The following is a 57,421-nucleotide window of genomic DNA, read 5'->3' on the forward strand; positions in this document are numbered from 1 at the left end:
CGGCCACCACGGTGGACGCAACAGCCGTCCTGCGCATCCGCCGTGCCCTGGCCGTGGCAGAGGGCGACATCGAGGCGGCATGGCTCCTCGTCAGTTCCGACACCGACCCTCGGCAGCGAATGAGCCGCGACAGGTTCACGGCAACCATGGAGGCCATGGTTGCCGTGAGCAGCTGGAGCGACCCCGCCGACGAGGGAGACGGAGCCCTCACCCTTGCCGACGTGACGGCCGGGCCCGACGCGTACGACGTCGCCGAGACGCGCCAAGCGCGCAAGCAACTCGCGCATTACCTCTTGGACCAACTTCCGGTCCGTCACGCGTACGTCTGCCGTGCGTTCTTCGGTGTGGGCATGGAGCCCTCTTCGGAGGCGGAGACGGCGGCCCATCTTCAGGTCAAGGTCACGTCCGTCCGCCGACTCCGTAAGCGGGCCATCGACTTGGCACGCGCCATTACCGAGTCTCAGGGGCTCGCTGCGTAAGTCGTTCACGCACACCACCACCTATCGAGGAGACATCATGCGCTTCCCTTCCCTTGACGCCTACGACCTTCAGGGCGTGCGACCCGACGAGGCGGCCCTCTGGGGTGATGACGTGCGGTCTGCCGTCGACGAGCTGACCGACGCCGAAACGTTCAACTGGTCCGACATCGACGTCTGAACCACCTCCGCGCAACGTTGCGCGGAGTGCCACAACTACACCGAGGAGAGACTGTGGCAGATCAGTACGTTGCTCAGTGCTTCATGAGCGCCCGGGACCACATCCGGGCAACGGCAGGACTGTCTTCCGTCTGTATGGCTCCGTACAGCGACGGAGAGCCTGGCGACGAAATCTATGTGCGGCCCGCAGAGGCACGGGCGTTCGCCCAGGGCGTCCTGGCGTTGGTGGACAGTATCGACGGGAGAGAGAAGGCGCCCGGCCCCGCCGCACCGACCATTCTTCCGCCGCACGTCGCCACCCGCGCGGCCCTTCTGGAGGAGGCGCGGAGGTTGGCCGGTGAGGGCACTTCGGCGGATGTCGTCCTGCGGTACGCGCAGTTCTTGAGCGAGGATGTTGTGTAGAGCTGCATAACTGTGCCACTATGGAGTCACGCAAGGGACTTACGGATGGGCGCTCCATACGGGGCGCCTCAGAGGAGGGGACGAGATGAGCATCTACTCGGACGCACTGTTCTCGAAGAACACGCGACGGATTCCGATCAAGGATGTGCGCCCTGGTGATCGTGTCTTCATCCCGTTCCGGGAAATGAGCGGTAGCGCGCTCCGTCGGCTTCCTCGTCAGTCCCGAAACCTGTACCCGGCGAAGGTCTTCATGCGTCACTCCGACAAGTCGATGGAGAACACGCACGTTCATTACCGGCAGGGTTACGGCGTTCCCGGACCCCTTGTTCAACCGCGTGAGTCTCTCGTGCTCGTGTGGCGGCAGAGGTGGGAGGAGCCGACGGAGCGACGCAGCGAGGCGGGGCGATTGTCCCTGTCGGAAGCGTGGGACGTCGTAGGCGACCGGCGATAGCCGAAACGCCCTCCGGGGCGTCGGGTGGGAATGGCCTCCCACTCCTGATGATGGCAGGCCACTGGAGGAGATATGAAGACGCAGGCGCTCAAGCGGACCTTCTTCCGCACCCACCGTTATGGCATGTTGCGCCAGGCCGACGAGAAGCGCACGCGCGGCGCGGAGCGGAACGCCCGGAGCCGGCAGGGGCGGGTGTTGCTGGCGTCGAACATGATCTACCGCAGGCAGTGCGGCTAGGGGTTGTGTAGAGCTGCACAACTGTGCCATCATGGAGTCACGCAAGGGATTTACGGAAGGGGCCGCTCCACTCGGGGCGCCCCAGGGGAGGGGACGAGATGGCGAGCAAGCCGAGCACGATGGAGCTGCGGATCTGGCAGCGGTTCACCGCTCGATACCCGGAGGCTGCCGCGGAAATCAACCGGTCCGCCCGCGAGGACGTCACTGCCCGCGCAAAGTTCATGTCCGTCCGCAGATCAAAGGCTGAGGTGGACGCGTGGAGCTCCTCCAATGCCGCCTCCATTCGCAGCCGGATCGTCGGGTCGCACACGGAGGAGGGCCACACGGTGATAGCGGGCCTCCCGGAAGACACCTGGGGTTACTACGCGGCTCCGTGGACCCGACGGGCTGAGTCTCGCTGCCTGACGAACCGATAGCCGAAACGCCCTCCGGGGCGTCCGCGGGAAATGGCCTACCCGCGCTGATGAGGCAGGCCGTAGGAGGAGAGATGGGCACTCACGCTTCGCGCGCAGCTAGCTTGATTCGCTACTACGCCCACAGTGACTACCTGGACCAGCGCACATCGATGGCGGACGCTCGCACCGCTGTTTGCGTAGCCCGTGGTGTAGCGCTCGACGACATAGACGCCGCCTCCGGGTACGACTACTCCCGCGGCGCCTACGAGCGGTGCCGCCAGTCGTGGGTCAGCAACATCAAGACGAACGGCTTCTCGGAGGAGTACGAAGGTGCTGGCCTTCGCGCGGCGCTCTCCAACTGGACAGCACATCGACCCGACTACACCGCCGGAGATGACTGGCTTGCCGATGCGACACGGGCCCACCGCGCGTACTGGGACGGAGTGGACTCCGGGTGCAACCGGAAGACCTGCGATCTCCACACGCTCTGATCCACCCGCCCCGCATAGGCAAGCCCACTCATCCGGCACCCCCAGTGCCGACGGGCGCGCGGTTCGAATCCGCGGCGGGGCACTCAGCCACCCCCATACCCCCTAGGAGCGGTCATGGCTGGTGTAGAACCCCACCCCGTCGCAATAGGCGACCACGTGGAGATCGTGCAAAACCCCCGCGGCGTCGACGTTGGCGAGCGCGGCATCCTGATCGACATCGTGTACGACGAGGCACTTCAGCCGTACGTGGTGCGAACGTCGGAGGGGCACGTCCTGGACGCTGCGGCCGTCCACGCTGTAGAGGAGCCTGACGAGCTGGCAAGTACCGGTGGCCCTATCCGAGCTGTAGCGGTAGCGGCGGGCGTCCTTGTGGTGTCGGCTCTCACGGTGCCCACACTCCACCATTCCAGCGCCACTGAGTCGGCAGCCCCGACGCCGTGGACGTCCTCAATAGGCCCCGTGCGCCCGTACAAGCCGGAGCCGCGCGTCACCGCGCGCACCACACGCGCAGGGGAGCGGACGCCCTTCCCCACCCCAACGGAGCGCATCGCAACTCCGTCGACGACTCCAGCCGTCAAGCACCCCATCGCGACGCCACCCGCAGACATCCGCGTCTCGTATTACCGAGACTGCACGGGCCACGCACAACGGTGCATCGACGCGGGAGACCTGACGATGTACGCCGGGCGGATCCTGGCCGGCCACAACTACATGGGCTACCAGTGGCTTTCCCGCGTCCCCGTCGGTCGCACGGTTCGCGTGATCTCCGGCCCCTTGGCCGACACGTACCGCGTGTACGGCCACATGAAGCTCAACCGTCAGGGCGGGACGATTCCCGACTTCGGTTCGGCGGCTCTCGTCCTTCAGACCTGTGAGGGGAGCGGAACCGGGTTCTCGCTCCTGCACCGGATCTGAGGGGGATGGCGTGATGGCTCACATCGTCCAGGAGGTCACCATCCTCGCGCGTCACGTCCGCCGGGGCGACAGGTTCACGCACCACGGCCGCGAGTGGACAGCCAAGTACGACGCGTTCAAGGGGGTGTGGGGGAGCACGACCATCGTGACGGAAGGGTGCGGCACGGTCTACATCTCGTCGGACCGCGAGCTGACCGTACTGCGTGTCGCGCGCAGGGTTGTGTAGAGCTGCACAACTGTGTCAGCATGAAGTCACGCGAAGGGCTCACGGAGGGGACACCATGAAGCGCGAGACGTACAAGGGCAGGAAGCTGAAGGTCGTCGCAGGCAAGGGGCGGGACTGGGGCCGCACCCGTCAGTACGTCAACGGAGTGGATCAGGGCGCGTGGCAGGGTGACGAGGGCGCTGCGTTGCGGCAGTTGCGTGGGGACGTCGACTTTGCTGAGTCAGTGGGCGCTGGTAGCGGCCGGTGCGCGCCTGAGTGGTTTGCTCCTGGCACCTTCGAGCTGTGCGACGAAGGTCACGCCAAGGAGATCGATGGGGAATGCGGTCACGACTGGTGCGTGCAGCAGCGTGCGAAGGCCGCTCCGGTCGTCGACGAGACTCCCGAGGCGGAGAGCTGGCGACTTGAAAGTGTCGTGGGTCGCCTTCGCCGCATTCCTCTCTGTGACCGTACGGAGGAGCAGCGGGAGGAACTGCGCGACGCCCACGCGCGTCTCGTCGAACTGCACTCCGTGCCCCCCGTCGGGTACTCCACTCCGAAGGGTGCGGCTGACCTGATGGCGTTCGCTCAGGCGTATGGGTGGGCAACATCCGCGGTGTGGACCGCACTTGGCTACGAGGGAGACCCGTTCCTGACCGTCAAGGTAGGTCACCTCGTCCCCGCCGAGTCGCGCGAGGAGTACCGCGGGGACCGCTGGGTCTACTCTCTGACGTGGCACTCCCGGGACTGCGCGCCGGGCAAAACGCGTCGCTTCGGTCAGGGCATGGCGCAGACTCCCGACAATCCCGCGCCGCATGGCGCCCCGTCCGTCAAGGCCATCCGTAACGTGATCGCGGCAAACCCTGCGGCTACGGCTGACGTTGCCTAGCATCGGCTACTTGTGTAGAGCTGCACAACTATGCCAGTATGGGGCTACGCAAACAACTCGCGAAGGTAGGGGTCATGGAAAAGGTCTACGAGCGCACCGAGAACGGCAACACCACACACGTCAGCATCCGTGTGGCCATGGCGGAGGTGAACGAGGCGATGATGGGCCGGCTGTCCCGGGAACGCCGCGTGCGCAGAATGTCTTCTGGCCGCACCCAACACCACATCGAATACGCGGACGGCCGCGACGTCCGCATGACCCTCGTCGACGCTCCGGCTGTGGTGGAGACGGACAGCAAGGGGCGCCGGATCGTCACCGCTAAGGGCAAGCGGTACATCGTCGGCACCATTGTTCCCGCCCGGCCCAAGACCCCGGGGGCAAAGAGCTGGATCCCCGAGGCGTTCGTCTGCTACTGGACGGAGCGGAACGGCGAGACCTTCGGCGCCACGCGGTCCGCCTGCGCAAGTCGGAAGCCGGGCACCGTCGGCCGAGCTATCTGGGACGCGCTGAATGCGTGACGAGCCGACGCGGCCTCATAGCGGGACCTCCGCGCAACGTTGCGCGGAGGTCTTGTGTAGAGCTGCATAACTGTGCCACTATGGAGTCACGCAAGGGGCTCACGGAGGAGTGAAATGGAAACGCAGCTCAAGCACACACACAGCAACGGTTTCGTTCTGGAGCTGAAGGTGGGCGCTCACGCGGGTATCGGTCAGGTGGCCGACTGGATCCATATCCACCGGGCTTGCTGTCTGGACGGGATGGAGTTCCACGAGTTCCCCCACAATCCGGAGCGCCTGACGGACCTGGCCCCCGCGCTGAAGCTCGTCGGGTGGCGCCTGGCGGGCAAGCTGGCTCACGACGTCGCCGGAGGCGTCTACCGGGCTCCCGTGGAGCGCGCGGCCTGATCGGCACGCGAGGCCCCTGCCTACTCGTACTAGGCAGGGGCCTCGCCGCTCATTATCCACAACCCACCACACACTGACGGGGAGTCATGAGAACCCTTCTGCGCCGCCTTGACCCGCTGCTGATTCAGGCCATGATTGCCGCCGCTATCTCCTTTGCGCACATCCACGACATTGCGGAAGCATCGGGGCAGGCGGGATGGAAGGCGTGGGCGTATCCGGTGAGCCTTGATCTCCTCGTAGTCATGGCCTGGAAGCAGATCCGGGAGGCAGGCGACGGAGAGTCAACGAGGGCAGCAAGGCTGTGGTTCTATCTCTCGCTCGCGGCCTCCCTGAGTGCAAACGTAGTGACGTCCGGGGTCGTCAACCTGGGGAACCCGCCTGCCACCATGCGTGTACTTGTCGCTGGATGGCCGGTTCTCGCGTTCTTCGGCGGCTCCCTCCTCGTCCACGCACGCAAGACGCACACGGAGGGGGGCAACGAGAGGCCGCAGATGCTCCCTAGGGAGCCCGCGGAGGAGTCGGAGGGGGAAGTGGTTCCGGAGCCCCCGAACGCCGATCCACGGCCCGTCCTCGTCACCTACGCAGAGGCGGCGGAGAAGCTGGGCGTCGCTACGGAGACAGTACGCGGTGCGGCCTATCGCGGGCGTCTGGCTAAGTACTCCGGCGACCGCCCTGGAGCCGTCCGCGTGGACCTGGACGAGGCCCGTAGAGTCATCGTCGTGAAGCGCCCCGTAGGCGCATGAGGAACAGACGTAACAAGGCACAACAGAGCCCCCACCGGATCACCCGGTGGGGGCTTCTTGCGTTGTTGCGCTGACGTCAGATGTCGCCGCGCTTCACTCCGGCCACGAACGCGCCCCAGACGCTGTCACGGATGACGAGCGCCGGCCCCGTGGGCGTCTTCGAGTCGCGGACGGGCATGGCGCCCGTGACGCCGTGGGCGACCTCCACGCAGTTGTTCCCGCCGTCGCTGTACGTCGACTTCGTCCAGGTCAGGCCCGAGGCGTCGGCGTTGGGGATGATCGTCGTCATGATGAGTCCTTCAGTCTCGCAATGAGGTCGGCACTGCTGTCAAATGGTAGTGCCGCAGCCGTCAGCCGCTCAAAGGCTGCGCCATAGACCGACACTTCGGCGGGGTCCTCCACGTACAGGGCGCTCGTCAGGTGCTCGACCAGTACCACGTCAAGATCGGCCGTCTCCGGAAAGCCCAGCACGGTGTACGGTCCGGACAACCCCGGATGCGCACTGGAGTTGAGCGGCAGAACTTGTATCGTCACGTTGGCTTGGGTCGCCCAGTCGAGCAGCCTCTGAAGCTGATCACGCATGGTCCGGCCAGGAAGTGATGCCCGTAGGGCTGCCTCGTGGACGATGACCCGCAGCTCCAGGGGCTCCGGACGGGTGAGAACGGCTTGACGCTGGAGCCGGACGTTCACCAGTGCGTCAACGTCCGCAGCTGATGACGTCATGTTGATCGCGCTGACAGTGGCTCGTGCATAGTCGGCAGTCTGAAGCAGACCCGGAATCAACGTCGTTTGGTAGACGCGAACGGACTTCGCTTCCTGCTCCAGGGAGATCAGATCCGCGTACGCCGGAGTGATGACGTCTCGGTACGACTGCCACCATCCGCGGCGGGCACCGTCACGGGCCAGGCTGTGCATGCTCTCGCGCTTGGCCGCGTCATCTACGTCGTAGAGGTTGAGCAGGGCCTCAAGTTCAGTGGCCTTGATGCCGACGCGCCCCGACTCCACACGGCTGAGCTTGACGGTGTTGATCTCTTGGACGCGTGCGGCTACGTCTTCCTGCTTCAGACCCAATGCCTCCCGCAGAGACCGCAGTTCCGCGCCAAGCCGGCGCCTGCGCACAGTGGGGTCACTCATCCGCTCTCCTTCGTCACAGGGTCAGCGTTCCACATTCCAGGCGGGCGCGGAGTCGATGAAGTGAAAGTTTTCAGTTCGGGCATTTGACTTGCACTCTGCGACGGACGGTGAGCACACTGTAAGCCCAACGCGACGCACCCTCAGTCGTAACGGGGGTGGTTCAAGATGAGGGCCGCCGTATGTCCAGACCCCTGGAAGCACCGCTGAATGCGTTACCGCGCCCCGTTGTTGACGGGGCGTGTGATGTATGCGCCGCACTGAGTGCACAGTTCGAAGCCGCCACGACACCGGGCCCGTATTACAGCCCGGCACAGGCAAAGGCATGTGCGGCGGAGCTCCGCCATCATCCGCACTCTGAGAGGACACCGTGATGTGGGCCGTACCCCCGCCATCTCCGTCCCCGCCTCCGCCTGACGACACGGAAGAGGATGACGAGCTTGACGACTTACTGAAGGGCGACGACAGCCCGTACGCGAACTCCCCCACGGGTTGGTGGACGGCCTTCGGCGGAGCGCTCGACGTTCGGTCGGGTGTTGTCTTCATACCGCAGGGAGCCTTTCCGCCCATGCGGGAGATCCGCGCCGCTACGCACCTACTGAGTGACGTGATCAGGCGCTACAAAAGACCCGCGCTGAGCCTCCCCCGTGAGGCCGAGGCTCGCGCGGAGGGTGACGGAGCTGAGGTCGGCACCAACGCTCCGTCACCCGCCCATCGTTCTCCGGCCCGGACCCCGCGGACGGACGATGGCGGCACGCGTGATCTGGGGAGGTCGCGCGTGCCGGCCCGGGGGCACACATGACAGAGCAGCTGCGGGCACGGATGCCACTGCCAATGCCGCCCCGGGTCATGTGCAGCGCCATGGCCGTGCTCAGCCTGGATCACGTTCTCCGCGCCAGGCGCTACCCGAGTTGGGCACCGTGGTACCACGGCGACGTACGCCGGGCAGTGCAGTGCGAGCGTCATCGTCACGCTGACGGGCCGCACGAGTGCGCTCTCCGGCCGCTAGGGCGCTGGCACGGCGGAGGCGTCGTCGGCATCCTCTGGCGTGGGGACTACGTGGAAATCAAACGGCTTGACCGACTGGCGCCGGAGGTCATTCCGTCGCCTCACCGGACACGGGGGCGACCATGATCAGCCCTGACTACTTCACAACCGAAGATCGCGCCGAAATTGACGCTGTCGGGCGGGTGCTCATGGAGGAGCTGGAGCGACTCGACCTCCTCATGGAACTCGACAACGCCAGCATCGAGGAGGCGTGCGAGAGGCCCTGTTGCCATGGCCGCCCAGGGCCGCGCCTCTCCCTTGGTAGCTACCCCGTCGCCGACATCGTGGCTCTCGTTGTCAAGCTGCGGCGCCTGCCAACCCCCGACGATCCGCAGGAGCCACCCGAGTCATGCGCTTAGCACTCACGCTGCTAGTCGGCGTGGTCTTGTGGATCGTGATCCCGCTCCTCCTGCTCCACCACTGAGTTCCCTGCTTCCTGGAATCGGCCCTCAATCGGCGGGGCAGTCCCGACCGGGGAGCAGGGGCACCACCCCCGCGCGGAGTCACGAGCAGGACCCCGCCGCGCGGTATGGCCCGACCCTATGGCGTCGCCTCCATTCTGGCGCTGTCGGGCCAGCGACGGGCCCCGGCCGTATCCCAACCCCACGGCACGGCCGGGGACCCGTTGTCCCACAGGCTCCGCCCCTGCCATAGCCCGACCCACTACATCGCCTCGGGACTCACGGCAGGGGCGGACGCATCGTGATCTTGCGGCCCGCACTCATAGACTGGCCCGGCCGCCGCGACGAGAGGAAATGACCCAAAATGCGCATCCAGAGGTTCTACGACTTTGCCACGGAAGCCCTAGCCAAGGCGCCCGACGTTCAGTCGGTAGATCCCTGGGACCGAGGCGCAGAGCACCTTCGCGGATGGCGGCTCACGTTCTCCTCCGGCTCCCGTGTCTGGGTCGGTCTGACCACTGCGGCGGCCCCCGGCGACAAGGACGACCAGCCGGAAATCCCCGTGACTGGTGACGCTCCGGCTGAGGTCCCGTACCCGGAGCTTTACGAGGACGGCAAGATCACGCCGTGGCGTGCCCAGCAGTACCTTGCGGCGGCCTTGACGAACTCCAGCCACAACGAGATCGAGAGCGCCTACGGCTACTCGTCAGAGGCTCAAAACCCGGGCTTCGGCGCGACGTTCCACAGCGGCGCAAAGGCGTTCTGCCTCTTCCACCACACCGCCCGCCCCGGGCAGGACAAGGGAAACGCTGCGTTCTCCCTGCAAAGCGAGTTCTGATCTTCCCTGGCCGGCCCGGCTAGGGAGTGCAACACCAGTCCGCACCACCTCACGAGAGGAGTGTCGAGATGGAATGCACGTGCAGGCGACGGGGAGCGCGATTCGACCCCGGCCAGTGCGCCGGAGGCTGCTCAGTTTGCGGGCAGACTGTGGGCGCTGAGCCTGGTCAGCCCGCAGCCCAGCACCAGAAGCCAGACGACAGCCGCGAGACGTGCCCCGGTAGCGGGCAGCCGGCCGTCTAGCAAGAACTCGTAACCGCCCCGCTTCTTTGCCGCCCAATGGCAGAGGGGCGGGGCTTTGTCGTGTCCGCCGACGGTCACCAGCCGCCCGCTGCCCCTGTCCAGGTCTCTGAGAAGGGGCTCTGCGCGGTCAACGGATACCCTGCAACTGCGTTTCCACAGGTCAGGGGCAGTGATAGAGTTAGGTAGCATCATATGCGAATCTTCCGCTCCGACCACTACCTGCGGATGGGCTCGGCGGACGGCCTCCCGGGCCCCACCGACGCCTGGATCACCCTCGCGGGACTCGCCCGCGAGACCAGCCGCATCCGCCTCGGCACACTGATGACCGCCGGCACCTTCCGGCTCCCCGGCGTCCTCGCCATCCAGGTCGCCCAGGTGGACCAGATGTCCGGCGGCCGTATCGAACTCGGCCTGGGCGCGGGCTGGTTCGAGGGCGAGCACAAGGCCTACGGCATCCCCTTCCCGAAGGAGAAGTCCGCACGGCTCGAAGAACAACTGGCCATCGTCACCGGCCTCTGGGCCACGGAGACCGGCAAGACCTTCACCCACGACGGCACCTACTACCAGCTCACCGACTCGCCCGCGCTCCCCAAGCCCGCCCAGGCCAAGGTGCCGGTCCTGATCGGCGGCCACGGCGCGGTCCGCACCCCACGGCTGGCCGCACAGTACGCCGACGAGTTCAACATCCCGTTCGCCTCCCTGGCCGACAGCGAGCGGCAGTTCGGCCGGGTGCGCGCCGCCGCCCAGAGCGCCGGACGCGGCCCCGACGACCTGGTGTACTCCAACGCCCTGGTCGTCTGCGTAGGAAAGAACGATGCCGAAGTGGCGCGCCGGGCGGCCGCCATCGGGAGGGAGGTCGAAGAGCTCAAGGCGAACGGGCTGGCGGGATCGCCCGCCGAAGTAGTGGAGAAGATCGGCGCGTACGAGGCGATCGGTTCGTCCCGGATCTACCTCCAGGTCCTCGACCTGCACGACCTCGACCACCTCGAACTGATCTCCTCCCAGGTCCAGTCCCAGCTGAACGGGGCCTGACCATGCGGCCCGCCCGTCCACTCGCCGACGCCCTGGCCGAACGGACCGTGGTCCTCGACGGCGGCCTCTCCAACCAACTGGAGGCCCAGGGGTGCGACTTGAGCGACCCGCTCTGGTCGGCCCGGCTGCTCGCCGACGACCCAAGCCAGATCGAGGCCGCACACGAGGCGTATGTACGGGCGGGCGCACAGGTACTGATCACCGCCAGCTACCAGGCGACGTACGAGGGCTTCGCCCACCGGGGAGTGCCCCGCCGCGAGGCGACGGCCCTGCTCGCCCGGAGCGTGGAGCTGGCTAGGAAGGCGGGGGAGAGGGCGGGGGTGGGGGGAGGGGAGGGGGAGCCCCCCAAGAAAGCCGAAGTCTGGGTCGCCGCCTCGATCGGCCCCTACGGCGCCTTCCTGGCCGACGGCAGTGAGTACCGCGGCGGGTACGGGCTGACGGTGAAGGAGCTGGAGCGCTTCCACCGCCCCCGCGTCGAGACGCTGGCGGCGGCCGGGCCGGACGTGCTCGCGCTGGAAACCGTGCCCGACGCCGACGAGGCCGAGGCGCTGCTGCGGGCGGTCGGGGGGTGCGGAGTACCGGTGTGGCTGTCGTACAGCGTGGAGGGGCTGCGGACCCGGGCGGGACAGCCGCTGGAGGAGGCGTTCGCGCTGGCGGCGGGCCTGGACCAGGTGATCGCTGTGGGCGTGAACTGCTGCACGCCCGCCGACGCGGACCGCGCCGTGGAACTCGCGGCGTCGGTCGCCCGCAAGCCGGTGGTCGTCTACCCCAACAGCGGGGAGCGCTGGGACGCGCAGGCCCGGTCGTGGCGGGGCGGCACCACGTTCGACCCCTCCCGTGTGAGTGCCTGGCGCAGGGCGGGCGCCCGTCTGGTGGGCGGCTGCTGCCGAGTGGGGCCGGCGGAGATCGCAGGGCTGGCGGGGTTCGTGGCGGAAGAGGTGTGAGGGCCGGGACAGGTTGAGGCCACCCTCGGCACTCAGGGGGAAATGCCTGGTAGGAGCCATTGAAACCGGGTGATACTCGACGCGTGTTCCTGACAATCACCACGACCGGTACCCCTGAGCGCCCCGCCACCGACCTCGGGTTTCTGCTGCACAAGCATCCCGGGAAGGCGCAGGCGTTCTCCACGTCGCACGGCACCGCGCACATCCTCTACCCCGAGGCGACCGCCGAGCGCTGTACGGCCGCGCTGCTCCTGGAGGTGGATCCGGTCGCGCTGGTGCGGCGGGGCAAGGGCAAGGGCCGTGGCGGAGCCCCCGATTCCGCGCTGGCGCAGTACGTCAACGACCGCCCGTACGCGGCCTCGTCGCTGATGTCCGTCGCGCTGAGCACCGTCTTCAAGAGCGCCCTGCGCGGTGTGTGCAGCACGCTGCCGGAACGGGCCGAGGCGCCGCTGCCGCTGCGGATCGAGTTGCCCGCGCTGCCCGCGCGCGGCGGCGCCGACCTCGTGCACAAGCTGTTCGGGCCGCTGGGCTGGGCCTCGGTGTCGGCGGAGCCCGTCGCGCTGGACGAGGAGTTCCCGGAGTGGGGAGAGTCCCGTTACGTACGGCTCGTACTGGAAGGAGAGCTGCGGCTCGCGGACGCACTGCGGCAGTTGTATGTGCTGCTGCCGGTGCTCGACGACGCCAAGCACTACTGGGTCGCGCCCGACGAGGTCGACAAACTGCTGCGCGCCGGTGACGGCTGGCTGGCCGACCACCCCGAGCAGAAGCTGATCACCAGCCGCTATCTGTCCCGGCGCTGGGGGCTGACCCGGCAGGCGATGGAGCGCCTCGAACTGGTGCGGCTGGCCGAGGCCGATGACATCGCGGTCGAGGCCCTCGACAACGCGGTGGACGAGACGACCGACACCGAGGACCGGCCCGTGCCGCTCGCCGTACAGCGACGCGACGCCATCCTGGCGGCGCTGACCGCCGCCGGGGCGAGCCGGGTGCTCGATCTGGGCTGCGGTCAGGGCCAGTTGGTGCAGGAGCTGCTCAAGGACGTGCGGTTCACCGAGATCGTGGGTGTGGACGTCTCGATGCGCGCGTTGACGGTCGCCGCGCGGCGGCTGCGCCTGGAGCGGATGGGCGAGCGGCAGGCCGGGCGGATCACCCTGATGCAGGGCTCGCTCGCGTACACGGACAAGCGGCTCAAGGGGTACGACGCGGCCGTGCTCAGCGAGGTGATCGAGCACCTCGACCTGCCCAGGCTGCCCGCGCTTGAGTACGCGGTGTTCGGCGCGGCGCGCCCGCGAACGGTGATCGTGACCACGCCGAACGTCGAGTACAACGTGCGCTGGGAGTCGCTCCCGGCCGGGCATGTGCGCCATGGCGACCACCGGTTCGAATGGACGCGCGCGGAGTTCCGCGACTGGGCCGTCTCGGTGGCCGAACGGCACGGGTACGGCGTCGAGTTCGTGCCCGTGGGGCCGGACGACGCCGAGGTGGGGCCGCCCACCCAGATGGCCGTATTCGAGACGATCACGACCGCGAAGGAGGCGAACGCCGCATGAGGGCCGAGAACGACACCGACACCGGGGCCGGTACCAGCACCAGTACGAGTGCCAGCAACAGCGCCGGCACCAGTGCCGAGACGAACACGGAGACCGGAACCGGAACCGGAACCGGCATCGAAGCCGGAACCGGATCCGGAACCCGGACCGACACCGAGCCCCCGGCCACGCCCCGCAAGCGCGCGCTCGCCGTCCCCGACCTGTCCCTCGTCGTTCTCATCGGCGCCACCGGATCGGGCAAGTCCACTTTCGCCCGTCGGCACTTCAAGCCCACCGAGGTCATCTCGTCGGACTTCTGCCGCGGCCTGGTGGCCGACGACGAGAACGACCAGAGCGCCAGCGGCGACGCGTTCGACGTGCTCCACTACATCGCGGGCAAGCGGCTCGCGGCCGGGCGGCTGACCGTCGTCGACGCCACCAGCGTGCAGGTGGAGAGCCGCAGACAACTGGTCCAGCTGGCCAGGGAGCACGATGTGCTGCCCGTGGCCATCGTCCTCGATCTGCCCGAGGAGGTCTGTGCCGCCCGCAACGCGGCCCGGCCCGACCGCGCCGGCATGCCCCGCCAGATCATCGCGCGACACCGCCGTGAGTTGCGGCGTTCGCTGCGCGGCCTGGAGCGCGAGGGGTTCCGCAAGGTCCATGTCCTGCGCTCCGAGGTGGAGGTGGACAGCGTCGAGATCGCGATCGAGCGACGCTACAACGACCTCACCCACCTCACCGGCCCCTTCGACATCATCGGTGACATCCACGGCTGCCGCTCCGAGCTGGAGACGCTGCTGGTGAAGCTGGGTTACGTGGACGGGGTGCACCCCGGGGGCCGTACGGCGGTCTTCGTCGGTGACCTCGTGGACCGCGGGCCGGACAGCCCGGGTGTGTTGCGGCGTGTGATGAAAATGGTGGCTGATGGTAACGCTCTGTGCGTTCCCGGGAACCATGAGAACAAGCTCGGACGTTATCTGGGTGGCAAGAAGGTCCAGCGCACCCATGGACTGGCGGAAACCATCGAGCAGTTGGAGAGGGAGGACGATGGATTCAAGGAACAGGTGAAGGAGTTCATCGACGGGCTCGTCAGCCACTACGTGCTCGACGGCGGCAAGCTGGTCGTCTGTCACGCGGGTCTGCCCGAGAAGTACCACGGGCGTACGTCGGGGCGTGTTCGCTCGCACGCCCTGTACGGGGAGACGACCGGCGAGACCGACGAGTTCGGCCTGCCCGTGCGCTACCCGTGGGCCGAGGACTACCGGGGTCGCGCGGCGGTCGTCTACGGCCACACGCCCGTCCCGAACACGTCGTGGATCAACAACACCATCTGCTTGGACACGGGTGCGGTGTTCGGCGGAAAGATGACCGCGCTGCGCTGGCCGGAGCGCGAACTCGTCGACGTGCCTGCCGAGAGGGTTTGGTACGAGCCGGTCCGTCCGCTGGCCACCGAGGCGCCCGGTGGCCATGACGGACGCCCGCTCGACCTCGCCGATGTGCGCGGCCGCCGGGTCGTGGAGACCCGGCAGCTGGGCAATGTGGCGGTGCGCGAGGAGAACGCGGCGGCCGCGCTCGAAGTCATGAGCCGTTTCGCCGTCGACCCACGGCTGCTCGCGTATCTGCCGCCGACGATGGCGCCCACGGCGACGTCGCGCGTGGCGGCCCGGGGCAGCGGCGGTGACGAGCAGTTCCTGGAGCATCCGGCGGAGGCGTTCGCGCAGTACGCGGCGGACGGGGTCGCGCGGGTCGTGTGCGAGGAGAAGCACATGGGTTCGCGGGCGGTGGCTCTGGTGTGCCGTGACGCCGAGGTGGCGCGCGAGCGGTTCGGGGTGGAGGGGCCGACGGGCGCTCTGCACACCCGCACCGGTCGTCCCTTCTTCGACGACGCGGCCGTCACCGAGGAGATCCTCGGCCGGCTGCGGGCGGCCGTGGCCGCGGCCGGGCTGTGGGACGAGCTCGGTACGGACTGGCTGTTGTTCGACGCCGAGTTGATGCCGTGGTCGCTGAAGGCCTCGGGGCTGCTGCGTTCGCAGTACGCGGCGGTGGGTGCCGCGTCCGGGGCGGTCTTCCCGGGCGCGCTGGGGGCTCTGGAGGCGGCCGCGGCGCGCGGTGTCGACGTGGAGGGGTTGCTGGCGCGTCAGCGCGAGCGGGCGCGGGACGCGGAGGCGTTCACCGACGCGTACCGGCGGTACTGCTGGACCACGGACGGCCTGGAGGGGGTGCGGCTCGCGCCCTTCCAGATCCTGGCCGCCCAGGGCCGCAGCCTGGCCGCGGTGCCCCACGACGAGCAGCTGGGGTGGCTGGACCGTCTGGTCGAGCACGACCCGACGGGTCTGCTCCAGGTGACCCGGCGCCTGGTCGTCGACACCGGCGACGAGGCGTCCGTGCGGGCCGGTGTCGACTGGTGGCTCGAGCTGACCGGTGCGGGCGGCGAGGGCATGGTGGTCAAGCCGCTCCAGGCGCTGGCACGGGACGGCAAGGGGCGCCTCGTGCAGCCCGGCATCAAGGTGCGCGGACGTGAGTATCTGCGGATCATCTACGGTCCGGAGTACGTGCGCTCCGACAACCTGGAGCGGCTGAGGCAGCGCTCTCTGGGCCACAAGCGCTCGCTGGCGCTGCGGGAGTACGCGCTGGGCCTGGAGGCGCTGGACCGGCTGGCGGCGGGCGAGCCGCTGTGGCGTGTCCACGAGGCGGTCTTCGCGGTCCTGGCCCTGGAGTCGGAGCCGGTGGACCCCAGGCTGTGAAGCCGTGGGGGCGGAGCCGTGCGGTTCCGCTCCCACGGGCCGGGGTGGAAGCGGCCGGTTCACCGGGTGAGCGGGCTGCGGGCGGGACAGGATGGGGGCATGGGATTCCATGTCGACTCCGAGACCGGGCGGCTGCGCCGCGTCATCCTGCACCGGCCCGATCTGGAGCTGAAGCGGCTCACTCCGAGCAACAAGGACGCTCTCCTCTTCGACGATGTGCTCTGGGTGCGCCGGGCGCGCCAGGAGCACGACGGCTTCGCGGATGTGCTGCGCGACCGCGGGGTCGAGGTGCACCTCTTCGGCGATCTGCTGCGCGAGTCGCTGGCGATTCCCCAGGCGAGACGGCTCGTACTTGACCGGGTCTTCGACGAGAAGGAGTACGGGCCGCTGGCCACCGGGCATCTGCGTGAGGCCTTCGACGAGCTGTCCGCCGCCGAGCTCGCGGAGGCGCTGGTGGGCGGTATGACCAAGCGGGAGTTCCTGGAGCGTCACGCCGAGCCGGTGTCCGTCCGGTTCCACGCGATGGACCTGGACGACTTCCTGCTGGGCCCGCTGCCCAACCACCTCTTCACCCGTGACACCTCCGCCTGGATCTATGACGGGGTGTCCATCAACGCGATGCGCTGGCCCGCCCGGCAGCGCGAGACGGTCCACTTCGAGGCGATCTACCGCCACCATCCGCTCTTCGCGGGCCCAGAGGCCGGGCGGTTCCACACCTGGTCGAAGGGGCAGAGTGACTACCCGTCGACCATCGAGGGCGGCGACGTGCTGGTGATCGGCAATGGCGCGGTGCTGATCGGGATGAGCGAGCGGACGACTCCGCAGGCGGTGGAGATGCTGGCGCGCGGGCTCTTCGCGGCCGGTTCCGCACGGACGATCGTGGCGCTGGACATGCCCAAGCGCAGGGCCTTCATGCACCTCGATACGGTGATGACGATGGTCGACGGAGAAACCTTCACTCAGTACGCCGGGCTCGGCATGCTCCGCTCGTACACGATCGAGCCGGGCGCCGGTGAGCAGGAGCTGAAGGTGACGGACCACCCGCCGGAGCACATGCACCGCGCCATAGCGGCCGCCCTCGGCCTGGACGGGATCCGGGTGCTGATGGCCACCCAGGACGTGCACGCGGCGGAGCGCGAGCAGTGGGACGACGGCTGCAACGTCCTGGCGGTAGAGCCGGGCGTGGTGGTGGCGTACGAGCGCAATGTCACCACCAACACGCATCTGCGGAAGCAGGGCATCGAGGTGATCGAGATTCCCGGCAGCGAGCTGGGGCGGGGGCGGGGCGGTCCTCGGTGCATGAGCTGTCCCGTGGAACGCGATGCCGTATAGTGATGCGTTCAATCGCATATACTTACAGTGTTCCCGCCTTCCGTCACCCAGGAGCAGTCACCATGGCGACAGACCTCGCAGGCCGCCACTTCCTCAAGGAGCTGGACTTCACCGCCGAGGAGTTCCGCGCGCTGGTGGACCTCGCCGCCGAGCTCAAGGCCGCCAAGAAGGCGGGCAGCGAGGTCCAGCGGCTGCGCGGGCGGAACATCGCACTGATCTTCGAGAAGCCGTCGACGCGTACGAGGTGCTCCTTCGAGGTGGCGGCCGCCGACCAGGGTGCCTCCACGACGTACATCGACCCGGCCGGCTCGCACATCGGCAAGAAGGAGTCGGCGCGGGACACGGCACGGGTGCTCGGCCGGATGTTCGACGCGATCCAGTTCCGCGGGGACGCCCAGGAGACGGTCGAGACCCTCGCCGCGCACGCGGGCGTGCCGGTCTACAACGGCCTCACCGACGCCTGGCACCCCACCCAGATGCTCGCCGACGTCCTCACCATGACCGAGCACACCGACAAGCCCCTTGAGCGGACGGCTTTCGCCTATCTGGGTGACGCCCGGTACAACATGGGCAACTCCTACCTGGTCACGGGCGCGCTACTCGGCATGGACGTACGTATCGTGGCCCCGAAGGCGTACTGGCCGGCCGTCGCCGTCGTCGCCCTCGCGCACCGGGCCGCCGAGCGCAGCGGGGCCCGGATCACCCTCACCGAGGACATCGCCGAAGGCGTGGCGGGCGCGGACTTCGTCGCCACCGACGTCTGGGTGTCCATGGGCGAGCCCAAGGAGATCTGGGCCGAGCGGATCAAGGCGCTGGCGCCCTACACCGTGACCATGGACGTCCTGCGCGCCACCGGCAACGCGGACGTCAAGTTCCTGCACTGTCTGCCCGCCTTCCACGACCTCGGCACGGCGGTCGCCCGCGAGATCCACGAGCAGTACGGCCTGGCCGAGCTCGAAGTCACCGATGAGGTCTTCGAATCCGCGCACTCGGTGGTCTTCGACGAGGCGGAGAACCGTCTGCACACCATCAAGGCGGTCATGGTCGCGACGCTTGCGGGAACTCCGGCAGGGGCGGACGCGCCGGCAGCGTGAACCACACCGCCTTGCCGTGCGCGGTGGGGCGGTGGCCGCAGGCCGAGCTCAGGGTGCGGATCAGCAGCAGGCCCCGGCCGTGCTCCTGCCACGGGTCGGGCCTGTCGACGGGTTCCGGGGCGCCGAGGTCGCCCGGCGGCAGCGGAGAGCGGTCGTGGACCTCGACCTGGCAGCCCGACTCCAGCAGCTCGACGACCAGCTCGATGGGCTGGTCGGCGGCGGTGTGCTCGACGGCGTTGGCCACCAGCTCGGCGGTGAGCAGTTCGGCGGTGTCGCTGTCGGCGGGGGCGTCGATGTCCGCCAGCGCGGTACGGATCAGGGCGCGGGCGATGGGGACGGCGGCGTTGGTGTGGGGGAGCGGGATACGCCAGGAGGTCGGGGCGCGGGCGGCGCCGGTGGGGTCGGGCACGGCGGAGGTTTCCGTTCGGTCGCGTGGAGCGTCCGGGGCGCGGGGGATGCGCGGGGCGCTGCTACTCCCTTCAACTTTACGAACCGGGGCAAGGGGCCGGACAGAGGTCCCTGGCGGGCGGTGAAAGGGACGTGCGGCGCGCCGTAGGAGGCCCTTCGCCCCCGCCCTCCGCCCCGGCCAGCCCGCCCGCCCGGGCGGGCGGGCGAGCCCGCGCCGCACCCCGGTCGCACGCTCGCCCGGGCGGGTGCACGGGGCCCGCGCCCCCACCCACCTCTCCATATCGCGCACTCGTGACGACAGTCACACATGAGTGATACCTTCGAAGTGCAGGCATCTGTCAGCCCGCTGAGGAGGCCGCACTCCATGAGCCCGTTCCCCAGCTCCGCACCCCGTGCCGAAAACTGGCGCCACCTGCGGCTTTCCGTGGCGGACGGGGTGGCCACCGTCACCCTCGCCCGCCCCGAGAAGCTGAACGCGCTCACCTTCGGTGCCTACGCCGACCTCCGCGATCTGCTCGCCGAGCTCGCCCGGGAGCGGGCCGTGCGCGCCCTGGTCCTCGCGGGCGAGGGGCGCGGCTTCTGCTCCGGCGGCGACGTCGACGAGATCATCGGCGCCACGCTCTCCATGGACACCGCCCAGCTGCTCGACTTCAACCGGATGACCGGCCAGGTCGTGCGGGCCGTGCGTGAATGCCCCTTCCCGGTGATCGCGGCGATCCACGGCGTCGCGGCCGGTGCGGGAGCGGTCCTCGCGCTGGCCGCCGACTTCCGTATCGCCGATCCCTCCGCCCGGTTCTCCTTCCTGTTCACCAAGGTCGGCCTCTCCGGCGGCGACATGGGCGCGGCCTATCTGCTGCCGCGCGTCGTCGGACTCGGCCACGCCACCCGCCTGCTGATGCTCGGCGAGCCGGTCCGCGCCCCCGAGGCCGAACGGATCGGCCTGCTCAGCGAGCTCACCGGCGAAGGGCAGGCCGACGCGCGCGCCGCCGAGCTCGCCCGCCACCTCGCGGCCGGACCCGCCCTCGCGTACGCGCAGACCAAGGCCCTGCTCACCGCCGAGCTCGACATGCCGCTCGCCGCCGCCGTCGAACTCGACGCCGCCACCCAGGCCCTCCTGATGAACGGGCAGGACTACGCCGAGTTCCACGCCGCCTTCACCGAGAAGCGGCCCCCCAAATGGCAGGGGCGCTGAGCCGTGCCCGGGCACGGCGACAGCGGCCCCGACCCCGCCGAGCGGCCGCTGCGGATCGCGATCATCGGCGGCGGCCCCGGCGGGCTGTACGCCGCCGCACTGCTCAAACGGCTGCGCCCCGAACGTGAGATCACCGTCTGGGAGCGCAACGCCCCCGACAGCACGTTCGGCTTCGGAGTCGTCCTCTCCGACGAGACCCTCGGCGGGATCGAGCACGCCGACCCCGTGGTGTACGAGGCGCTGAAGGCCGAGTTCGTCCGGTGGGACGACATCGACATCGTCCACCGAGGCCGCACCCTCACCTCCGGCGGGCACGGCTTCGCCGCGCTCGGCCGGCGCAGGCTCCTGGAGATCCTGCACCAGCGCTGCCGCGCGCTCGGCGTGGGACTGCGCTTCCGCACCGAGGCGCCGCCCGCCGCCGAACTCGCCACCGGCTACGACCTGGTCATCGCGGCCGACGGCGTGCACAGTGCCACCCGCGAGACGCACGCCCAGCACTTCGCGCCCCGCATCACCGGTCACCGCTGCCGCTATATCTGGCTGGCCGCCGACTTCGCCTTCGACTCCTTCCGCTTCGAGATCGCCGAGACCGAACACGGCGTGATGCAACTGCACGGCTATCCGTTCTCCGCCGACTCCTCCACCGCCATCGTCGAGATGCGCGAAGAGGTCTGGCGGGCGGCCGGGTTCGACGAGCTCGACGAGCAGGGGTCGGTCGACCGCTGCGCCAAGATCTTCGCGGACGCCCTGGGCAACCGGCCGCTGCGGAGCAACAACTCCTCCTGGACCGTTTTCCGTACCGTCGTCAACGCGCACTGGTCGTACGGCAACACCGTGCTGCTCGGCGATGCCGCCCATACCGCGCACTTCTCCATCGGCTCCGGCACCAAGCTGGCCGTCGAGGACGCCCTCGCCCTGGCTGCCTGCGTCGAGGAGCAGCCCACCCTGCCGGCCGCCCTGGCCGCGTACGAGCTGGAGCGCAGGCCGATCGTCGAGTCCACCCAGCGCGCGGCCGCCGCCAGCCTGCGCTGGTTCGAGGAGCTGGCGCTCTACCTCGACCAGCCGCCCCGGCAGTTCGCCTTCAACCTGCTCACCCGCAGCCGCCGGGTCACCCACGACAACCTGCGGCTGCGCGACTGCGGCTTCACCGGCGCGGTCGAGCGCGACTTCCCCTGCCCCTCCGGCACTCCTCCGATGTTCACCCCCTTCCGGCTGCGCGGGCTCGAACTGCGCAACCGTGTCGTCGTCTCTCCCATGGACATGTACCGCGCCGTGGACGGCCTCCCCGGCGACTTCCACCTCGTCCACCTCGGCGCCCGGGCCCTCGGCGGCGCGGGCCTGGTCATGACCGAGATGGTCTGCGTGAGCGCAGAGGGCCGGATCACACCGGGGTGCACCGGTCTCTACACCCCCGAACAGGCCGCGGCCTGGCGCCGGATCACCGGCTTCGTGCACCGGCAGGCCCCCGGCACCGCCATCGGCGTCCAGCTCGGCCATTCCGGGCGCAAGGGCTCGACCAAGCTGATGTGGGAAGGCATCGACCAGCCGCTCGACGACGGCAACTGGCCCCTCGCCGCCGCCTCACCGCTCCCCTACCGCCCCGGTGTCAACCAGGTCCCGCACGCGCTCGACCGCACGGGGCTGACCGACATCCGCGAGCAGTTCGCCGCGGCGGCCTGGCGGGCCGCCCGCTGCGGCTTCGACCTGCTCGAACTCCATTGCGCCCACGGCTACTTGCTCTCCGGGTTCCTCTCCCCTCTCACCAACCAACGCACGGACTCCTACGGTGGTTCCCTCGCCAACCGGCTGCGTTTCCCGCTGGAGGTGTTCGACGCGCTGCGGGGCATCTGGCCCGACGACCGGCCCATGACCGTCCGCATTTCCGCGACCGACTGGGCGCCGGGCGGCACCACCGCCGAGGAGTCCGTCGAGATCGCCCGCGCGTTCGCCGCGCACGGCGCCGACGCCATCGACGTGTCCACCGGGCAGGTCGTTGCGGAGGAGCGGCCAGAGTTCGGCCGCTCGTACCAGACGCCGTACGCCGACCGCATCCGCAACACGCTCGGCGTGCCCGTCATCGCGGTCGGGGCGATCTCGTCCTGGGACGACGTGAACTCGCTGCTGCTCGCGGGCCGGGCCGACCTCTGCGCCCTCGCCCGGCCCCATCTCTACGATCCGCACTGGACCCTGCACGCGGCCGCCGAGCAGGGCTACTCGGGACCCGGGGCGCCCTGGCCGCCGCCGTACCGGGCGGGCAGCCGCAGACCGCCGGCCGGGCGCACGGACGCACCCAGACCGCGGCTCAGCCTGAAGTGAGCGGCGAAGGGAGGCGCGGCTCACAGGGAAAGGACACGCCGTGGGAACCATTCGGCCCGCTGGTCAGTTTCTACAGTGTTGTAGAAGTGACTATCGAGACCAGATGGAGACCTCATGGCCCTGTGGGACCGCTTCAAGGAGTCCGCGTCGACCATGCAGACGCAGCTGCTCGCCAAGAAGAACGACCTGAAGAGCGGTGCGTTCCGGGATGCCAGCATGGCGATGTGCGCCCTGGTCGCCGCGGCCGACGGCACCGTCGACCCCTCCGAGCGGCGCCGCGTCGCGCAGCTCATCTCCACCAATGAGGTGCTGCAGAACTTCCCGGCCGACGACCTCCAGCGCCGCTTCGACGACTACCTGAACAAGCTCGCCGCCGACTTCGACTTCGGCAAGGTCAGCGTGTTGCAGGAGGTCGCCAAGGCGAAGAAGAAGCCCGCCGAGGCGCGCGCGGTGATCCAGATAGGCATCGTCATCGGCGGCGCCGACGGCGACTTCGACAAGACGGAGCAGGCCGTAGTGCGCGAGGCCTGCTATGCCCTGGACCTGGCACCGGCCGAATTCGACCTGTAGGAGCGGCTGTTCCGTGAGCCGGGCCGCCTCTCGGGGCGGCCCTTCACAGGACGGTGGCGGCCTTCAGCACCGTGAAGAGCGTCACGGTCGCGTTCGCCGACGCCGGCGCCGAGACCGCCGCGCCGCCCGCGGCGGTCCACAGCGCGAGCCCGGCCGCCGTCCACGCGGGCGGCAGCGCGGGCGCCGGGGGCACCGGGCCGAGCAGCGCCGCCACCCGGCGAGGCACCGGTCCGGCCGCCGCGAATCCCACCAGCGCGGTCGCCGCGCCCCGGCCCGCCGCCGGGCGCGACACCAGCGCGGCCTTGCCGATGGCCCGGGCCACCGTCCTGCGGTCGCCCACCGTCCGCGCCGCGTCCTCGTCCGCCCAGCGCTCGGCGGTGTACGCCACGGCGGTGCGCAGCGGGCGCAGAAACGGGTTCGCGCGGGCCGCGAGCCCGGCCGCCAGCAGGAACCGGTGGTGGCGCGCCGTCAGATGTGCCTCCTCGTGCGCGATCAGCGCTTGCCGCTCGCGGGCGTCGAGGCTCTCCAGCCGCGCGCGCGTCACGACGATCCGCCCGCGCGCCCCGGCCGCACCGCGCCCGCCCGGCAGCGCGTACGCATAGGCCCGCGAGTCGTCCGGCAGAATGGCCAGCCTGCCCTCGGGCGGCCCGGCCAGCGCCCGGGCCGCTCGCGTGCGCACCCGCCGGTGCTGCCACACCAGGTGCGCGCACGCCCCGGCGACCGCCGCCAGGAGCGGGATCGCCGTCCGGCCCACCACCTCGTCGTACGGCAGCCCCGCCCGTACCTCGGGGTCGGCCCACGCGTCGGGCAGCGGATTGCCCGGCAGCTGGGCCCTGCCCACCACCATCAGCAGCATCAGGCACAGGGTGCTGCACAGTGCGAGAACGCCGCCGACGGCCGCGAGCAGCCAGGTCGCCGCGCGCGGAGGCAGCTGCTGCTCGGCCAGCCGGGCGATCGGCCAGGCGGTCAGCGGCAGGACGAGAGGCAGAAAGACGAACACCCCCACCGCGTCAGTCCCCGGTCTCCGCTTCGGCGCCGTCCACGCTCTCCAGCAGCGCGCGCAGCAGCCGCTCGTCGTCGGGCGAGAGCGCGGTGACGAAGCTGGCCAGCACCGCGCCCCGGTCCGGCTCGCCGTCCAGCACCTTGCGCATCCGCAGCGCCGCGAGCCCGGCCTCGTCGGCGGCCGGCGTCCACACGAAGGAGCGGCCCGCGCGTTCGCGGGTCACCGACTGCTTGGCGTGCAGGCGCGACAGGATGGTGACGACGGTGGTGTACGCGAGGGCGCCGGCGATCCGCTCGCGCACCCAGCCGGCGGTCACCGGCCCCGCCGCGTTCCGCAGCGCCGCCAGGACCTGGGCCTCCAGCTCACCCTGCCCCCGCCTGCGGGCGCGCCTGTCCTCATCCGTCACTTCGTCATCCTACTGAGGGGCCCGGCAGCGCCCAGCGCCCAGCTGTCAGCCGTCAGACGTCGGCCCCTCCGGTCTCCGGCCCTCGCCGTACGAACGCCGCCCCCGCGTCCCGCAGTCGGGCGTGCAGACGGCGGAACACCTCCGCCGCCCGTTCGCCCGGCCAGTCGGGCGGCAGCAGGGCGGCGGGCAGACCCGGGTCCGCGTACGGCAGGCGGCGCCAGGAGTCCAGGGCGAGCAGATAGTCCCGGTAGGCCTCCTCGGGCGGCACCTCGGACGACGTGTGCGCGCGCGTCTCCCAGGCCCGCAGCGCGGGCTCGTGCAGCCCCAGGAACTCGTCGTGCTGCTTGGCGATCGCCGTCAGGTCCCACCACCGGGCGACCGCCTCGGCCGTCGGCGCGAAGCCCAGGTGCTCGCCCTGGAACAGGTCGACGTAGGGGGCGAGTTGGAGCCGTTCCAGGGTGTGCCGGGTCTCGTCGTACAGCCGTGCCGGGGCGATCCACACACCGGGCGCCGCCGTGCCGAAGCCGAGCCCCGCGAGCCGGGAGCGCAGCACATGGCGCTTGTTGCGCTCCGACTCGGGGACCGAGAAGACGGCCAGGACCCAGCCGTCGCGCGCGCGTGGCCGCGCGTGTGGGTAGATGCGGCGGTCGCCGTCGTCGAGCAGCTGGCGCGCGTCGGCGGACAGGGCGTACCCGGCGGCGCCGCTCGCGGTGCGCTCGGGCACCAGGAGCCCGCGCCGTTTGAGCCGGGAGACCGAGGACCGTACGGACGGGGCGTCGACGCCCACGGCGGCCAGCAGGCGGATCAGCTCGGCGACCGCGAGGGAGCCGGCCGTCTCGCGCCCGTACGCGCCGTAGAGGGTGACGATCAGGGATCGGGGTGTGTGCTGCTCGGCCACGTGATCACTCTAGGGCCCGCAGCCGGAAGCGCTGCAGCTTGCCGGTCGGCGTCCGGGGGAGGGCGTCCAGGAAGACGACCTCGCGCGGGCACTTGTAGGGGGCGAGTTCGGCCTTCACGTGGTCGCGCAGCAGCCCGGCCGCGGCCTCGCCGCCCACCACCCCGTCGCGCAGTACGCAGTACGCCACGACCACCTGCCCGCGTGCCTCGTCGGGGCGGCCGATCACAGCCGTCTCCACCACGTCGGGGTGGCGCATGAGCGCGTCCTCCACCTCCGGGCCCGCGATGTTGTACCCGGCCGAGATGATCATGTCGTCGGCGCGGGCGACATAGCGGAAGTAGCCGTCGGGCTCGCGCACATAGGTGTCGCCGGTGAGGTTCCATCCTCCTTTGACGTACTCCGACTGGCGGGGGTCGGCCAGATAGCGGCAGCCGACCGGTCCGCGCACCGCGAGCAGACCCGGCTTGCCGTCAACCACCGGTTGACCCGAGGCGTCGACCACGCGCGCGTGCCAGCCGGGCACCGGCGTCCCGGTGGTGCCCGGTCTGATCTCGTCGTCCGCAGCCGAGATGAAGATGTGCAGCAGCTCGGTGGCGCCGATGCCGTTGATGATGCGCAGCCCGGTGCGCTCGTGCCAGGCGCGCCAGGTCGCGGAAGGCAGGTTCTCCCCGGCCGACACACAGCGCCGCAGCGCCCTCACGTCGTACCCGTCGAGCTCGTCCAGCATCGCCCGGTAGGCGGTCGGCGCGGTGAACAGGACGGAGACGCGGTGCCGGGCGAGCGCGGGCAGCAGCTGCCTGGGCCCCGACTGTTCGAGCAGCAGCGAGGAGGCGCCCGCCCGCATCGGGAAGACGACCAGGCCGCCCAGGCCGAAGGTGAAGCCGAGCGGCGGGCTGCCCGCGAAGACGTCTTCGGGCCGGGGTCGCAGGACGTGACGGGCGAAGGTGTCCGCGATGGCCAGCACGTCCCGGTGGAAGTGCATACAGCCCTTGGGGCGGCCGGTGGTGCCCGAGGTGAACGCGATCAGCGCGACGTCGTCCGCCGCCGTCGCCACTGCGGTGAACGGCCCCAGGGCCGTGGGAGCGTCGGCGAGGCGCAGCAGGTCGTCGGCCGTACTACCCCCGTAGGGGGTGATACGAAGGCCAGGCACGGCGGCCTTTTCCAGGTCCTCCAGCGACCGCGCGTCGCACAGGGCGTGCCCGATCCGGCCGAGCTCGCAGATGGTGGCCAGCTCGTGCGCCCGCTGCTGGGCGAGGACGGTGACGGCCACCGCGCCCGCCTTCATGACCGCCAGCCAGCACGCGGCCAGCCACGGCGTGGTGGGCCCGCGCAGCAGCACCCGGTTGCCGGGAACCACACCGAGCTCGGTGGTGAGGGCGTGGGCGATCCGGTCGACCCGGGTGCGCAGCTCGCCGTACGTCCACGGGGCGCCCTCCGGCGTGTGGAAGACCGGCCGGTCCGCGCCGAACCGCTCGATCGTGCGGTCCAGGAGCTCGGCGCCGCAGTTGAGCCGCTCGGGATAGTGCAGCTCAGGGAGGTCGAAGACCAGTTCCGGCCACTGGTCGGCGGGCGGCAGATGGTCGCGGGAAAACGTGTCGGCATGCGCTGAGGTCTTCAGCTCCATACGGGATCGCCCCCTTGTCGCATCTGGAGCGTATCGTTTGGATGACGACAGTCAACGGTTCGCGATAAGAGTTGTCCGGCGTGAACACGAGGCGTGAAACAAGAGTCGATTGACCGGAACGCGGCGGGGACACAGCGAGACTGGACGCGAGACGAGAGGGACCGCCATGCCCGCATTCGCGCTGGAGCCGGAGCAGCAGGAGTGGTGCGCATGGCTGCGCACCACCGCCGGGGAGCGGCTGCGGCCCCTTGCGGACAAGGGTGACCCGGGGCGCGTGAACCGGCCACTCGTCGCCGCCCTCGGTGAGCTCGGGCTCCTGGAGCGGCTGTTCGCCTCGGGCGCGCTCGACCTCTGTCTGATGCGCGAGTCGCTGGCGTACGCGTGCACCGAGGCGGAGACCGCGCTCGCCCTCCAGGGGCTCGGCGCCCACCCCGTCGCCGCACACGGCACCGAGGCGCAGCGGGCCCGCTGGCTGCCCGAGGTCACCTCGGGGCGGGCCGTCGCCGCCTTCGCGCTGAGCGAGCCCGACGCGGGCTCCGACGCGGCCGCCCTCGCCCTCAAGGCCGAGCCGGACGGCGGCGGTTGGCGCCTCAGCGGCGAGAAGTGCTGGATCTCCAACGCCCCCGAGGCCGACTTCTGCACGGTGTTCGCCCGGACCACCGAGGGCGCCGGGGCGCGGGGTGTGACCGCCTTCCTGGTCCCCGCCGACCGGCCCGGGCTGAGCGGCGCCCCCCTCGACATGCTCTCCCCGCACCCGGTCGGCACGCTCGTCTTCGACGGGCTGCGCGTCGGTGCGGACGACGTCGTGGGGGAGCCCGACCGGGGCTTTCGCGTCGCCATGGGCACGCTGAACCTGTTCCGGCCGAGCGTCGGCGCGTTCGCGGTCGGCATGGCGCAGGCGGCGCTGGACGCGACCGTCGCGCACACCGCGCGCCGCACCGCGTTCGGCGGCCCGCTCAAGGACCTCCAGACGGTCGCCCACCAGGTCGCGGAGATGGCGACCCGCACGGAGGCGGCGCGTCTGCTGGTGTACGGGGCGGCCGCCGCGTACGACAGGGGAGCGCCGGAGGTCCCCAAGTACGCGGCGATGGCGAAACTGCTCGCCACGGAGACCGCTCAGTACGTGGTCGACGCGGCCGTCCAACTGCACGGCGCGCGGGCGCTGCGGCGGGGCCATCTGCTCGAACACCTCTACCGCGAGGTGCGCGCGCCCCGGATCTACGAGGGCGCGACCGAGGTGCAGCGCACGATCATCGCGAAGGAGCTGTACCGATGAGCCTCCACCGGGTGAACCCCGCCGAACTCTCCCCGGCCACCGGCTTCAGCCATGCCGTCGTCGCCACCGGCGGGCGGCTGGTCTTCCTCGCGGGCCAGACCGCGCTCGACGCGGACGGCAAGGTGGTGGGCGAGACGCTGCCCCAACAGTTCCGGACCGCGCTCACCAACCTCCTCGCCGCGCTCGCCGCCGCCGGGGGCACCCCGGCCGACCTGGCCCGGGTCACCGTGTACACCACGGACGTCGCGGACTACCGTGCCCGGGCCCATGAACTCGGCCTCATCTGGCGCCGGCTGGCCGGGCGCGACTACCCGGCGATGGCGGTGATCGGCGTCGTGCGGCTGTGGGACGAGCAGGCGCGGGTGGAGCTGGACGGGTTCGCGGTGCTGGACTGACGGTCATTGGCTGACCCCGTCGGCGTCACCCCGAGGTGACGGGAGGGGAAATAGGGGCTGCACAAGCCTTGTCAGTGCAATTTCACATTACTATGTTACAGGTCACGCGAACGGCTCGTCAGGTCCCCAAGTGCCGTACGCAGTCGGGCAATTCGTCCTGTCCGGGGACGCTCTTGCCGCACCACGGCACACCGCACCACCTGACAGAGCCGCAGCCGCAGTACACGCATCCCCGCACCGCCGCGCCACCCCCCAACTCACCTCCCACACAGGAGCCTTCGGTGTCCCAGCTCAGATCCGCGCGCAAGCCGCTGCTCGCCGCCGCTGTCGCGGCGACCCTGCTCGTCACCGCCGGGCAGGCGGCGCAGGCCGCGCAGGCCCCGCGCTCCGCCAAGGCCGACGCCTCGCGCGCGCTCCCCGCCACCTTCGGTGCGCGGCCCGCCCCGGCCGCCGCCAAGGGGGCGAACCCCTTCGACGAGGTCGACCACCTCGCCAAGGCGCCCAAGCAGACGGCCCGTCAGCTGCCCGCCCCCGGCGGCCATCAGGACGGACGCATAGCCGGGCCGCAGACCCGCGCGGTCGTCCCGGCCGCCCACTCCGCGCTGCGCGCCGCCGGCGTCCCGTGCACCCTCGACGGCATCACGGGTCTGAGCCCGCAGGGGCTCGCCGACTTCCTCACGGACCCGGCCGTCACCGCCGACGGCTGTCTGCGCGGGCTCGTCTGGACCTGGGACGCGCGCCTCGCGCCGGTCATGTCCGACGCCCATGTGCAGGCCGTCGCCCGCCGCGCCACCAGCCTCGCCGCGTCCCACGACGGGAAGAACAGCAGCCATCTGCTGGAACTGTTCACCTACCTCCACGCGGTCGCGTACCAGGACTACGGGCGCGACGAGATAGACGTCACCGACCAGCCCACGGTCGACGCGATGCGCGAGGCCGTCGCCGCCCTCGGCTCCGCCGCGCACACCTTCGACGTCACCCCGCAGAACGCCCAGACCCTGCGCGAGGCGCTGTACGCGGCGAGCGCGCCGGGCATGCGCCAGTACCAACTCCCCCTGATCAAGCGGGTCCTGGCGACCATGGCCCCGGGCGCCCCGACCGCCACCAGCACGGACTGGGCCGGCGCCGCGCTCTCCGCGCTCTCCGTCAACTACCTCGGCGTCTACCCGGGCAACAAGGACACCGCGTTCCAGGCCGCCGCGGCCGCCGACCCCGCCTACCGCGCCGCCTTCCGCGCCTTCTCCGGCTACACCCACCTCAAGGGCACGGCCAACGCCTGGGTGGTCCGCGACGCGCTGTCGGAGTACGGCCGCTTCGGCCAGATCGACGCCGTCAAGAGCCAGATCGTTCCCGACCTCGGCGCCCTGCTGCCGACCACGCAGACGAACTTCGGCAAGATGAGCGCACCCTGGTTCTCGCTCGCGAGCTGGCTCAACGTCTATGGCCAGTGCACTCCGTACAACGTGTGCAAGGACCAGATCGAGAACCAGCTCTTCACCCACACGTACTCGTACGACAACGGCGCCATCCAGGTCCGCACCGCCCTCGACCAGGCCACCGTGGACCAGCTGTACTACGCGAGCAAGCAGGTGAAGTCGCAGTTCTTCCGGGTGCTCGGCACCGACAAGCCGCTCGCGGGCGACACCAACACCACCCTGCACATCCACCTGTACGCCTCGCGCGCCGACTACGAGGTCTACCAGCCGTTCCTCACCGGCCTCTCCACCAGCAACGGAGGGATGTACATCGAGGACGGCGCGACCTTCTACACCTACCAGCGCCGGGTGCCGCAGGACTCCTCGCTCACCCTCGAAGAGCTCTTCCGGCACGAGTACACGCACTACCTCAACGGCCGCTGGGCGGTGCCCGGGATGTTCGGGGAGGGCGCCTGGTACACCGGCGACCGCACCACCGCCATGGACGAGGGGACCGCCGAGTTCTTCGACGGCGGCACCCGCGACGACGGCATCGCCGTGCGCAAGTCGCTGGTCAAGGGCATCATCAACGACACGGCGGGCGGCGGCCCGCGTATGACCGTCGACCAGCTGCTGCACGCCACGTACGACGGCGACGGCTTCCGGTTCTACAACTACGCCGGCACGTTCTTCGAGTACCTGTGGGACCAGCGGCCCTCGCTGCTGCGGGAGATGTACGGGTACCTGCGCGCGGACGACCCGGCGGGCTTCGACGCCTGGCGCAACCGGATGGGCCGGGACGCGGGCCTGCAGGCCTCGTACAACGCGTTCCTGGACGCGCAGATAGCCAAGGTGGACACGCTGTACGTGCCCAACACCAAGTACACCCCGAACGCCAAGCTGAAGTACTCCGCCGTGTCGGGCGTGCGTACCGCGTTCGCCAAGTCCACCTACAGCAAGCCGGACTGCGTCCAGAACGGCGACCCGGGCAAGCGCCGCTTCATCTGCACGGGCAAGATCACCGCGAGGCTGGCCGACGCGAACGACCCGGACCAGGTCTTCGAGGACATGTCCGAGACCGTCGACTACTTCCTCCTCGACCGGGCGGAAGAGGGGGGCAACAACCTCGCCGACATGAACTGTTCCTTCGGGACAGTCGACATCTGGTCGAACAAGAAGGGCGGCACCTCCAGTTACAGCTGTGAGGGCCCGCTGCGCAGCTGACGTCCCCCCTGGGGCCGGGGCGACTCCGACCGCTCCGGCCCCTTGGTCCCTCTAGAAGAATGTGACATATTACTGTGGTGCCCAAGAGACACCCCCTGGACGCCGTGATCGTCGGCGCCGGAGTCGTCGGTGCGGCCTGCGCGTACTACGCGGGGCGCTCCGGACTCCGCGTCGCGGTGGTCGACCGCGGTCCCGTCGCGGGCGGCACCACGGGTGCGGGGGAAGGCAATCTGCTCGTCTCCGACAAGGAGGCGGGCCCCGAGCTCGACCTCGCGCTGCTGTCCACCCGACTCTGGCGCGACCTCGCTCACGTCCTCCCACCGGAGATCGAGTACGAGCCAAAGGGCGGTCTCGTCGTGGCGCCCGACGAGGCCGCCCTCACGGCGCTGCGCGCGTTCGCCGAGGAGCAGCGCAAGGCCGGGGTGCAGGCACGGGAGATCACCCCCGACCGGCTGTACGACCTGGAGCCCCATCTCGCCCCCGGCCTCGCCGGTGGCTTCCTCTACCCGCAGGACGCCCAGGTCCAGCCCGCCCAGGCGGCGGCGCAACTCCTGCGCGCGGCACGCCAGTTCGGCGCCGAGACCCACCTCGGGCAGGAGGTCGAGGAGGTCCTCACCGGGCCGGCCGGCCGCATCCGGGGCGTGCGCACCCCGCAGGGCGACCTGCTCGCCCCGGCCGTCGTCAACGCCGCCGGGACCTGGGGCGGCGAGCTCGCGGCCCTCGCGGGCACCACGCTGCCGGTGCTGCCGCGCCGCGGCTTCGTCCTGGTCACCGAGCCGCTGCCGCGCCTCGTGCGGCACAAGGTGTACGCCGCCGACTACATCGCGGACGTCGCCAGCGGCTCGGCCGCGCTGCAGTCCTCCGCGGTGGTCGAGGGCACCGCCGCGGGCCCGGTCCTGATCGGCGCGACACGCGAGCGGGTGGGCTTCGACCGCGCCCTGTCCACCGAGGCGCTGCGCCGCCTCGCCGCCCAGGCCGCAGCCCTGTTCCCGGTCCTCGCGGGCGTCCGCGCGATCCGTACGTACCACGGCTTCCGCCCCTACCTCCCCGACCACCTGCCCGCGATCGGCCCCGACCCCCGGGTCCCGGGCCTGCTGCACGCGTGCGGTCACGAGGGTGCGGGCATCGGCCTCGCACCGGCCACCGGTCTGCTGATCGCCTCGGCGCTGAGGGGCGAGCGAACCGCCCTTGACCTCCGGCCCTTCAGGCCCGACCGTTTCGCGACGGGGGAGTACGCGGGCGAGTGCGAGCGGGGAGTCGGCTGATGGCGAAGGTGTACGGGACGGAGGGAGGCGGCTCCGGCGCGCCGCGTGCGCGGTGGTGGAACAAGTTCACCGGTGACATTGCACAGCGAGGGGCAGGCAGACGCGCCACCTCCAACGGCGCCACCTCCAACGGCGCCACCTCTCGCGGCGCCGCCCCGAACCACCCCGCCCCGACAGGCGCCGCCCCCTCGCCCGCCGCCCTCGTCCGGGCGACGCCCGACCCCGCCTTCACCGTCACCTTCGACGGCCGGACGCTCACCGCCCTGCCCGGACAGAGCATCGCCGCCGCGCTGTGGGCCGCCGGGATCCTCTCCTGGCGCACCACGCGCGCGGGGGGCGAGCCGCGCGGCGCGTTCTGCGGGATCGGCTCCTGCTACGACTGCCTTGCCACCGTCAACGGCCGCCCCAACCAGCGCGCCTGCCTCGTCGCGGCCCGCCCCGGCGACGTGATCACCACCCAGGAGGGCACGGGCCATGCCGACCTCGCCGTCTGATCTCGCCGTCATCGACGTGGCCGTCGTCGGCGCCGGGCCCGCCGGGCTCGCGGGCGCCGTGGCGGCGGCCGATCTCGGCCTGGGCGTCACGGTCCTGGACGCGGGGGAGCGGCCCGGCGGGCAGTTCTACCGGCATCCCGCGCCGGGCCTGCGCGCCGCCCGCCCGGAGGCGCTGCACCACGACTGGGAGGCGTTCGCCACGCGCGCGTCCCGGCTCGAAGCCCACCGCGGGGCCGGCCGCGTCACCCACCTCGCCGCCCACCACGTCTGGACGGTGGTACGGGACGCGGCCACGGGGGAGTGGCTGCTGCACGCGGTCGCGAGCGGCCCCGGCGGCGAGGAGACGCCGGCCGTGGTCCGGGCGCGGGCGGTGCTGCTCGCGACCGGCGCGTACGAGCGCCAACTCCCCTTCCCCGGCTGGACCCTGCCGGGTGTCGTGGGCGCGGGCGGGGCACAGGCCATGCTGAAGTCCGGCCTGGTGCTGCCCGGCAGGCGGGTCGTGGTGGCGGGCAGCGGTCCGCTGCTGCTCGCCGTCGCCGCATCGCTCGCGGCGGCCGGCGCTGCCGTCCCGGCCGTGGTCGAGGCGTCCGCGTACACCTCGTACGCACGCGAACTGCCCGCGCTCGTCCGCAACCCCGGCAAACTGGGCGAGGGGGCGCAGTACGGCGGCGGGCTGCTGCGGCACCGGGTGCGGCTGCTGACCCGGCACGCGGTGACGGCCGCGCACGGCACCGACCGCGTCGAGGCCGTGACGGTGTCCCGGCTCGACCGCGACTGGCGGCCCGTGCCGGGCAGCGAGCGCCGGGTGGTGTGCGACGCGCTCGCGGTCGGCCACGGGCTCGTCCCCCAGCTGGAGCTGGCGACCGGCCTGGGCTGCGCCACCCGCCGTACGCCCGACGGCACTCTCGCCCTGGACCTCGACCCCGCGCAGCGCACCTCCGTGCCCGGGATCTGGGCGGCGGGGGAGACCGGCGGTATCGGGGGTGCGCAACTGGCCCTGGCGGAGGGTGAATTGGCGGCTGCGGCGATCGCGTACGAGCTGCGGGGGGCCCCGCGTCCGCGTGGGGCCGCCGCCCTGGTGCGGCGGCGTGCGCGGCTGCGCCGGTTCGCCGACGCGATGGCGGCCGCGCACCGGCCCGGGGACGGCTGGACCGGGTGGCTCGACGACGCGACCTTGGTGTGCCGCTGCGAGGAGGTCCCGGCGGGGCGGATCAGAGAGGCCGTGGCGGATCTCGGCGCGCAGGACGCCCGGAGCGTGAAACTGCTGACCAGGGCCGGGATGGGCTGGTGCCAGGGCAGGATGTGCGGCCAGGCCGTGGCCTGCCTCGCGGGCGGCGGACCGGCCGAGGACCGGCGGCCGCTGTCCTGCCCGGTGGAGCTCGGCCGGCTCGCCCAACTGCCGCCTTCCGCAAGCTGACCACGACCCACCGGGCCACCCTCCGCAGGCTGACGGCATCCGTCATCACCCGGTGCGGGCTCTTGTGGCCGACGTACAGCATTCAGTAAAATGTCACACACCACACTAGGGAGTCACCGATGACGTCTGCCCAGACCGCCGTGTCCGCCCGCCCTTCCGCCGCCCGGCAGCCCTGGCGCGGCATCATGGTCGCCACCGCCCTGCCCCTGCGCGACGACCTGTCCGTCGACTACGACGCCTACGGCGCCCATGTGCGCTGGCTGATCGACAACGGCTGCGACGGCGTCGTGCCGAACGGCTCCCTCGGCGAGTACCAGACCCTCACCGACGAGGAGCGCGCCCGGGTGGTCCGCACCGCTGTGGAGGCGGCGGGCGACGGCGCCCGGGTGATGCCGGGCGTCGCCGCGTACGGCAGCGCCGAGAGCCGCCGCTGGGCCGAGCAGGCCGCTGAGGCGGGCGCGGGCTCGGTCCTGCTGCTCCCGCCGAACGCCTACCGCGCCGACGAGGCCGCGGTGCGCGCCCACTACGCCGAGGTGGCCCGGTCGGGAGTGCCGGTCGTCGCGTACAACAACCCCATCGACACCAAGGTCGACCTGACGCCCCCGCTCCTCGCCCAGCTGCACCGGGACGGCAGCGTCGTCGCGGTCAAGGAGTTCAGCGGGGATGTGCGCCGGGCGTACGAGATCGCCGAACTCGCCCCGGATCTCGACCTGTTGATCGGAGCCGACGACGTGCTCCTCGAACTCGCCCTCGCGGGCGCGGTCGGCTGGGTCGCCGGATATCCCAACGCGCTGCCCGCCGCCTCGGTCAGCCTCTACCGCGCCGCCGTCGCCGGGGACCTGGAGAGCGCGCTGCCGCTCTACAAGTCGCTGCACCCGCTGCTGCGCTGGGACTCGAAGACCGAGTTCGTGCAGGCCATCAAGTTGTCGATGGACATCGCCGGACGCCCCGGCGGCCCGGTCCGCCCGCCGCGCGCCGCGCTCGCCGGGGACCAGGAGTCCGCGGTCCGCGCGGCCACCGAGAAGGCACTCGCGGAAGGACTCCGCTGACCATGCGCACACGTCACGTCTACCACGCGGTCGACTCGCACACCGAGGGCATGCCGACCCGGGTGATCACCGGCGGAGTCGGTGTCGTCCCCGGCGCGACCATGGCCGAGAAGCGGCTCCACTTCCTCGACCACCTCGACCACCTCCGCACGCTGCTCATGTACGAGCCGCGCGGCCACGCCTCCATGAGCGGCGCGATCCTGCAGCCGCCCACCCGCCCTGACGCCGACTACGGCGTCCTGTACATCGAGGTCTCCGGGCTGCTGCCGATGTGCGGCCACGGAACGATCGGCGTGGCCACCGTGCTGGTCGAGACCGGCATGGTGACGGTGACCGAGCCGGTCACCACGGTCCGCCTCGACACCCCCGCCGGTCTGGTGAGCGTCGACGTCCGGGTGGAGGACGGCGAGGCGAAGTCCGTCACGCTCACCAACGTGCCCTCCTTCTGCCTCGGTCTCGACCGCAAGGTGGAGGTGCCCGGCCACGGCACGGTCACCTACGACATCGCGTACGGCGGGAACTTCTACGCGTTCGTCCACCTCGACGACCTCGGGCTGCCCTTCGACCGGGCGCGCAAGGACGACCTGCTCGCCGCCGGGCTCGCGATCATGGACGCCATCAACGCGACCGACCGGCCGGTGCACCCGGAGAACCCCGGGATCGGCGGCGTCAAGCACGTCTACCTCACCGCGCCCGGCTCGGACGCGGTCCGCTCCCGGCACGCCATGGCGATCCACCCGGGCTGGTTCGACCGCTCGCCGTGCGGCACCGGCACCTCCGCCCGTATGGCGCAGTTGCACGCCCGGGGTGAACTCCCGCTCCACCGCGACTTCGTCAACGAGTCCTTCATCGGTACGGAGTTCACCGGCAGGCTGGTCGAGGAGACCACCGTCGGAGGCCTCGTGGCGGTGGTGCCGACGGTGACCGGACGCGCCTGGATCACCGGGACGGCCCAGTACTTCCTGGACCCGTCCGACCCCTTCCCGGCCGGCTTCCTGCTGTGAGCGCCCCCGTGGACGTGCCCGGCCAGGACCTCGCCCCGGTCGGCGCGGAGGAGATCGCGCGCCTGCTCACGCCCGCCGCGGCCGCGGAGGCCGTGGCGGACATGCTGCGCGGCGGGTTCGAGCCCGAGTCGGACCCGCCGCGCGTCAACCTGCCGGTCGCGGCGGGGGAGTTGCTGCTGATGCCCGCCGCCTCCGGGGCGTACGCGGGGGTGAAGATCGCGGGCGTCGCCCCGGCCAACCCCGCGCGCGGTCTGCCCCGGATCACCGGCAGCTATCTGCTCCTGGACGGCGCGACCCTGCTGCCGCTCGCCCTCCTCGACGGCGCGGCCCTGACGACCCTGCGCACCCCGGCCGTCTCCGCCGTCGCGCTCGCGCACCTGGCGGCCCCGGACGCGGCCCGCCTCGTCCTGTTCGGCGCGGGCCCGCAGGCGTACGGCCATCTGCGAGCGGCTCTGGCCGTACGGGAGTTGAAGGCCGTCACCGTGGTCGCCCGCAGCCCCGAGGCCGTCGAGGCGCTGGTGGCGTACGCCCGAACGCTCGGCGTGGAGGCGCGCGGAGGCACCCCGGACGATGTCCGCGACGCCGACCTCGTCATCTGCTGCACCACCGCGCGCGAGCCGCTGTTCGACGGCCGGCTGGTCGCGGACGGGGCCACCGTGGTCGCGGTCGGCTCGCACGAACCGGGCGCCCGCGAAACCGACTCGGCGCTTGTGCGGCGCTCGGCGGTGTACGTGGAGTCGCGGGCGGCGGCCCTGCGCGAGGCGGGCGATCTGCTGATCCCGCTGAACGAGGGCGCCATCGGGCCCGGTCAGGTGGCGGGCACCCTCGCCGAGCTCGTCAACGGGCGGGTCACCGTCGCACCCGGCCGCCCCCGCCTCTTCAAAAGTGTGGGCATGGCCTGGGAGGATCTGGCCGTGGCGGCGGCATGGCACCGTGCACGGTGCAGCCCGAGAGGGCAACGTGACATTGTACGCTGAGCCTCCGCGGATTCACGGAGGAAGTGCCATGGGCGACCTGAAACAGCGCAATCTCATCACCGCTCAGGAACGCCTGCGCGACCAGGTCGCCCACGCCCTGCGCGCCGCCCTGGTCGCCGGTGAACTCCGCCCGGGCAACATCTACTCCGCCCCGGGGCTGGCCGCGGACTTCGGCATCTCGGCCACCCCGGTCCGCGAGGCGATGCTGGACCTGGCCCGCGAAGGGCTCGTCGAACCCGTACGGAACAAGGGCTTTCGCATCACCGAGGTGAGCGAGCGCGACCTCGACCAGTACACCGAACTGCGCGCGATGATCGAGGTGCCCACCGTCGGCAAGGTGACGCAGCTGGCCACCGTGGAGCAGCTGGAGGCACTCCGGCCGGTCGCCGAGGAGATCGTCGCCCACGCGCGCGAGCACAACCTCATCGGCTATCTCGACGCCGACCGCCGCTTCCACCTCCAGCTCCTCGGCCTCGCCGGGAACGAGCGGCTCGTCGAGACCGTCGGCGACCTGCGCAAGCGCTCCCGTCTCTACGGACTGACGAGGCTGGATGAGCGCGGCCAGCTCATCTCCTCGGCCGAGGAGCACATCGAACTCCTCGACCTGATGGTGGCGGGCGACGAACTCGCCGCCCAGGAGTGCATGGCCCGCCACCTCGGCCACGTCCGCTCGCTCTGGGCGCAGGCCCGCGACGAGCCGGTGGAGCCGCGCCCCAAGCGCACGCTGGGCAACCGCTGACCTGCGTACGGTGACGACTGCGGGGCGGCGGCGGGCCGTTGGGGCGGCCGGGACTTGATCGACTGGTGAGGCCCAGGGGCCGGGCTTAGTGTCGAGAGGTGGACGAGCCGTCCACCGCCCCTCGTGCGAGGGCAAGGTCCGTCATGACGAGTTCGCAGCCGACACCCACGACCGCCGCCGCCGCCCCCGACAGCAGGGGCGGTGGCAAGGGGATCGCGCTCCTGGTCATCGCCTCGTGCCAGTTGATGGTGGTGCTCGACATCACCATCGTGAACATCGCCCTTCCGCACATCCAGAGCGCCCTGGACTTCTCCACGACCAGCCTGGCCTGGGTGGTCAGCGCCTATACGCTCACCTTCGGCGGGCTGCTGCTGCTCGGCGGCCGGGCCGGCGACATCCTCGGCCGGCGCCGGGTCTTCGTCTTCGGCGTCCTGCTCTTCGCGGTCGCCTCCCTCCTCGGCGGACTGTCCCAGAGCTCCGGCCAGTTGCTGGCCGCCCGCGCCTTCCAGGGCGTCGGCGGCGCCATCGCCTCGCCGACCGCGCTGGCCCTGATCACCACCACGTTCACCGAAGGCCCCGAGCGCAACCGGGCGTTCGGCGTCTTCGCGGCGGTCTCCGCGGGCGGCGGCGCGATCGGGCTGCTCGCGGGCGGCATCCTCGTCGAATGGCTCGACTGGCGCTGGGTGTTCTTCGTCAACGTGCCGATCGCGGTGCTGATCGCGCTGGCGACGCCCCGGCACATCCAGGAGTCCGAGCGCCATCCGGGCCACTTCGACTTCGCCGGCGCGCTCACGTCGACCCTCGGTATGACCGCGCTGGTCTACGGCTTCATCCGGGCTGCCCAGGAGGGCTGGCGCGACCCGTACACACTGGGGTCCTTCGCCGCCGCCGTCCTGCTGCTCGTCGCGTTCTTCCTGGTGGAGCGGCGTTCGGAGCGGCCCATCACCCCGCTGCACATGTTCGCAGACCGCAACCGCGCGGGCACCTACGGCATAATGCTGAGCCTCGCCGCCGCGATCTTCGGCATGTTCTTCTTCCTCACGCTGTTCGTGCAGAACGTGCTGGGTTTCAGCCCGCTGAAGGCCGGGCTCGCCTTCCTGCCGGTCAGCGCCGTCATCGCGGTGGGCGCGGGGATCGCCTCACAACTGCTGCCGAAGTACGGCCCCAAGCCCTTCATGGTGACGGGCTCGATCCTGGCCGCCGGGGGACTGTCCTGGCTGACGCTCACCGACATCCACTCCACGTACGCGGGCAGCATCCTGGGCCCGATGCTCGTCTTCAGCCTCGGCATGGGACTGAACTTCGTCTCGCTGACGCTGATGGCCGTCTCCGGTGTGCCCGTACACGAGACGGGCGCCGCCTCGGGCATGCTCAACGCCACCCAGCAGGTGGGCGGCTCGCTGGGTCTGTCCATCCTGGTCACGGTCTTCGGTACGGCCAGCCGCAACGAGGCGACCGACCAGGTGCCGAAGTTCCTGCAACAGGCGAGCCCCGCCGAGCGCCTGATGTTCCAGCGCACCGGCAAGCTCCCGCGCCCCTGGAGCGACCAGGTGCTCGCCTCCGGGGTCTCCACGGCCTTCATCGTGGCCGCGATCTTCGCGATCGTGGCGGCGGTGATCGCCCTGCTGGCCATCCAGGTCCGCCCCGAGGACCTGGAACGCCTCCAGGGCGGAAAGACCCCCGGTCCCTGAGGCCGCCCGGCGGGGACGATCTCAGGGACCGGGGACCGGCGAGTGAGTTGTCGCTAGATGTCCCGGAAGATCTCGATCTGCGCGCCCACCGAGTTGAGCCGCTCCGCCAGCTCCTCGTAGCCGCGGTTGATCACGTACACATTGCGCAGTACGGACGTGCCCTCGGCCGCCATCATCGCGAGCAGGACCACCACCGCCGGGCGCAGCGCGGGCGGGCACATCATCTCCGCCGCGCGCCAGCGGGTCGGGCCCTCGACGAGCACCCGGTGCGGGTCGAGGAGCTGGAGGCGGCCGCCGAGGCGGTTGAGGTCCGTGAGGTAGATCGCACGGTTGTCGTAGACCCAGTCGTGGATGAGGGTCTTGCCCTGGGCGACTGCCGCGATCGCCGCGAAGAACGGCACGTTGTCGATGTTGAGGCCGGGGAACGGCATCGGGTGGATCTTGTCGATCGGCGCCTCCAGCTTGGAGGGGCGGACCGTGAGGTCGATCAGCCGGGTGTGGCCGTTGTCGGCGGCGTACTCCGCCGAGCGGTCGTGGTCCAGGCCCATCTCCTCCAGGACCGCGAGCTCGATCTCAAGGAACTCGATCGGCACCCGGCGGATCGTCAGCTCCGACTCGGTGACCACGGCGGCGGCGAGCAGGCTCATCGCCTCGACCGGGTCCTCGGACGGCGAGTAGTCGACGTCGACGTCGATGTTCGGCACGCCGTGCACGGTCAGGGTGGTGGTGCCGACGCCGTCGACCCGTACGCCCAGCGCCTCCAGGAAGAAGCAGAGGTCCTGGACCATGTAGTTGGAGGAGGCGTTGCGGATGACCGTGACGCCGTCGTGGCGGGCCGCGGCCAGCAGCGCGTTCTCGGTCACCGTGTCGCCGCGCTCGGTCAGGACGATCGGGCGGTCCGGGGCGGTCCGCGTCACCTCGGCGTGGTAGATGCCCTCGGTGGCCGTGATCTCCAGGCCGAAGCGGCGCAGGGCGATCATGTGCGGCTCGATGGTGCGCGTACCGAGGTCGCAGCCGCCCGCGTAAGGCAGCCGGAAGCGGTCCATGCGGTGCAGCAGCGGGCCGAGGAACATGATGATGGACCGGGTCCGGCGGGCGGCCTCCGCGTCCATGCCGTCCAGGTCGAGCTCGGCCGGGGGCACGATCTCCAGGTCGACGCCGTCGTTGATCCAGCGGGTGCGCACCCCGATGGAGTTGAGGACCTCCAGGAGCCGGAAGACCTCTTCGATACGGGCCACCCGGCGCAGCACCGTACGGCCCTTGTTGAGGAGCGAGCCGCAGAGCAGCGCCACGCAGGCGTTCTTGCTCGTCTTGACGTCGATGGAGCCGGAGAGCCGGCGCCGGCCGACCACCCGCAGATGCATGGGCCCGGCATAGCCGAGCGAGACGATCTCGCTGTCGAGGGCTTCACCGATGCGGGCGATCATCTCAAGGCTGATGTTCTGGTTCCCGCGCTCGATACGGTTCACGGCGCTCTGGCTCGTGCCCAGAGCCTCGGCCAACTGCGTCTGTGTCCAGCCCCGGTGCTGCCGGGCGTCACGGATGAGCTTGCCGATGCGTACGAGGTAGTCGTCTGACATGGCGGCAGGTTATCTCACATATGAGATGAGATTCCTGTTGGGATGCGCCGTCAGGGTGAGGGCCGTGTGAAGCAACGTCAGTTCTGATGGTCGGGCGGTGGGGGCGCCGGGGCAACCGGAGTGCATCCGTCCGGGACCCTCCGGGGCGACCCCCGCGCGTGTGCGGGGCGTGCCCGCACATGACCAGCGGCCGCCCATGTACTAGAGTTATCTCGACATCGAGATATCTGCCGAGGCGCACCGCGGCCGCACGTCACCGCCACTGCGGCGGTAAGGGTGACCTAACTTAGCCTTACCTTAACGGATTGGCTATCCAGCGTGGCGGCAGGATGCGGTGGAACGCGCACATATATGAAGGAGACTGTCGTGTCGGCGAACAGCTTCGACGCCCGCAGCACGCTGCAGGTGGGCGACGAGTCGTACGAGATCTTCAAGCTGGACAAGGTCGAGGGCTCCGCGCGCCTCCCTTACAGCCTGAAGGTGCTGCTGGAGAACCTGCTCCGTACCGAGGACGGCGCGAACATCACCGCCGACCACATCCGGGCGCTCGGCGGCTGGGACTCCCAGGCGCAGCCCAGCCAGGAGATCCAGTTCACGCCGGCCCGCGTGATCATGCAGGACTTCACCGGCGTGCCCTGTGTCGTCGACCTCGCCACCATGCGTGAGGCCGTCAAGGAGCTCGGCGGCGACCCGGCGAAGATCAACCCGCTGGCCCCGGCCGAGCTGGTCATCGACCACTCCGTGATCGCGGACAAGTTCGGCACGAAGGACTCCTTCGCGCAGAACGTCGAGCTGGAGTACGGCCGCAACAAGGAGCGCTACCAGTTCCTGCGCTGGGGCCAGACCGCGTTCGACGAGTTCAAGGTCGTCCCGCCGGGCACCGGCATCGTCCACCAGGTCAACATCGAGCACCTGGCCCGCACGGTCATGGTCCGTGGCGGTCAGGCGTACCCCGACACCCTGGTCGGCACCGACTCGCACACCACCATGGTCAACGGCCTCGGTGTGCTGGGCTGGGGCGTCGGCGGCATCGAGGCCGAGGCCGCGATGCTCGGCCAGCCGGTCTCGATGCTCATCCCGCGCGTCGTCGGCTTCAAGCTGACCGGTGAGCTGAACCCGGGCACCACCGCCACCGACCTGGTCCTCACGATCACCGAGATGCTGCGCAAGCACGGCGTCGTCGGCAAGTTCGTCGAGTTCTACGGCGAGGGCGTCGCCGCCACCTCGCTGGCCAACCGCGCCACCATCGGCAACATGTCGCCGGAGTTCGGCTCCACCGCCGCGATCTTCCCGATCGACGACGAGACCCTGAAGTACCTGCGCCTGACCGGCCGCGACGCCCAGCAGGTCGCGCTCGTCGAGGCGTACGCCAAGGAGCAGGGCCTCTGGCTCGACCCGGCCGCCGAGCCCGACTTCTCCGAGAAGCTGGAGCTCGACCTCTCCACGGTCGTCCCCTCCATCGCCGGCCCGAAGCGCCCGCAGGACCGCATCGTCCTCGCCAACGCCTCCCAGCAGTTCGCCCTGGACGTGCGCAACTACGTCGAGGACGACGACGAGGCGGGCAAGGAGTCCTTCCCGGCCTCCGACGCCCCGGCCTCGGCCAACGGCGTGCCGACCCGCCCGACGCTGGTCACCGCCGCCGACGGCTCGACGTACGAGATCGACCACGGCGCCGTCACCGTCGCCGCGATCACCTCCTGCACCAACACCTCGAACCCGTACGTGATGGTGGCCGCGGCCCTCGTCGCGAAGAAGGCGGTCGAGAAGGGCCTGTCCCGCAAGCCGTGGGTCAAGACCACGCTCGCCCCGGGCTCGAAGGTCGTCACGGACTACTTCGACAAGGCCGGTCTGACCCCGTACCTGGACAAGATGGGCTTCAACCTCGTCGGGTACGGCTGCACCACCTGCATCGGCAACTCCGGTCCGCTGGACGAGGAGATCTCGAAGGCGGTCAACGAGCACGACCTCGCGGTCACCTCGGTGCTCTCCGGCAACCGCAACTTCGAGGGCCGGATCAACCCCGACGTCAAGATGAACTACCTGGCGTCCCCGCCGCTGGTCGTCGCGTACGCCATCGCGGGCTCGATGAAGGTCGACATCACCACCGAGGCCATCGGCACCGACACCGACGGCAACCCGGTCTTCCTCAAGGACATCTGGCCGACCGAGGCCGAGGTCAACGACGTCGTGGCCAACGCCATCGGCGAGGACATGTTCAACAAGTCCTACCAGGACGTCTTCGCGGGTGACGCGCAGTGGCAGGCGCTGCCGATCCCGACGGGCAACACCTTCGAGTGGGACCCGCAGTCCACCTACGTCCGCAAGCCCCCTTACTTCGAGGGCATGCAGATGGAGACGACCCCGGTCACCGACATCTCCGGCGCCCGCGTGCTGGCCAAGCTGGGCGACTCGGTCACCACCGACCACATCTCCCCGGCCGGTGCGATCAAGGCCGACACCCCGGCCGGCAAGTACCTCACGGAGCACGGCGTCAACCGCCGCGACTTCAACTCCTACGGCTCGCGCCGAGGCAACCACGAGGTCATGATCCGCGGCACGTTCGCCAACATCCGCCTGCGCAACCAGATCGCGGAGGGCACGGAGGGCGGCTTCACCCGCGACTTCACGGTCGAGGGCGCCCCGGTCTCCTTCATCTACGACGCCTCCCAGAACTACCAGGCCGCCGGCATCCCGCTGGTCATCCTGGCGGGCAAGGAGTACGGCTCGGGCTCGTCCCGCGACTGGGCCGCCAAGGGCACGGCGCTGCTCGGCGTCAAGGCCGTCGTCGCCGAGTCGTACGAGCGCATCCACCGCTCGAACCTCATCGGCATGGGCGTCCTCCCGCTCCAGTTCCCGGAGGGCGCCACGGCCTCCTCCCTCGGCCTGACCGGCGAGGAGACCTTCTCCATCACGGGCGTCACCGAGCTGAACGACGGCACGACCCCGCGCACGGTGAAGGTCACCACGGACACGGGCGTGGAGTTCGACGCGGTGGTCCGCATCGACACCCCCGGCGAGGCGGACTACTACCGCAACGGCGGGATCATGCAGTACGTGCTGCGGAACCTGATCCGTAACTAGGGATCGGGCTCTGCCGGTACGGCAGAAGGGCCGCCCCCCGTCTCCGGGGTGCGGCCCTTCGTCATGCGCGGCGCTTCAAGGAAGAGCCGGTCCGGTCAGAACAGCAGGCGGTACGTGTTCCAGCCGCCGTTGCCGATCTTCACGCGGGACTCGAACGGGTCCCGGGCGCTGCCGTTGCCGGAGTAGCGCCACAGGGCGCCGCTGCCGTCACGGGCGATCAGGTCGGTGAGGCCGTCGCCGGTGATGTCACCGACGGACACGAGGGTGTTGTACGTGTTCCAGCCGCCACCGATCTTGGTGCGGCCCTCGAACGGGGCCTTGTAGTTGCCCGTTCCCTTGTAGAGCCACAGGTTGCCGGAGCCGTCGCGGGCGACGATGTCGGCCTTGCCGTCGCCGGTCAGGTCGCCGTTGCCGGCGATCTGGGTGTACTGGCCCCAGCCGCCGCCGACCTTGTAGCGGGACGTCATGTTGCCGTTGCCGTACCCGAGGTACAGGTACAGGTTGCCGCTGCCGTCACGCGCGAGCAGGTCGCCGGCCTCGGCGCCACCGAGGCTGCCCACGGCCCACACGTGGTTGTAGGTGTTCCAGCCACCGCCGACCTTGAAGTTCTTGCCGCCGAAGGGCTGGTAGAGCAGATCGCCGTTGTTCTCGCGGGCCCAGAAGCCGTCCGCGTGGCCGTCGTTGTTGTGGTCGACCTGCGCGATGTCCCGCGTGCGCTCCCAGCCGTAGCCGGTGTACTGGCGGTCGCCGAGGCCACCGTTGCCGTTGGGCGCGTAACCGTACACGAAGCCGTTGCGCTCGACGCCGTACAGCGCGAAGTACGAGACCGCGGAGACCGCGTTCGAACGCGACGCGGTGACGCCGCTCTTCGCCTTCGGCTTGGCGTCGGTCGCGGACTTGCCGGGGTTGTCCGCCGCGACGGCGGAAGCGCCCGTCGCGACGAGCGCGGCGGTGATCGCCGCGGCGGCGAGGCGCGAGGCTATGCGTCCGCGCGTACGGCCAGAAGTCTTGGCCACGTATTTCTCCATGGAGTTGTTGAGACATGGCGCGCCTCACGAGGTGCGGCCCGCCACAGGATCAACGAGATCGTTTCACGGCTTTCTCACATCTTCCAAACAGGTTTGTGCGGGAATCGTCACGGCCGGTTGTCGACGCGCCCTCAGATGCCGAAGGGCCGCACCGCCGAAGCGGTACGGCCCTCCGTCACCTCAGGTCAGGGACCCGACGGTCGATCAGAAGAACAGCCGGTACGTGTTCCAGCCGCTCGTGCCGATCTTCACACGGCCCTGGAACGGGTCCGCGGCGTTGCCGGAGCCCTTGTACAGGTACAGCGCGCCCGTGGCGTCGCGGCCGATGAGGTCGGCCTTGCCGTCCAGGTCGATGTCGCCCGCGGCGAAGATGGTGTTGTAGGTGTTCCACCCACCACCGATCTTCGTGCGGCCCTCGAAGGGCGCCTTGTAGTTGCCGGTGCCCTTGTAGAGCCACAGGGTGCCGTCGCCGCCGCGCGCCACGATGTCGGCCTTGCCGTCGCCGGTCAGGTCGCCGTTGCCCGCGATCTGGGTGTACTGACCCCAGCCGCCGCCCACGGTGTAGCGGGACGTCATCTTGCCGTCGCCGTAACCCAGGTACAGGTACAGCGTGCCGGACGAGTCGCGGCCCAGGAGGTCACCGGCACCGGCGCCGCCCAGGTTGCCCGGGGAGAGCAGGGCGTTGTAGGTGTTCCAGCCACCCCCGACCTTCCACGGCTGGGAGCCGTCGGCCGCGGCGTAAGACAGGTTGCCGTTGTAGTCGGCCTCCCAGGCGCCGTCCGTGAGGTTGTCGGCGTTCTGGTCGACCTGGCCGACCCACTTGAGACCGTTCCAGCCCGAGTCGTACTTCTGCCGGGACTCAAGGCCGCCGTTGCCGTCCGGCGCGTAGTAGTACAGGTCGCCGGCCTTGTCGACGGCGTTCAGGCCGAACACCGGAGCGTCGCCCACGTTGGACGCCTGCGCCTTGGCCAGCGCGCCCTTGGCCGGCTTGGCCGCCGGAGCCTTGAACGGCTTCGCCGAGGGGTTGTCGGCGGCGAAGGCGGAGGCGCCCGTGCCGACGAGGGCGGCGGTAACCGCCGCGGCAGCGAGACGGGAAGCTATCCGTCCACGCTTACGGCCAGAGATCTTGGCCACGTATGTCTCCATTGGTCGTGATTGAGACGTGGTGCGGCTCGGGTGTCGAGTCGCGTCACGAGTTCAGCGGAATCGTTTCACGACTCCTTTACCTGTCAACCCGCTTCGCGACAAAGGGGATCAAGACAACAGCTATTTCTCGCCCCTTGTTCATGCGCCGTATCCCAAAAACGCCCAAAAGGGCCGCATTGCCCCTAAGGGAATGCGGCCCTCCGGTTATCTGCCGTAAGGACCAGGCGTCAGAACAGCAGCCGGTACGTGTTCCAGCCGCCGTTGCCTATCTTGACGCGCGCCTTGTACGGGTCCGCGGCGTTGCCGGTGCCCTTGTACAGCCACAGCGCGCCCGCGGCGTCGCGCCCGAGCAGGTCGGTGGTGCCGTCGAGGTCCACGTCGCCCGAGGAGACGAGGGCGTTGAAGATGTTCCAGCCGCCGCCGATCTTGACCCGGCCCTCGAACGGGGCCTTGTAGTTGCCCGTTCCCTTGTAGAGCCACAGCGTGCCGTCGCCGCCGCGCGCCACGATGTCGGCCTTGCCGTCACCCGTGAGGTCGCCGTTGCCCGCGAGCGCCGTGTACTGGCCCCAGCCGCCGCCGACCAGGTAGCGGGAGGTCAGCTTGCCGTTGCCGTAGCCCAGGTAGAGGTACAGGTTCCCCGAGGAGTCGCGGCCCAGGAGGTCGCCGGCGCCCGCGCCGCCCAGGTTGCCCGGGGAGAGCAGGGTGTTGTAGATGTTCCAGCCGCCGCCGACCGTGGTGTTCTCCAGCTCGACGTACGGCTCGTACGTCATCGTGCCCTTGGTGTCCCACTTCCAGATGCCGTCCGCGACGCCGTCGGCGTCGTTGTCGACCTGGGCGCCGTTCTTCAGGCCGCCCTGGCCCTCGTCGAGCTGCATCCGGGGCGAGAAGCCGCCCTCGTAGTCCGGCAGGTAGGCGTAGCTGTTGCCGGAGCGGTCCACGCCGATCAGCGGGAAGACCGGGTAGGCGCCGTTGGGGTCGTCCGCCTTCGTGACGCCGTGCTTGGCGCCCTTCGCCGCGGCGTGCGCGGCTGCCTTGTCGGCGGCCGCCTTCACCGACGCCTTGGCGGACGGAGTCGGGTTGTCGGCCGCGAACGCGGAGGCGCCGGTGCCGACGAGGGCGGCGGCAGCCGCCGCGGCAGCGAGACGGGCGGCGGCTCTCCGCCCACGCGTACGGCCAGAAGTCTTGGCCACGTATCTCTCCATTGAGTCGATGAGCCATGACGCGGCGCCGGGCACGCCTGTGAACCGTGCGCCGGGACACGTCACGCGATCATCGAGATCCTTACACAACTCCTTTACCTGTCAACCTGTTTGAGTGCGGAACAGCGACAGAGGGTGGACGCGGGGGCAACGGAAAGGGCCGCACTCCCGTTCCCGGGAGTGCGGCCCGTTCGTATCCGCAGGTCAAGCTCGGAACAGATCAGAAGAACAGGCGGTACGTGTTCCAGCCGCTCGTCCCGATGTTCTTGCGCCCGGCGAACGGCGCCGCCGCGTTGCCCGTGCCCGAGTAGCGCCACAGGGAGCCGTCGCTGCCGCGCGCGATGAGGTCGGTCCTGCCGTCCAGGTCCAGGTCGCCCATCGAGAACAGGGCGTTGTACGTGTTCCAGCCGCCGCCGATCTTGGTGCGGCCCTCGAACGGGGCCTTGTAGTTGCCCGTTCCCTTGTAGAGCCACAGCGTGCCCGAGGCGTCGCGGGCGACGATGTCGGCCTTGCCGTCGCCGGTCAGGTCGCCGTTGCCCGCGATCTGGTTGTACGTGTTCCAGCCGCCGCCGACCTTGTAGCGGGTCGCCAGCTTGCCGGTGCCGTAGCCCAGGTACACGTACAGGGCGCCGGTGGTGTCACGGGCGAGCAGGTCGCCGGCCGCGGCGCCGCCCAGGTTGCCGGGGGAGACCAGCAGGTTGTACGTGTTCCAGCCGCCGCCCACGGTCCACGGCTCGGTGGCGTCGTCCGCGGCGTAGTACATCGTGCCGTTCTTGTCCCACTCCCACCAGCCGTCGGCGTACCCGTCGGCGTCGTGGTCGACCTGGGTCGTCCACTTGATGGCGTCCCAGCCCGTGTCGATCTTGGCGCGCGGGCTGAGGGCGCCGCCGCCGTCGCGGATGTAGCCGTAGAGCGTGTTGGCGCGGTCCGCGGCGAACAGGTCGAACTGGGGGGCCTCGGGGCTGGGCGCCGAGGTCATCGCGCCGGACCGGGCGAGCGACGGCGCCGACGGCGCCGGGGTGGCGGCGGTGAACGGCTTCGGCGGACTGGCCGCGGCGACCGCGGTCGCACCGGTGCCGACGAGGGCGGCGGCGGCCACGGCGGCGCCGATCCGGGCGGCTATCCGGCTCCGCTTGCTGCCGGAAGTCCCAGACGTCCCAGAGGTCTCGGAAGTTCCGGAGGTCCCGGAATCCTTGGCCAGATTCTTGGCCACGTAGTTCTCCATGATCCATGAGGCTCAGATGCGACGTGGCGCGCCTCAGCAGACGAGACGCGCCACGGGTTTCACCGGAATCTTGCCATGACTCCTTTACATGTCAATCGGCTTGAGGTAAAAGCGGCCAACTCGATACGGCCGCCCGCCCGCTGGGGCCGTCAGCGCAGCAACTCGATCTCCGCCAGCGTCGCCGGTCCGCCCGTCGGCACCAGCCGGTAGTGCCCGTACGAGCCGGGCCTGGTCACGCCGAACACCCGGGTCTGCTTGTCCCAGGCGAACGACTCACCGGACCGCTTGTCCAGATCGACCCACTTCGTCCCGTCCGAAGACCCTTGGAGAGTCCACCCCTTGGGGGCCTTCGCGCGGTCCGAGGACGTCAGGGTGTACTGCAACGCGCGCGTGGACGACGCCACCGGCAGCTCGACGGAGTCGAACGTGCCCGCCGTCGTCGAGGTGTCGTCGAACAGCGGGCCGCTGCCCGAGATCGCGTCGGCCGGCGGCGTGGGCACCTTGTCGTCGCGCGTGATCGACACCGGCGCCGCCTTCTCGCCCGTGCCCCAGGCCGACGGACGCGGCCCCATCGCGAAGTCCAGCGTGCCGCCCCGCGCCAGCAGGGAGTGGGGGAGCGCGGTGGAGTTCCAGGCCTTGCCGTTCACCTTGAGCGACTGGACGTAGAGGTTGCGGGAGCTGTTCCTCGGAGCCTTGACCACGAGGTCGCGGCCGTTCTCCAGGTGCACCGTCGCCTTGGTGAACTGGGGCGAGCCGATGGCGTACTCGCCGCTGCCCATGACCAGCGGATAGAACCCGAGCGCGGAGAACAGGTACCAGGCCGACTGCTCGCCGTTGTCCTCGTCGCCGTGGTAGCCCTGGCCGATCTCGCTGCCCGTGTAGAGGCGGTTCATGACCTCGCGGACCTTCTCCTGCGTCTTCCAGGGCTGCTCGGCCGCGTCGTACATGTACGTCACGTGGTGGCCGACCTGGTTGGAGTGGCCGTACATGCCCATCCGGACGTCACGCGCCTCCGTCATCTCGTGGATGACGCTGCCGTACGAACCGGCGAAGTCGGGTGAGGCCGTCTCCGGGGTCGCGAAGAACGCGTCGAGCTTCTTCGCCAGACCGGCGCGCCCGCCGTAGAGGTTGGCGAGGCCGCGCGAGTCCTGCGGGGCGGTGAACGCGTAGCCCCAGCCGTTGGTCTCGGTGTAGTCGTACCCCCATACCCGCGGGTCGTACGTGTCGCTCGGCACCCGCCGGCCGCCCTTGGCGTCGCGGCCCTGGAAGAAGCCGGGCGCACCGGCCCCGGCGCTCGCCGCCTTCGGGTCGAAGAGCTTCACGTAGTTCCGGGCGCGGCCGAGGAAGTACGCCGACTCCTCCTTGTAGCGGGACTTGCCGGTCTTCTTGTAGAGCGCCTCGCCCATCTTCGCCAGGCCGTAGTCGTTGAGGTAGCCCTCAAGCGACCAGGACAGGCCCTCGTGCGTGGAGGTCGGGGTGTACCCGAGGAAGGGCGAGGTGTCCATGCCCTTGCGGCCGACCCCCGCGGCCGGCGGGGCGACGGTCGCGTTCTTCAGCGCGGCCTCGTAGGCGGCCTCGCCGTCGAACTTCACGCCCTTCACATACGCGTCGGCGAACGCCACGTCCGAACTGGTCCCGGTCATCAGGTCCGCGTAGCCGGGCGAGGACCACCGCGAGATCCAGCCGCCGTCCTTGTACTGCTGGACGAACCCGTCGACCATCTCGCCGGCCCGCGCCGGAGTGAGCAGTGAGTACGCGGGCCAGGTCGTCCGGTAGGTGTCCCAGAAGCCGTTGTTGACGTACACCTTGCCGTCGACGATCTTCGCGCCGGTGTGCGTCGTGGTGTCCTGGCCGGTGCCGGGGGAGAAGGGGCTGGCGTACTGGTACTTCGACCCGACCTTCTCGAAGCCGGAGTTCGGGTAGAGGTAGAGCCGGTACAGCGAGGAGTACAGGGTCGTCAGCTGGTCGTGGCTCGCGCCCTCGACCTCGACCCGGCCCAGGATCCGGTCCCAGGCCTGGCGCGCCCGGTCCCGTACGCGCTCGAAGGACGTGCCCGCCGGGATCTCCGCGGCGAGGTTCGCCTTCGCCTGGTCCACACTGATGAGTGAAGTGGCCAGCCGCAGGGTGACCGTGCGGTCCTTGCCGGGCTTGAGGCGCAGATAGCCGGTGACGTCCGCACCGCCGCCTCCGGGCAGCTTGCCGCCCGCGGTGGCCGGAGCGTCGAAGACGCCGTACACAAAGAGCCGGGTGGCGCCCTGTGAGAGGCCGCTCTTGACGTCGGAGTAGCCGGTGAAGGAGGAGGCCGCCGGGTCCAGGGTGAGGCCGCCGTTGTTGTTGACGTTGTCGAGGAGCACGCTCGCGTCGTCACCGGGATAGGTGAACCGCATGGTCGCGGCGTGGTCGGTGGGCGCCATCTCGGCCTTGAGGCCGTTCTCGAAGGTGACGCCGTAGTAGTACGGCTTCGCGGTCTCGTTCTCGTGCCGGAACGGCAGCCCGCGTGCGGCGCGCGAGGCGTCCGGGGTGCCTGTGGCTGCCGACGGCATCAGCTGGAAGGTCTGCCGGTCGCCCATCCAGGGGCTCGGCTCGTGGCTGGCCGAGAACGCCTGGAGGGTGGGCAGGTTGTCCGCGTTGTTGCGCCGCGCGTAGTCGTACAGCCAGTCCTGCGAGCCCGCGTTGGTCACCGGGGTCCAGAAGTTGAACCCGTTGGGGACGGCCGTCGCCGGGAAGGTGTTGCCGCGCGAGAAGGAGCCGCTGGAGTTGGTTCCCCGGGTGGTGAGCGCGTAGTCGGCGAGGTGGGCCAGGCGCTTCTCCGGCTTCTTCGGGGCGAGCGCGAGGTCGTCGATCCAGCCCTGGAACTTCGCCGGGCCCTTGGGCGAGTCGTACGCCACCAGGATCCGGTCCGCCGTCTTGCCCGCGGCCACCGCTCCGATGCGCGAGGACACCTGGTTCCACTGGTTGACGTAGAGCGTCTTCGCCGCGCCCTGGCCCTGCGGGGTGAGCAGACCGCCGTGCGAGTCGACCGCCTTCAGGTCGCTCAGATAGGTGCCGTCGGTGAAGGCGAGGTCCACCGACACGTTCGTGGCGGGGTAGCCGAGGTCGGTCTCCGGCATCGACGGGAAGATCTTGTAGTCGAGCACGGTGTCCCGGCCGATCCGGGTGTCCACGTCGAAGATCTTGTTGTACGAGTAGGCACGCCCGTCCGCCTTGTGCGTACCGGCGTAACGCAGGGCCCTCTTTCCGGTGAATCCCGCGTTGGCCTTGGCGGTGGGTGAACCGCCGGGCCCGCGGTCCGGCTGCGTCCGCATGTCCTCCGGAACCGGGGTGCTGGTGTCTCCGTCGGAGAACTGCACATCGGCCAGCTGGGTGATGTCGGCTCCGCCGTTGCGGGTGATCTCCAGACGGTAGTGCGCGTACGCCGTGGAGCCCGCGAAGTCGTACGTCCTGGTCTGGAAGCGCGAGGGAAACGTTTCACCCGAGCGGGTGTCCAACGTCGTCCAGGTGCTGCCGTCCGCCGAGCCCTTCAGCGTCCAGTCCTTGGGGTCGCGGGGCGCCGCGTCATTGGCCGAGGTCAGCGCGTAGGTGACGACCTTGACCGGGCTGTCGAGATCGAATTCCAGCCAGGCGGTCGGCTGGAAAGCGAGCCATTTGGTGCTCGGCTGGCCGTCGACGAGGTTCTCCTTCACCTCGCCCGAGCCGTCGTTCTCGGCGCTCGCCCGCACCGCCGTCACCTTGTCGGTGACATTGCCCGGTATGCCGCTGGTGAATCCGCCGTCGACGCCGGAGGCGCGTTTGTGCCCGTCCGGGCCCGTATCCACGGTGTTGCGCCAGTCCGGCTGCGGCTGGCCGGTTTCGAACGAGGTGCGGAACTCCTGGCCGCCGGAGGCGGGTTGTGCCGAGGCCACCTGGGCCGACGCGGCCCACTGGGCCGTCACCACGAGCAGGAAGGAGGCCGCCGCGAGGGCGGCCGCCGGCCCTTGTCGGAGCCGGGATCTGGGCAGCATAGGGGGCCTTTCCCTTGGCGGGCGCGTGACACGACGACGCCCGGCCGAGGCCCGTGCGCACCGGTCATACGATCTGGACAACGTTGTCAGAGAGAAAATGCAGGATCCAGTAGGAAGGCAAGTCGTAGGTGGTGTCAAGGGTGTTGAGGGGGAATGGCCTGGGCGTTCCGGCGCGCCGCGAGAGTGTCGCGGGGGTCCGGCCCACCGCGCTCCGCGATCAGATATCCAAGAGGTCTCAACTCGGGAAAGGATGCCGTCCAACCGTGCTTTCGATCTTGCTCAGTTGACGGAAAGTGGACTATACCTGTCGGCGTCCGCTCCGCCGGGAAACCGGCGGGCTCGGGGGACGGGGGACGTCGGGGAAGCAACGGCACGTCATCCTCCGCAAATCCGGCGTATCCGCTGCGTACCCTGCACTACCCAAGCTTCAGCACAACTGACCGCGGTGGCGGGGCCCTTCGCCTGCAGGCGATTTGGTACGGGCGACCGGTACACCGCCTGAGTCCTGGAGAAGGCGAGGACTTGAGCATGGGATCCACCTCCGCCCACGACAGCAATGAGGGCCTGGGCCGTCGCGATCTGATCAAGCGGTCCGCGGCGCTCGGTCTGATCACCGTTCCGGCGATGGGCTTCCTGTCCGCCTGCGCGAGCGGCGACAGCGGCAGCGACAAGAAGGTCGAGAAGGGCACCAAGTCCGACAAGAACCCGCTCGCGGTGAATGAGTCGGCCCCTCTCGACGTCGTCATCTTCGACGGCGGTTTCGGCACCAAGTACGCCACCGACGCGAACGCCGTCTATGAGAAGGCGTTCCCGAAGGCGAAGATCAGCTTCCACAAGACCCAGAAGATCCAGTCGGAGCTCCAGCCCAAGTTCAACGGCGGCACCCCGCCGGACCTGATCGACAACTCGGGCGCCGAGCAGATGGACATGGGCGTCCTGGTCGGAAAGAGCCAGCTCACCGATCTGACCCCGCTCCTGGACGCGCCGTCCATCGACGACCCGGGCAAGAAGGTCCGCGACACGCTGCGGCCCGGCATCGTCGAGATGGGCCAGTTCGACGGCGACCCGGTGTGGGTCTTCTACTACGCGTACACGGTCTACGGCGTCTGGTACTCGCAGACCGCGCTCGACAAGCTCGACGCGAAGTACCCGGAGACCTGGGACGAGATGCTCGCCCTGTGCGAGAAGGCCAAGAAGCAGGGCATCGCGGGCTGGACGTACCCGGGCAAGTACCCGTACTACCTGCCGTTCTCGCTCTACCCCTTCATCGCCAAGATCGGCGGCAAGGAGGTCCTCGACTCCATCGACAACCTGGAGCCGAAGGCCTGGGAGCACCCGGCGGTCAAGGCCGCGTTCGAGGCGTACTACGAGCTCTTCAAGAAGGGCTACATCCTCCAGGGCACCCCGGGCATGACCCACATCCAGTCACAGACCGCCTGGACCAAGGGGCAGGCGCTGTTCATCCCGAACGGCTCCTGGGTGGAGAACGAGGCCGCTCCCACCACGCCCAAGGACTTCAAGATGATGGTGGGCGCGCCTTCCAGCCTGGACGGCAGCGACAAGATGCCGTTCGGCACCATCTGGGCGTCCGGCGGCGAGCCGTTCATCGTCCCGGCCAAGGCGAAGAACCCGACCGGCGGCATGGAGCAGCTGCGCATCATGCTCAGTGAGGCCTCCTCGAAGAACTTCACCACCCAGGTGAAGTCGCTCTCCGCCTTCAACGGCGGCACCGACGGCCTGTCCCTGTCGACGGCCCTGCAGTCCGGTGTCGACGCGCTGAAGAAGGCCGGCACCAACGTCGTCAACCCGCGGCTCCAGGACTGGTACGTAAAGCTCCAGAAGGAGCAGATCGGTGTCGCCGGTCTCGGTGAGATGATGGCCGGCCGCGCCACCCCGGCCGAAACCATCAAGAAGATCCAGGGTTACGCCGACAAGGCCGCCCAGGACCAGAACATCAAGCACTACAAGCACAAGAAGTAGCGGCAGTGGTCAAGCGTCACCAGCGGCGGCACCCGCTACAAGATCGGGGTCGGTAACCATGCAACACGGCAAGTACCGGTTCATCGTGGGATTTCTGGTACTCCCACTGGCGTTGTACTCACTCTTCGTCATCTGGCCGTTCATCCAGTCCATCTACTACTCGTTCACGGACTGGACCGGTCTGAGCCCGGACTTCAAGATGGTCGGCTTCGACAACTACAAGCGGATGTTCGACGACGACATCTTCTGGAAGTCGTTGCAGCACAGTCTGCTGTTCGTCCTGCTGCTGCCGCTGGTGACGCTGGGTCTCGCGCTGTTCTTCGCCTTCATGCTCAATGTCGGGGGGCGCCGCCGAAAGGGCGCCGCCATTACCGGAGTGCGCGGCTCCGGCTTCTATAAAATCGCGTACTTCTTTCCGCAGGTGCTCTCGATCGCGATCGTCGCCCTGCTCTTCCAGTTCGCGTACAACCCCAACAACGGCGTGATCAACTCCGCGCTCAAGGGGGTCGGTCTCGGAAGCGTCCAGCCGAACTGGCTCGGCGACCCGGATCTGGCGCTGTACTGCGTGATGGCCGTGCTCGTCTGGTCCACGGTCGGATTCTTCGTCGTCCTGTTCTCGGCCGGGATGGCGTCGATCCCCAGGGACTTCTACGAGGCGGCGCTGCTCGACGGGGCCAGCCGCTTCACCACGTTCTTCAGGATCACGCTGCCGCTGCTCTGGGACACCGTGCAGTCCGGCTGGGTCTACATGGGCATCCTCGCCCTCGGCGCCGAGGCGTTCGCCTCCGTGCAGATCATGACGGTGGGCCCGGGCGGCCCCGACTACTCGACCACGGTCCTGCCGCTCTACGTCTATCAGTCGGCGTTCCGCGACGGTCAGGCCGGATACGCGACCACGATCGGTGTCGCGCTGCTCGTCGTCACGCTGCTGTTCGCGGCGGTCGTGATGCGACTGGGCCGGCGCGAGCGGCTGGAGTTCTCATGACCACTGACACCTCACCCGCCGACCTCGCCGAGGAGCGCCCGCCCGTGGCCAAGCAGGCGGCGCCCGCGAAGAAGGAGAAGAAGAGCGAGGGCGTCGTCCTCAACGTCTTCTCGCACGGCGTGCTCGTCCTCTGGGCGTTCATGGTCGTCATCCCGCTGCTCTGGGCGGTCATGGCGTCCTTCAAGGACGACAACTCGATCCTGTCCACCCCCTGGGCGCTCCCGGACAAGCTGCACTTCGACAACTGGTCGCGGGCCTGGACCCAGGCCCATATGAGCGACTACTTCGTCAACACCATCCTGGTGGTGGGCGGCTCGCTCATCGGCACGCTGCTGCTCGGCTCGATGGCCGCGTACGTACTGGCGCGCTTCGACTTCCCAGGGAACCGGTTCATCTACTACCTGTTCATCGGCGGGATGAGTTTCCCGATCATGCTGGCCCTGGTGCCGCTGTTCTACGTGATGAACAACCTGAGCCTGCTGAACACGACCCACGGCCTGATCCTGGTCTACATCGCGTACTCGCTGCCGTTCACGGTCTTCTTCCTCACCTCGTTCTTCCGGACGCTCCCCACCTCGGTCGCCGAGGCGGCGATGATCGACGGCGCCTCCCACACCCGTACGTTCTTCCAGGTGATGCTGCCGATGGCCCGTCCGGGTCTGATCAGCGTGGGCATCTTCAACTTCCTGGGGCAGTGGAACCAGTACATGCTGCCGACGGTGCTCAACACGGACCCGGACAAGCGGGTGCTCTCCCAGGGCCTGGTCGAGCTCGCGACCAGCCAGGGGTACAAGGGCGACTGGTCCGGCCTCATGGCGGGCCTGGTGATGGCGATGCTGCCGGTGCTCGCCGCGTACATCGTCTTCCAGCGCCAGGTCGTCGCGGGACTCACCGCGGGAGCGCTCAAATAGCGGTACGTCACGCTCCGTATCCACCACGGGACCGCCCGTCGGCGACACGCCGACGGGCGGTCCCGTGCTATGTCCCACTGCTCAGGTCTTGACGGGAGACAACCCGAAAGGCTCAGCTTAGAGTTCACATGTTGGAGATAGGGCGGGGCCTCAAGGCTGCGGCCTCGTGCGGGGGCGGCCGTCGTGCCGCCTGCCTACGGCAGGAGTGGATGAGTCGATGGAGACTCCGGGGTCGCAGACGTCATTGCACCGGGCCAATCTGGAGCGGGTCGTACGCGCGGTGCGCATGGCGGGCTCGCTCA

Annotated in this window: 50 protein-coding genes, 2 other RNA genes and 2 pseudogenes (2 of these 54 only partly in view); 41 read left to right on the forward strand and 13 right to left on the reverse strand. The window is 69.9% G+C overall.

What is annotated here, in order from left to right; translation table 11 throughout:
• The 14 genes from ACZ499_RS11525 to ACZ499_RS11590 all read left to right on the forward strand — a co-directional run.
• Positions 1 to 479, forward strand: the 3' portion of a protein-coding gene (locus ACZ499_RS11525; protein ID WP_468673978.1) for a sigma-70 family RNA polymerase sigma factor. Its footprint begins 289 nt before the window's first position; the window shows 479 of its 768 coding nt (coding positions 290–768); its start codon lies off the left edge, out of view; it ends in the stop codon at positions 477 to 479.
• Between the two features lie 37 nt (positions 480 to 516).
• Entirely contained in the window at positions 517 to 657 is a 141-nt protein-coding gene (locus ACZ499_RS11530) for a hypothetical protein (protein WP_468673980.1), read from the forward strand.
• Between the two features lie 134 nt (positions 658 to 791).
• Positions 792 to 1,058, forward strand: a complete 267-nt coding sequence (locus ACZ499_RS11535) for a hypothetical protein (RefSeq protein ID WP_468673981.1) — start codon at positions 792 to 794, stop codon at positions 1,056 to 1,058.
• 85 nt (positions 1,059 to 1,143) lie between these two features.
• Positions 1,144 to 1,509 (forward strand): hypothetical protein, encoded by a 366-nt coding sequence (locus tag ACZ499_RS11540; protein ID WP_468673983.1) that lies wholly within the window; start codon positions 1,144 to 1,146, stop codon positions 1,507 to 1,509.
• Positions 1,508 to 1,572: hammerhead ribozyme type II (locus ACZ499_RS11545), an RNA gene on the forward strand. The genes ACZ499_RS11540 and ACZ499_RS11545 overlap by 2 nt, the downstream gene beginning before the upstream one ends.
• 9 nt (positions 1,573 to 1,581) lie before the next feature.
• Positions 1,582 to 1,746, forward strand: coding sequence for a hypothetical protein (locus tag ACZ499_RS11550; protein WP_468673985.1), 165 nt, complete (start codon positions 1,582 to 1,584; stop codon positions 1,744 to 1,746).
• 414 nt (positions 1,747 to 2,160) lie between these two features.
• An RNA gene (locus tag ACZ499_RS11555) (hammerhead ribozyme type II) lies at positions 2,161 to 2,224 on the forward strand.
• 9 nt (positions 2,225 to 2,233) lie between these two features.
• A complete protein-coding gene (locus ACZ499_RS11560) occupies positions 2,234 to 2,632 on the forward strand; it encodes a hypothetical protein (RefSeq protein WP_468673987.1) in 399 nt (132 codons plus the stop codon).
• 114 nt (positions 2,633 to 2,746) lie between these two features.
• Complete coding sequence (locus ACZ499_RS11565) at positions 2,747 to 3,547, forward strand: hypothetical protein (protein WP_468673990.1); 801 nt, start codon at positions 2,747 to 2,749, stop codon at positions 3,545 to 3,547.
• A 13-nt stretch (positions 3,548 to 3,560) separates the two neighbouring features.
• A complete protein-coding gene (locus tag ACZ499_RS11570; protein ID WP_468673991.1) occupies positions 3,561 to 3,773 on the forward strand; it encodes a hypothetical protein in 213 nt (70 codons plus the stop codon).
• Between the two features lie 55 nt (positions 3,774 to 3,828).
• Positions 3,829 to 4,638: a hypothetical protein gene (locus tag ACZ499_RS11575; RefSeq protein ID WP_468673992.1), complete on the forward strand. Its 810-nt coding sequence runs from the start codon at positions 3,829 to 3,831 to the stop codon at positions 4,636 to 4,638.
• A 74-nt stretch (positions 4,639 to 4,712) separates the two neighbouring features.
• The gene (locus ACZ499_RS11580; RefSeq protein WP_468673994.1) at positions 4,713 to 5,156 is read left to right on the forward strand and encodes a hypothetical protein; all 444 of its coding nucleotides are present in this window, start codon (positions 4,713 to 4,715) and stop codon (positions 5,154 to 5,156) included.
• A 114-nt stretch (positions 5,157 to 5,270) separates the two neighbouring features.
• Entirely contained in the window at positions 5,271 to 5,543 is a 273-nt protein-coding gene (locus tag ACZ499_RS11585) for a hypothetical protein (RefSeq protein ID WP_468673995.1), read from the forward strand.
• A gap of 86 nt (positions 5,544 to 5,629) precedes the next feature.
• Complete coding sequence (locus tag ACZ499_RS11590; protein ID WP_468673997.1) at positions 5,630 to 6,286, forward strand: DUF2637 domain-containing protein; 657 nt, start codon at positions 5,630 to 5,632, stop codon at positions 6,284 to 6,286.
• Between the two features lie 76 nt (positions 6,287 to 6,362).
• On the opposite strand, the gene ACZ499_RS11595 is transcribed toward ACZ499_RS11590, so the two are convergent.
• Together ACZ499_RS11595 and ACZ499_RS11600 are read right to left on the reverse strand one after the other, a co-directional pair.
• Entirely contained in the window at positions 6,363 to 6,575 is a 213-nt protein-coding gene (locus tag ACZ499_RS11595; protein WP_468673998.1) for a DUF397 domain-containing protein, read from the reverse strand.
• The gene (locus tag ACZ499_RS11600; RefSeq protein WP_468674000.1) at positions 6,572 to 7,420 is read right to left on the reverse strand and encodes a helix-turn-helix domain-containing protein; all 849 of its coding nucleotides are present in this window, start codon (positions 7,418 to 7,420) and stop codon (positions 6,572 to 6,574) included. Before ACZ499_RS11600 ends, ACZ499_RS11595 begins: the two co-directional genes overlap by 4 nt.
• Positions 7,421 to 8,547: 1,127 nt before the next feature.
• Here ACZ499_RS11600 and ACZ499_RS11605 point away from each other — a divergent pair.
• The 8 genes and pseudogenes from ACZ499_RS11605 to argF all read left to right on the forward strand — a co-directional run bounded on the left by ACZ499_RS11605 (position 8,548) and on the right by argF (position 18,620).
• A complete protein-coding gene (locus ACZ499_RS11605) occupies positions 8,548 to 8,823 on the forward strand; it encodes a hypothetical protein (RefSeq protein WP_468674002.1) in 276 nt (91 codons plus the stop codon).
• A 406-nt stretch (positions 8,824 to 9,229) separates the two neighbouring features.
• Complete coding sequence (locus ACZ499_RS11610; RefSeq protein WP_468674004.1) at positions 9,230 to 9,703, forward strand: hypothetical protein; 474 nt, start codon at positions 9,230 to 9,232, stop codon at positions 9,701 to 9,703.
• A 443-nt stretch (positions 9,704 to 10,146) separates the two neighbouring features.
• Positions 10,147 to 10,977 (forward strand): annotated as a pseudogene (locus tag ACZ499_RS11615) (LLM class F420-dependent oxidoreductase); the annotation flags it as partial.
• Positions 10,978 to 10,979: 2 nt separating this feature from the next.
• Entirely contained in the window at positions 10,980 to 11,921 is a 942-nt protein-coding gene (gene mmuM, locus ACZ499_RS11620; protein ID WP_468674006.1) for a homocysteine S-methyltransferase, read from the forward strand.
• 83 nt (positions 11,922 to 12,004) lie between these two features.
• On the forward strand, positions 12,005 to 13,471 hold the full coding sequence (locus tag ACZ499_RS11625) for a 3' terminal RNA ribose 2'-O-methyltransferase Hen1 (RefSeq protein WP_468674008.1): 1,467 nt from the start codon (positions 12,005 to 12,007) through the stop codon (positions 13,469 to 13,471).
• Entirely contained in the window at positions 13,468 to 16,194 is a 2,727-nt protein-coding gene (locus ACZ499_RS11630; RefSeq protein ID WP_468674010.1) for a polynucleotide kinase-phosphatase, read from the forward strand. Before ACZ499_RS11625 ends, ACZ499_RS11630 begins: the two co-directional genes overlap by 4 nt.
• A 99-nt stretch (positions 16,195 to 16,293) precedes the next feature.
• Positions 16,294 to 17,526 carry an arginine deiminase gene (locus ACZ499_RS11635; RefSeq protein ID WP_385539333.1) on the forward strand — a complete coding sequence of 411 codons (1,233 nt, stop codon included), beginning with the start codon at positions 16,294 to 16,296 and terminating at the stop codon, positions 17,524 to 17,526.
• Between the two features lie 62 nt (positions 17,527 to 17,588).
• Entirely contained in the window at positions 17,589 to 18,620 is a 1,032-nt protein-coding gene (gene argF, locus ACZ499_RS11640) for an ornithine carbamoyltransferase (protein ID WP_468674012.1), read from the forward strand.
• Here the strand turns inward: argF and ACZ499_RS11645 are convergent.
• Positions 18,565 to 19,029, reverse strand: a complete 465-nt coding sequence (locus tag ACZ499_RS11645) for an ATP-binding protein (protein ID WP_468674013.1) — start codon at positions 19,027 to 19,029, stop codon at positions 18,565 to 18,567. The two genes, argF and ACZ499_RS11645, sit on opposite strands and share 56 nt — an antisense overlap.
• Positions 19,030 to 19,392: 363 nt before the next feature.
• On the opposite strand from ACZ499_RS11645, the gene ACZ499_RS11650 reads away from it, so the two are divergent.
• The 3 genes from ACZ499_RS11650 to ACZ499_RS11660 all read left to right on the forward strand — a co-directional run bounded on the left by ACZ499_RS11650 (position 19,393) and on the right by ACZ499_RS11660 (position 23,106).
• Complete coding sequence (locus ACZ499_RS11650) at positions 19,393 to 20,220, forward strand: enoyl-CoA hydratase family protein (protein ID WP_468674015.1); 828 nt, start codon at positions 19,393 to 19,395, stop codon at positions 20,218 to 20,220.
• 3 nt (positions 20,221 to 20,223) lie between these two features.
• Entirely contained in the window at positions 20,224 to 22,536 is a 2,313-nt protein-coding gene (locus tag ACZ499_RS11655; protein ID WP_468674017.1) for a bifunctional salicylyl-CoA 5-hydroxylase/oxidoreductase, read from the forward strand.
• Between the two features lie 114 nt (positions 22,537 to 22,650).
• Entirely contained in the window at positions 22,651 to 23,106 is a 456-nt protein-coding gene (locus ACZ499_RS11660) for a tellurite resistance TerB family protein (RefSeq protein ID WP_385539325.1), read from the forward strand.
• A 43-nt stretch (positions 23,107 to 23,149) separates the two neighbouring features.
• Here the strand turns inward: ACZ499_RS11660 and ACZ499_RS11665 are convergent, their stop codons facing one another.
• From ACZ499_RS11665 to ACZ499_RS11680, 4 genes are read right to left on the reverse strand one after another with little or no spacing between them, the layout of a single operon-like run.
• Entirely contained in the window at positions 23,150 to 24,112 is a 963-nt protein-coding gene (locus ACZ499_RS11665; protein ID WP_468674019.1) for a M56 family metallopeptidase, read from the reverse strand.
• A gap of 4 nt (positions 24,113 to 24,116) precedes the next feature.
• Entirely contained in the window at positions 24,117 to 24,515 is a 399-nt protein-coding gene (locus tag ACZ499_RS11670) for a BlaI/MecI/CopY family transcriptional regulator (RefSeq protein WP_468674021.1), read from the reverse strand.
• Positions 24,516 to 24,567: 52 nt separating this feature from the next.
• Complete coding sequence (locus ACZ499_RS11675; protein ID WP_468674023.1) at positions 24,568 to 25,413, reverse strand: PaaX family transcriptional regulator; 846 nt, start codon at positions 25,411 to 25,413, stop codon at positions 24,568 to 24,570.
• Between the two features lie 4 nt (positions 25,414 to 25,417).
• Complete coding sequence (locus ACZ499_RS11680; protein ID WP_468674025.1) at positions 25,418 to 27,037, reverse strand: AMP-binding protein; 1,620 nt, start codon at positions 27,035 to 27,037, stop codon at positions 25,418 to 25,420.
• A 166-nt stretch (positions 27,038 to 27,203) separates the two neighbouring features.
• Here ACZ499_RS11680 and ACZ499_RS11685 point away from each other — a divergent pair, with 166 nt between their 5' ends.
• The 11 genes and pseudogenes from ACZ499_RS11685 to ACZ499_RS11735 all read left to right on the forward strand — a co-directional run bounded on the left by ACZ499_RS11685 (position 27,204) and on the right by ACZ499_RS11735 (position 39,983).
• Positions 27,204 to 28,313 carry an acyl-CoA dehydrogenase family protein gene (locus ACZ499_RS11685; protein ID WP_468674028.1) on the forward strand — a complete coding sequence of 370 codons (1,110 nt, stop codon included), beginning with the start codon at positions 27,204 to 27,206 and terminating at the stop codon, positions 28,311 to 28,313.
• Complete coding sequence (locus ACZ499_RS11690) at positions 28,310 to 28,708, forward strand: RidA family protein (RefSeq protein ID WP_468674031.1); 399 nt, start codon at positions 28,310 to 28,312, stop codon at positions 28,706 to 28,708. The genes ACZ499_RS11685 and ACZ499_RS11690 overlap by 4 nt, the downstream gene beginning before the upstream one ends.
• 281 nt (positions 28,709 to 28,989) lie before the next feature.
• On the forward strand, positions 28,990 to 31,347 hold the full coding sequence (locus ACZ499_RS11695; RefSeq protein ID WP_468674034.1) for a collagenase: 2,358 nt from the start codon (positions 28,990 to 28,992) through the stop codon (positions 31,345 to 31,347).
• Positions 31,348 to 31,424: 77 nt separating this feature from the next.
• The gene (locus ACZ499_RS11700) at positions 31,425 to 32,612 is read left to right on the forward strand and encodes an NAD(P)/FAD-dependent oxidoreductase (protein WP_468674037.1); all 1,188 of its coding nucleotides are present in this window, start codon (positions 31,425 to 31,427) and stop codon (positions 32,610 to 32,612) included.
• Between the two features lie 182 nt (positions 32,613 to 32,794).
• Positions 32,795 to 33,106 (forward strand): annotated as a pseudogene (locus tag ACZ499_RS11705) ((2Fe-2S)-binding protein); the annotation flags it as partial.
• The gene (locus ACZ499_RS11710) at positions 33,087 to 34,523 is read left to right on the forward strand and encodes an FAD-dependent oxidoreductase (protein WP_468674039.1); all 1,437 of its coding nucleotides are present in this window, start codon (positions 33,087 to 33,089) and stop codon (positions 34,521 to 34,523) included. The pseudogene ACZ499_RS11705 and the gene ACZ499_RS11710, both read left to right, overlap by 20 nt.
• A 119-nt stretch (positions 34,524 to 34,642) precedes the next feature.
• Complete coding sequence (locus tag ACZ499_RS11715; RefSeq protein ID WP_468674042.1) at positions 34,643 to 35,572, forward strand: dihydrodipicolinate synthase family protein; 930 nt, start codon at positions 34,643 to 34,645, stop codon at positions 35,570 to 35,572.
• Between the two features lie 2 nt (positions 35,573 to 35,574).
• Complete coding sequence (locus ACZ499_RS11720; protein WP_385539305.1) at positions 35,575 to 36,576, forward strand: proline racemase family protein; 1,002 nt, start codon at positions 35,575 to 35,577, stop codon at positions 36,574 to 36,576.
• A gap of 101 nt (positions 36,577 to 36,677) precedes the next feature.
• The gene (locus ACZ499_RS11725) at positions 36,678 to 37,553 is read left to right on the forward strand and encodes an ornithine cyclodeaminase family protein (protein WP_468674087.1); all 876 of its coding nucleotides are present in this window, start codon (positions 36,678 to 36,680) and stop codon (positions 37,551 to 37,553) included.
• 28 nt (positions 37,554 to 37,581) lie between these two features.
• Entirely contained in the window at positions 37,582 to 38,292 is a 711-nt protein-coding gene (locus ACZ499_RS11730) for a GntR family transcriptional regulator (protein ID WP_371655243.1), read from the forward strand.
• Between the two features lie 143 nt (positions 38,293 to 38,435).
• Positions 38,436 to 39,983 (forward strand): MFS transporter, encoded by a 1,548-nt coding sequence (locus tag ACZ499_RS11735; RefSeq protein ID WP_468674046.1) that lies wholly within the window; start codon positions 38,436 to 38,438, stop codon positions 39,981 to 39,983.
• Positions 39,984 to 40,036: 53 nt separating this feature from the next.
• Here the strand turns inward: ACZ499_RS11735 and ACZ499_RS11740 are convergent, their stop codons facing one another.
• Positions 40,037 to 41,563, reverse strand: coding sequence for a helix-turn-helix domain-containing protein (locus ACZ499_RS11740; protein WP_385539299.1), 1,527 nt, complete (start codon positions 41,561 to 41,563; stop codon positions 40,037 to 40,039).
• Between the two features lie 351 nt (positions 41,564 to 41,914).
• On the opposite strand from ACZ499_RS11740, the gene acnA reads away from it, so the two are divergent.
• Positions 41,915 to 44,644 (forward strand): aconitate hydratase AcnA, encoded by a 2,730-nt coding sequence (gene acnA / locus ACZ499_RS11745; protein ID WP_468408421.1) that lies wholly within the window; start codon positions 41,915 to 41,917, stop codon positions 44,642 to 44,644.
• A gap of 95 nt (positions 44,645 to 44,739) precedes the next feature.
• On the opposite strand, the gene ACZ499_RS11750 is transcribed toward acnA, so the two are convergent.
• The 5 genes from ACZ499_RS11750 to ACZ499_RS11770 form a co-directional block, all read right to left on the reverse strand.
• A complete protein-coding gene (locus ACZ499_RS11750) occupies positions 44,740 to 45,660 on the reverse strand; it encodes an FG-GAP repeat domain-containing protein (protein ID WP_468674048.1) in 921 nt (306 codons plus the stop codon).
• Between the two features lie 216 nt (positions 45,661 to 45,876).
• Positions 45,877 to 46,806 (reverse strand): FG-GAP repeat domain-containing protein, encoded by a 930-nt coding sequence (locus ACZ499_RS11755; protein ID WP_468674050.1) that lies wholly within the window; start codon positions 46,804 to 46,806, stop codon positions 45,877 to 45,879.
• A gap of 239 nt (positions 46,807 to 47,045) precedes the next feature.
• A complete protein-coding gene (locus tag ACZ499_RS11760) occupies positions 47,046 to 48,008 on the reverse strand; it encodes an FG-GAP repeat domain-containing protein (RefSeq protein WP_468674052.1) in 963 nt (320 codons plus the stop codon).
• A 229-nt stretch (positions 48,009 to 48,237) separates the two neighbouring features.
• A complete protein-coding gene (locus ACZ499_RS11765; RefSeq protein WP_468674054.1) occupies positions 48,238 to 49,242 on the reverse strand; it encodes an FG-GAP-like repeat-containing protein in 1,005 nt (334 codons plus the stop codon).
• A 149-nt stretch (positions 49,243 to 49,391) separates the two neighbouring features.
• Positions 49,392 to 53,243 carry a GH92 family glycosyl hydrolase gene (locus ACZ499_RS11770; RefSeq protein WP_468674056.1) on the reverse strand — a complete coding sequence of 1,284 codons (3,852 nt, stop codon included), beginning with the start codon at positions 53,241 to 53,243 and terminating at the stop codon, positions 49,392 to 49,394.
• Between the two features lie 528 nt (positions 53,244 to 53,771).
• Between ACZ499_RS11770 and ngcE the strand changes: the two genes are divergently transcribed.
• From ngcE to ACZ499_RS11790, 4 genes are all read left to right on the forward strand, one after another.
• Positions 53,772 to 55,223, forward strand: a complete 1,452-nt coding sequence (gene ngcE / locus ACZ499_RS11775) for an N-acetylglucosamine/diacetylchitobiose ABC transporter substrate-binding protein (RefSeq protein WP_468674057.1) — start codon at positions 53,772 to 53,774, stop codon at positions 55,221 to 55,223.
• Between the two features lie 58 nt (positions 55,224 to 55,281).
• Positions 55,282 to 56,208, forward strand: coding sequence for a carbohydrate ABC transporter permease (locus tag ACZ499_RS11780; protein WP_385539279.1), 927 nt, complete (start codon positions 55,282 to 55,284; stop codon positions 56,206 to 56,208).
• Positions 56,205 to 57,119 carry a carbohydrate ABC transporter permease gene (locus ACZ499_RS11785; protein ID WP_385539278.1) on the forward strand — a complete coding sequence of 305 codons (915 nt, stop codon included), beginning with the start codon at positions 56,205 to 56,207 and terminating at the stop codon, positions 57,117 to 57,119. Before ACZ499_RS11780 ends, ACZ499_RS11785 begins: the two co-directional genes overlap by 4 nt.
• Positions 57,120 to 57,336: 217 nt before the next feature.
• Positions 57,337 to 57,421: the 5' end (the start) of an ROK family transcriptional regulator gene (locus ACZ499_RS11790; RefSeq protein ID WP_468674063.1), read on the forward strand. Its footprint extends 1,115 nt past the window's final position; only the first 85 of its 1,200 coding nucleotides appear in the window; the start codon lies at positions 57,337 to 57,339; the stop codon falls past the right edge of the window.

The sequence above is a fragment of the Streptomyces sp. NPDC031265 genome (assembly GCF_055570295.1).

Coding starts and splice junctions, on each gene's coding strand:
- ACZ499_RS11535 (WP_468673981.1), top strand. CDS start 792: ATGGCTCCGTACAGCGACGGAGAGCCTGGCGACGAAATCTATGTGCGG.
- ACZ499_RS11565 (WP_468673990.1), top strand. CDS start 2,747: ATGGCTGGTGTAGAACCCCACCCCGTCGCAATAGGCGACCACGTGGAG.
- ACZ499_RS11605 (WP_468674002.1), top strand. CDS start 8,548: ATGATCAGCCCTGACTACTTCACAACCGAAGATCGCGCCGAAATTGAC.
- ACZ499_RS11685 (WP_468674028.1), top strand. CDS start 27,204: ATGCCCGCATTCGCGCTGGAGCCGGAGCAGCAGGAGTGGTGCGCATGG.
- ACZ499_RS11720 (WP_385539305.1), top strand. CDS start 35,575: ATGCGCACACGTCACGTCTACCACGCGGTCGACTCGCACACCGAGGGC.
- ACZ499_RS11590 (WP_468673997.1), top strand. CDS start 5,630: ATGAGAACCCTTCTGCGCCGCCTTGACCCGCTGCTGATTCAGGCCATG.
- ACZ499_RS11575 (WP_468673992.1), top strand. CDS start 3,829: ATGAAGCGCGAGACGTACAAGGGCAGGAAGCTGAAGGTCGTCGCAGGC.
- ACZ499_RS11680 (WP_468674025.1), bottom strand. CDS start 27,037: ATGGAGCTGAAGACCTCAGCGCATGCCGACACGTTTTCCCGCGACCAT.
- mmuM (WP_468674006.1), top strand. CDS start 10,980: ATGCGGCCCGCCCGTCCACTCGCCGACGCCCTGGCCGAACGGACCGTG.
- ACZ499_RS11725 (WP_468674087.1), top strand. CDS start 36,678: ATGCTGCGCGGCGGGTTCGAGCCCGAGTCGGACCCGCCGCGCGTCAAC.
- ACZ499_RS11630 (WP_468674010.1), top strand. CDS start 13,468: ATGAGGGCCGAGAACGACACCGACACCGGGGCCGGTACCAGCACCAGT.
- ACZ499_RS11740 (WP_385539299.1), bottom strand. CDS start 41,563: ATGTCAGACGACTACCTCGTACGCATCGGCAAGCTCATCCGTGACGCC.
- ACZ499_RS11585 (WP_468673995.1), top strand. CDS start 5,271: ATGGAAACGCAGCTCAAGCACACACACAGCAACGGTTTCGTTCTGGAG.
- argF (WP_468674012.1), top strand. CDS start 17,589: ATGGCGACAGACCTCGCAGGCCGCCACTTCCTCAAGGAGCTGGACTTC.
- ACZ499_RS11690 (WP_468674031.1), top strand. CDS start 28,310: ATGAGCCTCCACCGGGTGAACCCCGCCGAACTCTCCCCGGCCACCGGC.
- ACZ499_RS11730 (WP_371655243.1), top strand. CDS start 37,582: ATGGGCGACCTGAAACAGCGCAATCTCATCACCGCTCAGGAACGCCTG.
- ACZ499_RS11595 (WP_468673998.1), bottom strand. CDS start 6,575: ATGACGACGATCATCCCCAACGCCGACGCCTCGGGCCTGACCTGGACG.
- ACZ499_RS11540 (WP_468673983.1), top strand. CDS start 1,144: ATGAGCATCTACTCGGACGCACTGTTCTCGAAGAACACGCGACGGATT.
- ngcE (WP_468674057.1), top strand. CDS start 53,772: ATGGGATCCACCTCCGCCCACGACAGCAATGAGGGCCTGGGCCGTCGC.
- ACZ499_RS11530 (WP_468673980.1), top strand. CDS start 517: ATGCGCTTCCCTTCCCTTGACGCCTACGACCTTCAGGGCGTGCGACCC.
- ACZ499_RS11570 (WP_468673991.1), top strand. CDS start 3,561: ATGGCTCACATCGTCCAGGAGGTCACCATCCTCGCGCGTCACGTCCGC.
- ACZ499_RS11715 (WP_468674042.1), top strand. CDS start 34,643: ATGACGTCTGCCCAGACCGCCGTGTCCGCCCGCCCTTCCGCCGCCCGG.
- ACZ499_RS11660 (WP_385539325.1), top strand. CDS start 22,651: ATGGCCCTGTGGGACCGCTTCAAGGAGTCCGCGTCGACCATGCAGACG.
- ACZ499_RS11610 (WP_468674004.1), top strand. CDS start 9,230: ATGCGCATCCAGAGGTTCTACGACTTTGCCACGGAAGCCCTAGCCAAG.
- acnA (WP_468408421.1), top strand. CDS start 41,915: ATGAAGGAGACTGTCGTGTCGGCGAACAGCTTCGACGCCCGCAGCACG.
- ACZ499_RS11580 (WP_468673994.1), top strand. CDS start 4,713: ATGGAAAAGGTCTACGAGCGCACCGAGAACGGCAACACCACACACGTC.
- ACZ499_RS11650 (WP_468674015.1), top strand. CDS start 19,393: ATGAGCCCGTTCCCCAGCTCCGCACCCCGTGCCGAAAACTGGCGCCAC.
- ACZ499_RS11780 (WP_385539279.1), top strand. CDS start 55,282: ATGCAACACGGCAAGTACCGGTTCATCGTGGGATTTCTGGTACTCCCA.
- ACZ499_RS11600 (WP_468674000.1), bottom strand. CDS start 7,420: ATGAGTGACCCCACTGTGCGCAGGCGCCGGCTTGGCGCGGAACTGCGG.
- ACZ499_RS11560 (WP_468673987.1), top strand. CDS start 2,234: ATGGGCACTCACGCTTCGCGCGCAGCTAGCTTGATTCGCTACTACGCC.
- ACZ499_RS11765 (WP_468674054.1), bottom strand. CDS start 49,242: ATGGAGAACTACGTGGCCAAGAATCTGGCCAAGGATTCCGGGACCTCC.
- ACZ499_RS11785 (WP_385539278.1), top strand. CDS start 56,205: ATGACCACTGACACCTCACCCGCCGACCTCGCCGAGGAGCGCCCGCCC.
- ACZ499_RS11710 (WP_468674039.1), top strand. CDS start 33,087: ATGCCGACCTCGCCGTCTGATCTCGCCGTCATCGACGTGGCCGTCGTC.
- ACZ499_RS11635 (WP_385539333.1), top strand. CDS start 16,294: ATGGGATTCCATGTCGACTCCGAGACCGGGCGGCTGCGCCGCGTCATC.
- ACZ499_RS11550 (WP_468673985.1), top strand. CDS start 1,582: ATGAAGACGCAGGCGCTCAAGCGGACCTTCTTCCGCACCCACCGTTAT.
- ACZ499_RS11735 (WP_468674046.1), top strand. CDS start 38,436: ATGACGAGTTCGCAGCCGACACCCACGACCGCCGCCGCCGCCCCCGAC.
- ACZ499_RS11770 (WP_468674056.1), bottom strand. CDS start 53,243: ATGCTGCCCAGATCCCGGCTCCGACAAGGGCCGGCGGCCGCCCTCGCG.